Origin of the sequence: Stenotrophomonas sp. AR029, assembly GCF_047520695.2 — a bacterium.
Taxonomy (GTDB): domain Bacteria; phylum Pseudomonadota; class Gammaproteobacteria; order Xanthomonadales; family Xanthomonadaceae; genus Stenotrophomonas; species Stenotrophomonas sepilia.
The window spans coordinates 1-57049 of sequence record NZ_JAXBQQ020000009.1; the positions used below are offsets into that span (position 1 = coordinate 1).

Annotated in this window: 49 protein-coding genes (1 of these 49 cut by a window edge); 34 read left to right on the plus strand and 15 right to left on the minus strand. The window is 67.2% G+C overall.

The window, feature by feature from the left end:
* Window positions 1-247 precede the first annotated feature (247 nt).
* The 17 genes from ACM0PB_RS19260 to cueR all read left to right on the plus strand — a co-directional run bounded on the left by ACM0PB_RS19260 (window position 248) and on the right by cueR (window position 19108).
* Complete coding sequence (locus tag ACM0PB_RS19260) at window positions 248-556, plus strand: YerC/YecD family TrpR-related protein (protein WP_111173367.1); 309 nt, start codon at window positions 248-250, stop codon at window positions 554-556.
* Between the two features lie 34 nt (window positions 557-590).
* A complete protein-coding gene (gene hisG / locus ACM0PB_RS19265) occupies window positions 591-1502 on the plus strand; it encodes an ATP phosphoribosyltransferase (protein WP_065177576.1) in 912 nt (303 codons plus the stop codon).
* The gene (gene hisD / locus ACM0PB_RS19270) at window positions 1499-2794 is read left to right on the plus strand and encodes a histidinol dehydrogenase (protein ID WP_414604550.1); all 1296 of its coding nucleotides are present in this window, start codon (window positions 1499-1501) and stop codon (window positions 2792-2794) included. Before hisG ends, hisD begins: the two co-directional genes overlap by 4 nt.
* A complete protein-coding gene (hisC, locus tag ACM0PB_RS19275; protein ID WP_065184993.1) occupies window positions 2791-3885 on the plus strand; it encodes a histidinol-phosphate transaminase in 1095 nt (364 codons plus the stop codon). The genes hisD and hisC overlap by 4 nt, the downstream gene beginning before the upstream one ends.
* Window positions 3882-4955: a bifunctional histidinol-phosphatase/imidazoleglycerol-phosphate dehydratase HisB gene (gene hisB / locus ACM0PB_RS19280; protein WP_053499882.1), complete on the plus strand. Its 1074-nt coding sequence runs from the start codon at window positions 3882-3884 to the stop codon at window positions 4953-4955. Before hisC ends, hisB begins: the two co-directional genes overlap by 4 nt.
* Window positions 4952-5554, plus strand: a complete 603-nt coding sequence (gene hisH / locus ACM0PB_RS19285) for an imidazole glycerol phosphate synthase subunit HisH (protein WP_065177579.1) — start codon at window positions 4952-4954, stop codon at window positions 5552-5554. Before hisB ends, hisH begins: the two co-directional genes overlap by 4 nt.
* Window positions 5551-6285 (plus strand): 1-(5-phosphoribosyl)-5-[(5-phosphoribosylamino)methylideneamino]imidazole-4-carboxamide isomerase, encoded by a 735-nt coding sequence (gene hisA / locus ACM0PB_RS19290; RefSeq protein ID WP_065177580.1) that lies wholly within the window; start codon window positions 5551-5553, stop codon window positions 6283-6285. The genes hisH and hisA overlap by 4 nt, the downstream gene beginning before the upstream one ends.
* Entirely contained in the window at window positions 6279-7055 is a 777-nt protein-coding gene (gene hisF / locus ACM0PB_RS19295; RefSeq protein WP_065184991.1) for an imidazole glycerol phosphate synthase subunit HisF, read from the plus strand. Before hisA ends, hisF begins: the two co-directional genes overlap by 7 nt.
* A complete protein-coding gene (gene hisIE, locus ACM0PB_RS19300) occupies window positions 7045-7665 on the plus strand; it encodes a bifunctional phosphoribosyl-AMP cyclohydrolase/phosphoribosyl-ATP diphosphatase HisIE (RefSeq protein ID WP_065184989.1) in 621 nt (206 codons plus the stop codon). Before hisF ends, hisIE begins: the two co-directional genes overlap by 11 nt.
* A gap of 139 nt (window positions 7666-7804) precedes the next feature.
* Window positions 7805-9403, plus strand: coding sequence for a calcineurin-like phosphoesterase C-terminal domain-containing protein (locus tag ACM0PB_RS19305; protein WP_414604551.1), 1599 nt, complete (start codon window positions 7805-7807; stop codon window positions 9401-9403).
* A gap of 35 nt (window positions 9404-9438) precedes the next feature.
* Window positions 9439-9723 (plus strand): hypothetical protein, encoded by a 285-nt coding sequence (locus tag ACM0PB_RS19310; protein WP_005409434.1) that lies wholly within the window; start codon window positions 9439-9441, stop codon window positions 9721-9723.
* An 84-nt stretch (window positions 9724-9807) separates the two neighbouring features.
* The gene (locus ACM0PB_RS19315; protein WP_065197007.1) at window positions 9808-10830 is read left to right on the plus strand and encodes a glucokinase; all 1023 of its coding nucleotides are present in this window, start codon (window positions 9808-9810) and stop codon (window positions 10828-10830) included.
* Between the two features lie 51 nt (window positions 10831-10881).
* Window positions 10882-11880, plus strand: coding sequence for a glycosylasparaginase (locus tag ACM0PB_RS19320; protein WP_065177585.1), 999 nt, complete (start codon window positions 10882-10884; stop codon window positions 11878-11880).
* On the plus strand, window positions 11877-12614 hold the full coding sequence (locus ACM0PB_RS19325) for a copper homeostasis protein CutC (protein WP_065184978.1): 738 nt from the start codon (window positions 11877-11879) through the stop codon (window positions 12612-12614). The genes ACM0PB_RS19320 and ACM0PB_RS19325 overlap by 4 nt, the downstream gene beginning before the upstream one ends.
* A gap of 405 nt (window positions 12615-13019) precedes the next feature.
* A complete protein-coding gene (locus ACM0PB_RS19330; RefSeq protein ID WP_329953459.1) occupies window positions 13020-15977 on the plus strand; it encodes a TonB-dependent receptor plug domain-containing protein in 2958 nt (985 codons plus the stop codon).
* Between the two features lie 162 nt (window positions 15978-16139).
* Window positions 16140-18641 carry a heavy metal translocating P-type ATPase gene (locus ACM0PB_RS19335; protein ID WP_065184974.1) on the plus strand — a complete coding sequence of 834 codons (2502 nt, stop codon included), beginning with the start codon at window positions 16140-16142 and terminating at the stop codon, window positions 18639-18641.
* An 11-nt stretch (window positions 18642-18652) separates the two neighbouring features.
* On the plus strand, window positions 18653-19108 hold the full coding sequence (gene cueR, locus ACM0PB_RS19340) for a Cu(I)-responsive transcriptional regulator (RefSeq protein WP_065177589.1): 456 nt from the start codon (window positions 18653-18655) through the stop codon (window positions 19106-19108).
* An 80-nt stretch (window positions 19109-19188) separates the two neighbouring features.
* On the opposite strand, the gene ACM0PB_RS19345 is transcribed toward cueR, so the two are convergent.
* Together ACM0PB_RS19345 and ACM0PB_RS19350 are read right to left on the minus strand one after the other, a co-directional pair.
* On the minus strand, window positions 19189-19383 hold the full coding sequence (locus ACM0PB_RS19345; protein ID WP_065184972.1) for a heavy-metal-associated domain-containing protein: 195 nt from the start codon (window positions 19381-19383) through the stop codon (window positions 19189-19191).
* Window positions 19384-19570: 187 nt separating this feature from the next.
* Entirely contained in the window at window positions 19571-22645 is a 3075-nt protein-coding gene (locus ACM0PB_RS19350; protein ID WP_414604552.1) for a TonB-dependent receptor, read from the minus strand.
* Between the two features lie 1063 nt (window positions 22646-23708).
* Here ACM0PB_RS19350 and ACM0PB_RS19355 point away from each other — a divergent pair.
* The 6 genes from ACM0PB_RS19355 (at window position 23709) to ACM0PB_RS19380 (ending at window position 33674) form a co-directional block, all read left to right on the plus strand.
* The gene (locus tag ACM0PB_RS19355) at window positions 23709-26174 is read left to right on the plus strand and encodes a GH92 family glycosyl hydrolase (protein WP_235649550.1); all 2466 of its coding nucleotides are present in this window, start codon (window positions 23709-23711) and stop codon (window positions 26172-26174) included.
* Window positions 26175-26270: 96 nt separating this feature from the next.
* Complete coding sequence (locus ACM0PB_RS19360; RefSeq protein ID WP_005416345.1) at window positions 26271-27320, plus strand: LacI family DNA-binding transcriptional regulator; 1050 nt, start codon at window positions 26271-26273, stop codon at window positions 27318-27320.
* Window positions 27321-27380: 60 nt separating this feature from the next.
* Window positions 27381-28694: an L-fucose:H+ symporter permease gene (gene fucP, locus ACM0PB_RS19365; RefSeq protein ID WP_005416346.1), complete on the plus strand. Its 1314-nt coding sequence runs from the start codon at window positions 27381-27383 to the stop codon at window positions 28692-28694.
* A gap of 7 nt (window positions 28695-28701) precedes the next feature.
* Complete coding sequence (locus ACM0PB_RS19370; RefSeq protein WP_164093669.1) at window positions 28702-29697, plus strand: carbohydrate kinase family protein; 996 nt, start codon at window positions 28702-28704, stop codon at window positions 29695-29697.
* A complete protein-coding gene (locus tag ACM0PB_RS19375) occupies window positions 29694-30920 on the plus strand; it encodes an AGE family epimerase/isomerase (protein WP_065177594.1) in 1227 nt (408 codons plus the stop codon). Before ACM0PB_RS19370 ends, ACM0PB_RS19375 begins: the two co-directional genes overlap by 4 nt.
* Window positions 30921-31055: 135 nt before the next feature.
* Entirely contained in the window at window positions 31056-33674 is a 2619-nt protein-coding gene (locus ACM0PB_RS19380) for a beta-mannosidase (protein ID WP_329888927.1), read from the plus strand.
* 81 nt (window positions 33675-33755) lie between these two features.
* Here ACM0PB_RS19380 and mtnC read toward each other — a convergent pair whose 3' ends face one another.
* The 5 genes from mtnC to ACM0PB_RS19405 form a co-directional block, all read right to left on the minus strand.
* A complete protein-coding gene (mtnC, locus tag ACM0PB_RS19385; protein WP_134955628.1) occupies window positions 33756-34451 on the minus strand; it encodes an acireductone synthase in 696 nt (231 codons plus the stop codon).
* Between the two features lie 3 nt (window positions 34452-34454).
* Window positions 34455-35012, minus strand: coding sequence for a 1,2-dihydroxy-3-keto-5-methylthiopentene dioxygenase (locus ACM0PB_RS19390; RefSeq protein ID WP_065177596.1), 558 nt, complete (start codon window positions 35010-35012; stop codon window positions 34455-34457).
* A gap of 92 nt (window positions 35013-35104) precedes the next feature.
* Window positions 35105-35746, minus strand: coding sequence for a methylthioribulose 1-phosphate dehydratase (locus ACM0PB_RS19395; protein WP_057497058.1), 642 nt, complete (start codon window positions 35744-35746; stop codon window positions 35105-35107).
* A gap of 553 nt (window positions 35747-36299) precedes the next feature.
* Window positions 36300-37727, minus strand: a complete 1428-nt coding sequence (locus tag ACM0PB_RS19400; RefSeq protein ID WP_005416353.1) for an amino acid permease — start codon at window positions 37725-37727, stop codon at window positions 36300-36302.
* 88 nt (window positions 37728-37815) lie between these two features.
* Complete coding sequence (locus ACM0PB_RS19405; RefSeq protein WP_111200478.1) at window positions 37816-39285, minus strand: amino acid permease; 1470 nt, start codon at window positions 39283-39285, stop codon at window positions 37816-37818.
* A gap of 132 nt (window positions 39286-39417) precedes the next feature.
* On the opposite strand from ACM0PB_RS19405, the gene ACM0PB_RS19410 reads away from it, so the two are divergent.
* Window positions 39418-40032, plus strand: coding sequence for an NUDIX hydrolase (locus tag ACM0PB_RS19410; RefSeq protein ID WP_235649554.1), 615 nt, complete (start codon window positions 39418-39420; stop codon window positions 40030-40032).
* Complete coding sequence (locus ACM0PB_RS19415; protein ID WP_065184959.1) at window positions 40032-40424, plus strand: hypothetical protein; 393 nt, start codon at window positions 40032-40034, stop codon at window positions 40422-40424. The genes ACM0PB_RS19410 and ACM0PB_RS19415 overlap by 1 nt, the downstream gene beginning before the upstream one ends.
* A gap of 125 nt (window positions 40425-40549) precedes the next feature.
* On the opposite strand, the gene serA is transcribed toward ACM0PB_RS19415, so the two are convergent.
* Window positions 40550-41791 carry a phosphoglycerate dehydrogenase gene (gene serA, locus ACM0PB_RS19420; RefSeq protein ID WP_005409458.1) on the minus strand — a complete coding sequence of 414 codons (1242 nt, stop codon included), beginning with the start codon at window positions 41789-41791 and terminating at the stop codon, window positions 40550-40552.
* Between the two features lie 169 nt (window positions 41792-41960).
* Between serA and ACM0PB_RS19425 the strand changes: the two genes are divergently transcribed.
* From ACM0PB_RS19425 to ACM0PB_RS19435, 3 genes are all read left to right on the plus strand, one after another.
* Window positions 41961-43349, plus strand: coding sequence for a D-2-hydroxyglutarate dehydrogenase (locus tag ACM0PB_RS19425; protein WP_065184957.1), 1389 nt, complete (start codon window positions 41961-41963; stop codon window positions 43347-43349).
* A gap of 62 nt (window positions 43350-43411) precedes the next feature.
* Window positions 43412-43711, plus strand: coding sequence for a DUF2388 domain-containing protein (locus ACM0PB_RS19430; RefSeq protein ID WP_005416358.1), 300 nt, complete (start codon window positions 43412-43414; stop codon window positions 43709-43711).
* Window positions 43712-43751: 40 nt separating this feature from the next.
* On the plus strand, window positions 43752-45548 hold the full coding sequence (locus ACM0PB_RS19435) for a DUF7844 domain-containing protein (RefSeq protein ID WP_065184955.1): 1797 nt from the start codon (window positions 43752-43754) through the stop codon (window positions 45546-45548).
* On the opposite strand, the gene ACM0PB_RS19440 is transcribed toward ACM0PB_RS19435, so the two are convergent.
* Both ACM0PB_RS19440 and ACM0PB_RS19445 read right to left on the minus strand, forming a co-directional pair.
* A complete protein-coding gene (locus ACM0PB_RS19440; protein ID WP_065184954.1) occupies window positions 45526-46602 on the minus strand; it encodes an ATP-binding protein in 1077 nt (358 codons plus the stop codon). The two genes, ACM0PB_RS19435 and ACM0PB_RS19440, sit on opposite strands and share 23 nt — an antisense overlap.
* Window positions 46602-47318, minus strand: coding sequence for a response regulator (locus ACM0PB_RS19445; protein WP_005416361.1), 717 nt, complete (start codon window positions 47316-47318; stop codon window positions 46602-46604). Before ACM0PB_RS19445 ends, ACM0PB_RS19440 begins: the two co-directional genes overlap by 1 nt.
* Window positions 47319-47447: 129 nt before the next feature.
* On the opposite strand from ACM0PB_RS19445, the gene ACM0PB_RS19450 reads away from it, so the two are divergent.
* The 4 genes from ACM0PB_RS19450 to ACM0PB_RS19465 all read left to right on the plus strand — a co-directional run bounded on the left by ACM0PB_RS19450 (window position 47448) and on the right by ACM0PB_RS19465 (window position 52931).
* On the plus strand, window positions 47448-48596 hold the full coding sequence (locus ACM0PB_RS19450) for an efflux RND transporter periplasmic adaptor subunit (protein WP_065196766.1): 1149 nt from the start codon (window positions 47448-47450) through the stop codon (window positions 48594-48596).
* A gap of 36 nt (window positions 48597-48632) precedes the next feature.
* Window positions 48633-51782, plus strand: coding sequence for a multidrug efflux RND transporter permease subunit (locus ACM0PB_RS19455; RefSeq protein WP_235649555.1), 3150 nt, complete (start codon window positions 48633-48635; stop codon window positions 51780-51782).
* Window positions 51763-52155, plus strand: coding sequence for a nuclear transport factor 2 family protein (locus tag ACM0PB_RS19460; protein WP_065184948.1), 393 nt, complete (start codon window positions 51763-51765; stop codon window positions 52153-52155). Before ACM0PB_RS19455 ends, ACM0PB_RS19460 begins: the two co-directional genes overlap by 20 nt.
* An 83-nt stretch (window positions 52156-52238) precedes the next feature.
* Window positions 52239-52931 carry a COG3650 family protein gene (locus ACM0PB_RS19465; RefSeq protein ID WP_164230313.1) on the plus strand — a complete coding sequence of 231 codons (693 nt, stop codon included), beginning with the start codon at window positions 52239-52241 and terminating at the stop codon, window positions 52929-52931.
* Window positions 52932-53093: 162 nt separating this feature from the next.
* On the opposite strand, the gene yeiP is transcribed toward ACM0PB_RS19465, so the two are convergent.
* The 5 genes from yeiP to ACM0PB_RS19490 form a co-directional block, all read right to left on the minus strand.
* A complete protein-coding gene (yeiP, locus tag ACM0PB_RS19470; protein WP_005409468.1) occupies window positions 53094-53660 on the minus strand; it encodes an elongation factor P-like protein YeiP in 567 nt (188 codons plus the stop codon).
* A gap of 48 nt (window positions 53661-53708) precedes the next feature.
* Window positions 53709-54479 carry an SDR family oxidoreductase gene (locus tag ACM0PB_RS19475; RefSeq protein WP_065196763.1) on the minus strand — a complete coding sequence of 257 codons (771 nt, stop codon included), beginning with the start codon at window positions 54477-54479 and terminating at the stop codon, window positions 53709-53711.
* Window positions 54480-54579: 100 nt separating this feature from the next.
* Entirely contained in the window at window positions 54580-55476 is an 897-nt protein-coding gene (locus ACM0PB_RS19480) for a hydroxymethylglutaryl-CoA lyase (protein WP_065177609.1), read from the minus strand.
* Window positions 55473-55874, minus strand: coding sequence for a VOC family protein (locus tag ACM0PB_RS19485; protein ID WP_005416368.1), 402 nt, complete (start codon window positions 55872-55874; stop codon window positions 55473-55475). The genes ACM0PB_RS19480 and ACM0PB_RS19485 overlap by 4 nt, the downstream gene beginning before the upstream one ends.
* 2 nt (window positions 55875-55876) lie before the next feature.
* Complete coding sequence (locus tag ACM0PB_RS19490; RefSeq protein WP_005416369.1) at window positions 55877-56665, minus strand: enoyl-CoA hydratase/isomerase family protein; 789 nt, start codon at window positions 56663-56665, stop codon at window positions 55877-55879.
* Between the two features lie 119 nt (window positions 56666-56784).
* On the opposite strand from ACM0PB_RS19490, the gene ACM0PB_RS19495 reads away from it, so the two are divergent.
* Together ACM0PB_RS19495 and feoB are read left to right on the plus strand one after the other, a co-directional pair.
* Window positions 56785-57039, plus strand: coding sequence for a FeoA family protein (locus ACM0PB_RS19495; protein WP_005416370.1), 255 nt, complete (start codon window positions 56785-56787; stop codon window positions 57037-57039).
* A protein-coding gene (gene feoB, locus ACM0PB_RS19500) for a ferrous iron transporter B (RefSeq protein ID WP_164230309.1) crosses the window boundary here: on the plus strand, window positions 57036-57049 show its start. It continues 1852 nt past the right edge of the window; the window shows 14 of its 1866 coding nt (coding positions 1-14); it begins with the start codon at window positions 57036-57038; the stop codon falls past the right edge of the window. Before ACM0PB_RS19495 ends, feoB begins: the two co-directional genes overlap by 4 nt.

A 57049-nucleotide genomic window follows, 5' to 3' on the forward strand; every position in this document is an offset into this window, starting at 1 on the left:
AACCCGTCCATGGGGGCTTGTCCGCGGCATGCATGCCGCGGACAAGCCCCCATGGACGGGTTTACGGCGTCCCATGCCACCGGACCCACCCCGCCAACCCTCAGCCATCCAGCATTTGACGTCGCTTCGGCATCTAGCGGGTGCAGGGCAGCAGCCTTGCCGCCCCCTCAACCCCCGATTTGACGCACTGCGCAAGAATGCGCTAATGTACTAACGCGATATTACATTGATGCATGGAAACGACCCCGTGAAAGCCCGCCCCGAGATTGCCGCCAAAGACCCGAAGGCCGACCTGGAAGCCTTGGCCCTGGCCTTTGCCGCCCTGCGCGAGCCGGAGGAGGTGGAAGCCTTCCTGCGCGACCTGTGCACTCCGGCCGAACTGGAAGCCATGGCCGACCGCTGGAAGGTGGTGCCGTTGCTGCAGCAGGGCGTGCCGTACCGCGAGATCCACGAGCGCACCGGGGTCAGCGTGACCACCACCGGACGGGTGGCGCGCACGCTCGAGCACGGCCATCGAGGCTATGCCGCTGCCATCGACCGCCTTGCTTCGCGCTGATCCGCGCCCCGTTCCGAACTTCGAGACCTCCCCCATGAGTGCAACCCAGGCAGCGCCGGCACGAGACCGGCTGCGTATCGCCATCCAGAAGAGTGGCCGGCTGGCCGAGCCCGCCCGTAACCTGCTCAGCGCCTGTGGCCTGAGCTGGCGCGAAAGCCGCGACAAGCTGTTCTGCTACGGCGAATCGCTGCCGGTGGACCTGCTGCTGGTGCGCGACGACGACATCCCCGGCCTGATCGCCGACGGCGTCTGCGACCTCGGCATCGTCGGCCGCAACGAGCTGGACGAACAGGCCGCGGCACGCCGCCAGGTCGGCCTGCCGGACGCCTATCAGGCGCTGCGCGGGCTGGGCTTCGGCCAGTGCCGGCTGATGCTGGCGGTGCCCGAGGAATGGCAGTGGCAGGGTCCGGCGCAGCTGGCCGGCACCCGCATCGCCACCAGCTACCCGGCCATCCTCACGCAGTGGCTGGCCGAGCAGGGAGTGGACGCACAGGTGGTCGAGCTGTCCGGTTCGGTCGAAATCGCCCCGCGCCTGGGCACCGCCGACCTGATCTGCGATCTGGTGTCCAGCGGCGCCACCCTGCGCGCCAATCAGCTGACCCCGGTGCACAACCTGCTCGACAGCGAGGCGGTGCTGGCCGGTGCAGTACGGGTGCCCGAAGATGCACGTGCATCGCTGCGCGCGATGCTGCTGCGCCGCCTCGATGGCGTGGTGCAGCGCCAGGACCGCAAGCTGCTGATGTTCCGCGCCAGCGAGGATCGCGTCGACGCGCTGGCGCAGTTGCTGGCCGATGCCGAGCCGCTGGTGCGGTTGCCGGCCGATGGCGGTGCGCTGCGCCTGCAGACCATGTGCCCCGGCCCGCTGAGCTGGCAGCGCATGGAAGAACTTGAGCGCGCGGGTGCGCAGGGCCTCATGGTACTGAGCGTGGAGCGGTCGCTGGCATGAACCGTCTGATCTGGTCCCAACTTGATGAGGCCGCGCGCAGCGCGGCATTGACCCGCCCGGTGCAGACCGTGGCGCAGCAGACCCGCGACGCGGTGGCGACGCTGATTGCACAGGTGCGCGCGCAGGGCGACGACGCGCTGCGTGCGATCACCGCACGCTTCGATGGTGTCGAACTGTCGTCCTTTGAAGTGAGCGAAGCCGAGTTCGCGGCGGCCGAAGCCGCTGTCCCCGCCGAACTGCGCCAGGCCATGGTGGACGCCGCCGAGCGCATCGCCCGCTTCCACGCCGCCGGCATGGGCAAGGGATACGCAGTTGAAACCGCGCCAGGCGTGGTCTGCGAACGCATGCTGCGCCCGATCGGGCGGGTGGGCCTGTACGTGCCGGCCGGCAGCGCGCCGCTGCCGTCCACCGCGTTGATGCTGGGCGTTCCGGCGCAGTTGGCCGGTTGCCCGCAGGTGGTGCTGTGCACGCCGCCGCGCGCCGACGGCAGCGCCGATCCGGCAGTGCTGGTAGCCGCGCGCCTGACCGGCGTGCAGCGCGTGTTCAAGTTGGGCGGCGCGCAGGCGATCGCCGCGATGGCCTATGGCACCGCCAGCGTTCTGGCCTGCGACAAGCTGTTCGGGCCCGGCAACAGCTTCGTCACCGAAGCCAAGCAGCAGGTCGCGCAGGATGGCGCCGCCGCCATCGATATGCCGGCCGGTCCCTCCGAAGTGCTGGTGATTGCCGATGCTGGCGCCAATCCGGCGTTCGTCGCCGCCGACCTGCTGTCGCAGGCCGAGCACGGCCCGGATTCACAGGTGCTGCTGTTGACCGACGATGCCGCGATGCTGGCCGCGGTCGAGGTTGAGGTCGAGCGCCAGGTGGCCCTGCTGCCGCGCCAGCAGATTGCGCGGCAGGCGCTGTCAGCGTCGCGCCTGATCCAGGTTGATTCGTTGGACGAGGCCTTCGCGATCAGCAACCGCTATGCGCCCGAACACCTGATCCTGGCGCTGCGTGAACCGCGCGATTGGCTGGACAAGGTGCAGGCGGCCGGCTCGGTGTTCCTGGGTGATTACACCCCCGAAGCACTGGGTGACTACTGCAGCGGCACCAACCACGTGCTGCCCACCGCCGGCGCCGCGCGTGCTTACAGCGGCGTGAGCGTTGCCAGCTTCCAGAACCTGATCAGCGTGCAGAGCGCCAGTGCCGCCGGCCTGGCCGCGATCGGCGGCTGCGCGCGCATCATCGCCAGCGCCGAAGGCCTGGATGCCCACGAGCGTGCGGTGGCATTGCGCATGGAGGTGGCGGCATGAGCGCGGCTGTCGAGGAGGTGCTGGCGCTGGTGCGTCCGGATCTGCAGGCGTTCGCCGGCTACAGCTCGGCACGCAGCGCAGCGGTGCAGGGCGAGGTCTGGTTGAACGCCAACGAGTCCGCCTGGGCCAATACGGCCGACGCGGCTGGCAGCAGCCGGCGCTATCCGGAGCCGCAACCGTTGGCGTTGCGCGAAGGCTTGGCGGCGCTGTACGGCGTGACGCCACAGCAGCTGCTGGTCGGCCGCGGCAGCGACGAGGCCATTGATCTGCTGGTGCGCGCGCTGTGCGTGCCGGGCCGCGACGGCGTGGTGGTCACGCCGCCGGTGTTCGGCATGTACGCCGTCTGCGCACGCCTGCAGGGCGCCGCATTGATTGAAGTGCCGCTGGTGGACAGCGAAGATGGCCTGCGTGCCGATCTGGATGCGGTGGTCGACGCGGCCAAGGCGCAAGGTGCCAAGCTGGTGTTCCTGTGCGCCCCGTCGAACCCGGCCGGCAGTGACATCGCCCTGGACGAAGTCGAGCGGGTGGTGGTTGCGCTGCGCGGGCAAGCACTGGTGGTGGTGGACGAGGCCTATGTCGAGTACGCGCAGCGTCCGTCGGCGACCACGCTGCTGGCCGCGAACCCGAATCTGGCGGTGCTGCGCACGCTGTCGAAGGCGCACGCTCTTGCCGCCGCCCGCGTTGGCACCCTGATCGCCGCCCCGGAGCTGATTGCCGTGCTGCGCCGCTGCCAGGCGCCGTACCCGGTGCCGACGCCATGCACGGAACTGGCGGTGCAGGCGCTGCAACCCGCCGCGCTGACCATCACCGCCGAGCGCGTAGCCACGGTGATTGCCGAGCGCGAACGCCTGCGCGAGGCGCTGCCGGGCCTGCCCGGCGTGCGTCGCGTCTACCGCTCATCCGGCAACTACCTGCTGGTTCGCTTCGCCGATGCCCAGGCCGCGTTCGATACGCTGCTGGCTGTGGGCGTGGTGGTGCGCGACCAGCGCGCCGCGCCGCAGTTGGGTGATGCACTGCGCATCAGTATCGGCAGTCCCGAAGAGAACGACCGCGTGCTTGCGGCCCTGTCGGCGCGGAGGGCCGCAGCATGACCCCGATCCTGTTCATCGACCGCGACGGTACCCTCATCGAGGAGCCGTCCGACTTCCAGATCGACGCCTACGAGAAGCTGCGCTTCGTGCCGCAGGTGATCCCGGCGCTGCTGAAGCTGCGTGATGCCGGCTACCAGTTCGTGATCGTCACCAACCAGGATGGCCTGGGCAGCGACAGCTACCCACGCGCCAGCTTCGATGGCCCCAACGACCTGATGCTGCAGATCTTCGAGAGCCAGGGCATCACCTTCCGTGACGTGCTGATCGACTGCAGTTGGCCGCAGGACAACGCGCCCACGCGCAAGCCGGGCATCGGCCTGATGACCGCCTACCTGCAGGACCGCAGCATCGACTGGGCGCGTTCGGGCATGGTGGGGGACCGTATCACCGACCTGCAGTTCGCCGACAACCTCAACATCCGTGGCTTCCAGCTGCGCACCGAACAGTTCGGTGGCGAGTGGAACTGGCCGGGCATCGCCCATGCGCTGGCCGACGCGCCGCGTACTGCCGTGGTCCAGCGCAACACCAAGGAGACGAAGATCCGCGTTGAACTCGATCTGGACCGTGCCGGTGATGCGCGCATCGCCACCGGACTGCCCTTCTTCGACCACATGCTGGAACAGATCGGCAAGCACGGCGGGTTCGCGCTGGACATCCAGGCCGAGGGCGACCTGCACATCGACGAGCACCACACCATCGAGGACACCGGGCTGGCGCTGGGTCAGGCCCTGCGCGAGGCGCTGGGCGACAAGCGCGGCATCGGCCGCTACGGCTTCACCCTGCCGATGGACGAGACCCTGGCCAGCGCTGCGCTGGACTTCAGCGGCCGCCCGTACTTCGTGTTCGAGGGCGAATTCAAGCGCGAGCGGGTGGGCGACATGCCGACCGAGCTGGTGCCGCACTTCTTTCGTTCGCTGTGCGATGCCAGTGGCCTGAACCTCAACCTGCAGGTACGCGGCGACAACGATCACCACAAGGTGGAGGCCTGCTTCAAGGCGCTGGCGCGCGCACTGCGCCCGGCGCTGGCCCGGCAGGGCACGGCACTGCCGAGCACCAAGGGGGCATTGTGAGCGACGTCGCGCTGATCGATGCCGGTGGTGCCAACCTGGGCTCGGTGCGCTACGCACTGGAGCGCCTGGGCGCGACGGTGCGGCTGGTGCGCGATGCGGACGAACTGGTGGGTGCGCAGCGGGTGATCCTGCCCGGTGTCGGCGCCGCCGGTCCCGGCATGCAGCGCCTGCACGCGCAGGGCCTGGTGGAACCGCTGCAGCGATTGCAGGTGCCGCTGATGGGCATCTGCCTTGGCATGCAGTTGCTGTTCGAACGTTCCGAGGAAGCGGGCGTAGAAACACTGGGACTGATTCCGGGCGTGGTGCGCAAGCTGGTGCCGGCCTGTGGCATCCGGGTGCCGCACATGGGTTGGAACCGGCTGCTGCCGCTGCGGGAGTCGTTGCTGTTGCAGGGTGTCCCGGAGCGGGCCAGCGCCTACTTCGTGCACAGCTACGCGGCGCCGCTGAATGCCCACACCGTCGCGGCGTGCGACCACGGTGGGCTGTTCACTGCCGTGGTGGAGCAGGGGCGTTACTACGGCGCACAGTTCCACCCCGAGCGCTCCGGCGAGACCGGCTCGCTGATGCTGCGCAATTTCCTCGAGGGCACCGCTGCATGAGTTTCATCGTCTACCCCGCGCTGGATATCCGCGATGACCGCGTGGTGCGGCTGCGCCAGGGCGACTACGCGCAGGAAACCTCCTACGGCGACGATCCGCTGCCGCGCGCGCAGGCCTTCGCCGCCCAGGGCGCGCAGTGGATGCATCTGGTCGACCTGGATGCTGCACGCGCCGGTGGCTATACGCTGGCACCGCTGCTGGCGGCGATCCGCGCGCAGACGCCGCTGCAGGTGCAGACCGGTGGTGGCGTGCGTGGCCGCGACGATGTGGCGCGCATGCTTGATGCTGGCGCCGGCCGCGTGGTGGTCGGCTCGCTGGCGGTGCGCCGCCCCGATGAAGTGGTCGGCTGGCTGGAGGAATTTGGCGCCGAGCGCATCACGATTGCGCTGGACGCGCGCCAGGACGCACAGGGGCAGTGGCAGCTGCCGGTGCACGGCTGGACCGAGAACGCCGGGGTGACCCTGGATGACCTGGCCCAGCGCTACGCGCGCGCCGGCATGCGCCACCTCTTGTGCACCGACATCGCCCGCGACGGCATGCTGGCCGGGCCCAATATCGGCCTCTACCAGCACCTGTCGGCATTGCTGCCGGGGGTGGCGGTGCAGGCGTCCGGCGGCATCCGTGACGTGGCCGATGTGGCCGAGGCGCGTGCCGCTGGCTGCGGTGGTGCGATTCTCGGCAAGGCACTGCTGGAGCAGCGCATGGACCTGGCGGAGGCGCTGGCATGTTGAGCCGCCGCATCATTCCCTGCCTTGACGTGCGCGATGGCCGCGTGGTGAAGGGCGTGCGCTTCCGCGACCACGTCGACATGGGCGACATCGCCGAGCTGGCGCAGCGCTACCGCGACCAGGGTGCCGACGAGCTGGTGTTCTATGACATCGGCGCCAGCCCCGAGGCGCGTTCGGTGGACGTGGCGTGGATCGAGCGCATCGCGCGCCTGATCGACATTCCGTTCTGCGTGGCCGGTGGCATCGACAGCGTGGAAGCCGCGCGTCGCGTGTTGTTCGCCGGTGCCGACAAGGTGTCGATCAACTCCCCCGCGCTGGGCCGCCCGGAACTGATCACTGAACTGGCCGACGAGTTCGGCGTGCAGTGCGTGGTGGTGGGTGTCGACTCGGTACGTGAAGCGGACGGCCAGTGGCGGGTGCGCCGTTTCAGTGGCGACCCGGACAAGACCCAGGCGGTACCGCTGCGTACCCTGGACTGGATCGTCGAAGCTCAACGGCGTGGCGCTGGCGAGATCGTGCTGAACTGCATGGACAGCGACGGTGTGCGCCGTGGCTACGATGTCGTGCAGCTGCAGCAGGCGCGGGCACTGTGCCAGGTGCCACTGATCGCCTCCGGTGGCGCCGGTGCGATGGAGCACTTCGCCGAAGCCTTTGATCAGGCCGACGTCGATGGTGCGCTGGCGGCGAGCGTGTTCCACAGCGGCGCCATCGCCATTCCAGAATTGAAGCGCTACCTGCGCGGACAGCAGATCGAGGTGCGGGATGTCTATTGAAGTCAGGCCTTCGTTGGACGCATTGCAGGCACTGGACTGGGGCAAGGGTGACGGCTTGCTGCCGGCCGTGGTGCAGGATGCCGATACGCTGCAGGTGCTGATGCTGGGCTATGTCAGCGCCGAATCGCTGGCGGCCACGCTGGCCATCGGCCACATGACCTTCTTCAGCCGCAGCAAGCAGCGGTTGTGGACCAAGGGCGAGCAGTCCGGCAACGTCCTGGCGGTGCAATCGATCAGTGTCGACTGCGATGCCGACACGCTGCTGGTGACGGCACGCCCGGCGGGGCCAACCTGCCACACGGGTGCGGAGAGCTGTTTCGACCAGGCGCCGAAGGACTTCCTGGGCGGGCTGGACCAGTTGGTCGCGATGCGTGAGGCGCAGCGCCCGCCGGGCAGCTATACGACCAGCCTGTTCGAGGGCGGCATCCGCCGCATCGCACAGAAGGTGGGTGAGGAGGGGGTGGAGACCGCTCTGGCTGCGGTTGCGCAGGATGACGAGGCGCTGCTCGGTGAGGCTTCGGACCTGCTGTACCACCTGCTGGTACTGCTGCGCGCGCGCGGTCTGTCGCTGGACGATGCGCGGGCGGTGCTGGAAAAACGCCATCGTTGAAGCGTGGTAGTGCCGGCCGCTGGCCGGCAACCTCCTGATCGTCGGACATCCAAGGGTTGCCGGCCAGCGGCCGGCACTACCCGCCGGCAATGCAGCCGAGCGTGGCTCGGCTCTACAATACCGCGTCTCTTTCTGCCGGATGCCTCCCGTGAAACTGCCTGCTGCCTGGCTGTGCTGCCTGTTGCTGACCTCGCCGGCCTGGGCTGCGGACACCGTGGTCACCGGCAAGGTCTATCTGGAGCGTGAAGGCAAGCCGGGCCGCGGTGCGACCGATCCGGGCCTGGCCGGGGTGCAGGTCTCCAACGGCGAGACGATCGTCAAGACCGCCGCCGATGGCAGCTACAGCCTTCCGGTGCGTGACGGCCAGACCGTGTTCGTGATCAAGCCCGATGCGTATTCGTTCCCGAAGGCGACAGACGGCCTGCCTTCGTTCTGGCGCCACTTCCGCCCGAACGGCTCGCCGGCGCTGAAGTACGGCGGCATCGCCGCCACCAGCGATGTCACCCGCAACTGGGATTTCGCGCTGCAGTCGGATCGCCATGACAGCCGTCGCGGCTTCCAGATGCTGGTCTTCACCGACTCCCAGACCGCCAGCCTGAAGGACATCGGCTACTACCAGCAGTCGATCGTGTCGCCGCTGGTCGGCCAGACCAAGGCGCGCATGGGCACCACCCTGGGTGACATCGTCAACGACGATCTGACCCTGTATCCGGCAATCAACAAGGTCACCACGTCGCTGGGCGTGCCGTGGTTCCATGTGCCGGGCAATCACGACCTCGATTTCGATGCAGCCAGCGACGAGCATTCGCTGGACAGCTGGCGCAACATCTACGGCCCGGACACCTACGCGGTGGAAGAGGGCGGTGCCAGTTTCGTGTTCCTCGACGACGTGGTGTATGACCCCAACGCAAGGCCGAAGTATGTCGGTGGCCTGCGCGAAGACCAGTTCGCTTTCCTTGCCAGCTACCTGAAAGGCCTGCACAAGGACCGCCTGCTGGTGCTGGGCATGCACATCCCGCTGTTCGACGCCGCGCCGGGGCGCGAGACCTTCCGTCATGCTGACCGCCAGCGCCTGTTCGACCTGCTGAAGGACTTCCGCAACGTGCTGGTGCTCAGCGGGCACAGCCACACCCAGCAGCACGTCTACCACGGCAAGGCCGACGGCTGGAACGGTGACAAGCCGCTGCACGAATACAACGTCGGTGCCAACTGCGGCGCATTCTGGTCCGGGGTGAAGGATGCCGCCGGCGTGCCGGACAGCGCCATGAGTGATGGCACGCCAAAGGGCTACGCGTTGCTGGACGTCGCCGGCAATGGCAGCTACAAACTGCAGTACCGCGTGGCCGGCAAGCCGGCCAGCGAGCAGATCGGCCTGCATGCGCCGAAGGTGCTGCGCCAGGGGGCCTATCCGGCGTGGGGTGTCTACGCCAACGTCTACATGGGCGAGGACGCCAGCGTGGTCGAGTACCGCGTCGATGGCGGTGCCTGGCAGCCGATGAAGCAGGTCAGTCAGCCCGATCCGCGCCTGATGGTGGAGAACGTGGCTGACGATCTGGCTGACAGCCTGCGCGGCTACGACCGTTCGCCGGAGGCCACCGCGTCGCCGCACCTGTGGCGTGGCGCGCTGCCGACCGACCTGGCAGTGGGCAGTCACAAGGTCGAAGTACGCTCTACCCAGCCTGATGGTGCAGTATTCACCGCCACCACCCGCTACAGCCTGCAGACGGCACAGCCCTGATCCCCCGCATCTCCGCTCCAGCGAAAGGACCCCGCATGGATATCCGCTTCATGGCCGGCACCACGCCAGTCACCCTCAGCCGCCACTGGTTCACCGGCGCGATGCTGCTGCAGAGCGCCACCGAGAAGGTCTGGGTGCAGCATCCGCTGCATCCGGGCACCCACTTCTCGTTCTCGCTGGTACAGTCGTGGCTGCGCCACATCGCCGGCCATGAGGTGCTGGTCGAGCGCACCCGGCCGCTGTTGTTCGCCGGCTTCCGCCCGCAGCGCCTGCGCGTGCTGGTGGATGGTGTGCAGGTGGCCGAACAGGAAGGCATGTAGTCCAACCTGAACCGCCGGCGCGCTAGGCAAAGCCGCCCCGATGCCTGAGAATCGGGGCGATTCAATCGATCCAAGCAGGCCAGCGTGACCATCGCAGCAGCGTCTCCGGTTTCCACCGACTCCGCCCGCGGCGGTCTTCCGCGCAGTCTCGTTGTCGCCGATGTCGGCGGCACCTTCGCCCGTTTGGCGCTGGCTGAAACGCAAGCCGGCCAGGCACCACTGCTGGGCAGCCATCGCACCTACGCCTGCGCCGAGCACCCCAGCCTGGCCGCGATCCTGGCCGATTTCACCGCTGGCCTCGGCCAGCCGGTACAGGCCGCGGTGGTCGCCATCGCCGGCCTGCTCGATGGCGATGTGTTGATCAATTCCAACCTGCCGTGGACGGTCTCGCTGTCGGCCACGCGGGTGCAGTCCGGGCTGTATGAGCTGCAGCTGATCAATGATTTTGAAGCGGTGGCGTTGGCCATTCCCTACCTGCAGCCTGACACCCTGGTGCCGCTCAATGGCGATGCTGACCCGGCGCAGGCGTTCCCGGCGCTGGTGCTGGGCGCCGGAACCGGCCTGGGTGCAGCATTGCGCTTTGCCGACGGCGAGCGTCCGGTGCTGGCCAGCGAGATCGGCCATGCCGCGCTCGGCGCCGGCAACGCGCTGGAACTGCAGGTGCTGGACAAGCTGCTGCAGCGCTGGCCGCACGTGGACAACGAGCGCGTGCTGTCCGGCAGTGGCCTGATGAACCTGTATCCGTGCCTGTGCGAACTGCGTGGCGTCACTCCGGTGTGGAGCAGTACCGAGGCACTGATCGGTGCCGCGCGCAGCGGTGAGGATGCGCTGGCGGTGGAAACGCTGCAGGTGTTCTGTGCCTGGCTGGGCAGCCTGGCCGGCGACGCAGCGATCGCGGTGGGTGCGCGTTCGGTGTACCTGGCCGGGGGTATTTCCGCGCATGTGCAGGATTTCCTGGCCGATGGTCGCTTCCGTGAGCGCTTCCTCAACAAGGGCGTGCTGACCGAGGTGCTGCGCCAGGTGCCGGTATGGCGCGTGGAGCATGGCCAGCTGGGCGTTCTCGGCGCAGCGGTCTGGTACGCCGCACGGCAGCCCACGCACGACTGATCGGCGTGGCCGGCATCGGGCCGGCCGTGCATTGCAGACTGGGAGGGGAAGATGGTGGATCGCAGGCAGTTCCTGCAGGCCGGCGCACTGGCCGCAGGCATGGTGGCCTTGCCGGGCGTGCAGGCGCGCACGCAGGGTGGGGCCAGGGTGGTTTCGACCTGGGACTTCGGCGTGCCGGCCAACCAGGCCGCGTGGAAGGTGCTGGCGCAGGGTGGCAGCGCACTGGATGCAGTTGAAGCCGGTGCACGCTGGGCCGAGAGCGAGCTGTGCAACCCCACCGTCGGCCATTGCGGTAACCCGGATCGCGACGGGGTGCTGAGCCTGGATGCGAGCATCATGGATGGTGATGGCCGTTGTGGCGCAGTGGCCGCGCTGGTGGACATCCTGCATCCGGTGTCGGTGGCCCGCAAAGTGATGGAAAACAGCCCGCACGTGCTGCTGGTGGGCGAGGGCGCGCAGCAGTTCGCGGTGCAGCAGGGTTTTGAACGCAGGCACCTGCTGACGCCGCAGGCCGAAGCGGCCTGGCGCGAGTGGCTGAAGACCGAGAAGTACCAGCCGCAGATCAATGCCGAGCGTCGTAGTATTCCTGGCAACAGCGACAACCACGACACCATCGGCATGCTGGCGCTGGATGCCCGCGGTAAGCTGGCCGGCGCCTGCACCACCAGCGGCATGGCCTGGAAGCTGCACGGCCGGGTCGGCGACAGCCCGATCATCGGTGCCGGCCTGTATGTCGACAACGAAGTGGGCGCGGCCACTGCTTCGGGCGTGGGTGAGGAGATGATCCGCAACGCCGCCTCGTTCCTGGTGGTTGAGCTGATGCGCCAAGGGCGCTCGCCCGCGCAGGCCTGCCGCGAAGCCATCGACCGCGTGGTGCGCAAGCGCCCCGAAGCGAGCAGAACATTGCAGGTGTGCTTCCTGGCCATGAACAAGCAGGGCGAGGTGGGTGCCTACGCGTTGCACCGCGGCTTCGTCTACGCCGTGTGCGATGGACAGCGCCAGGACGACCTGCGCGACTCGCCGTCGATCTACACGAGCACTCAGGCGTGAGCACGCGGCTGACCCTGGAGATCGCCAGCAACTCGCTGGCCTCGGCGCTGGCCGCGCAGGCCGGCGGTGCCGACCGCATCGAACTGTTCGAGAACCTGGCCGAGGGTGGCACCACGCCGTCGTTTGCCACCATCGCGATTGCCCGGGAACGCCTGTCGATTCCGCTGTTCGTGCTGGTGCGCCCGCGCCCGGGTGATTTCCACTACGACGCATTGGAAACCGAACTGATGCTGCGTGACATCGCGCAGTGCCGCGCGCTCGGCTGCGATGGCGTGGTGATCGGTGCGCTGGATGTGCAGGGCGGGATCGATCTGGCGCTGTGCCGTGAACTGGTGCAGGCCGCCGGGCCGCTGCAGGTGACCTTCCATCGCGCCTTCGATGCTGCCCGCGATCTGCCTGCGGCACTTGAGCAGGTGGTTGAGCTGGGTTGCCAGCGCGTGCTGACCTCGGGCGGCCAGGTCAGCGCCGAGGCCGGCGCGGATGTGCTGGCGGGTCTGGTCACCCAGGCAGCGGGACGTATCACGGTGATGGCCGGCGCCGGGCTGGGCCCGGCCAACATCGCCGCCGTTGCGCGACGGACCGGCTGCACCGAACTGCACGCCTCGGCCAAGGGCCTGCGCCGCTCGGCCATGCAGTTCCAGAACCCGGCTTTGCGCGGCCTGGACCCGGACTGGAGCCAGACCGCCACCGCGACCGTGGCCGCGCTGCGGCAGGCGCTGGACGGCGCAAGGTAGCCCGCTTCTGCTGTAGAGCCGAGCCAACGCTCGGCTGCGCTTTGCGGCAAACGACATCAGCCGAGCACGGGCTCGGCTCTACAACGCCCCGCTGCCGCCGCACGCGACAACGCGGACAAAACCGTTCCGCGCGCGATTGTCGCGTTCGTGTCATTGTCGTGTGCGCCGTTCTCTCAGCGATGTTGCGCAACCCTTTGATTGTTCTGGATACCGGCAGCCGATAGCGGCATTCCGCCAGCGGTTGCTGCATCGCCGCATGCCCGGCGCTGTTCAGCTGTGCTTTAGTTTGGATCGATCCACAGGGGAGGGGCTGGGACGGTCGTGAACCGATCCCGGTACCCGGATCAGCCGTCGTGCTACGCCACCACCCGTCCGTGCGTCCACCCTTTCCAAGAGCAATCACCCATGGCTCAGTCCGTTCGCAAGCGTCGTCACCTGCTGTCCCAGGCACTGGTCCTGGTCCTGTTTCCCCTGGCCGCTGGTGCACAGGAAGCGGCCAGTTCGTCCACCAAGGACTTGGACGCGGTCACCGTTACCGGTTCGCGCATCAAGCGCGCCGCGGTCGAAGGTCCGGCCCCGGTCAACGTGATCACCGCGCAGCAGATCCAGAAAGAGGGCTTCGTCAGCGTGTACGACGCGCTGAAGACGCTCACCGAAGCGACCGGTACCGTCGAAGCCGCCTCGCAGTGGGGTTCGCACACGCCAAATGCCAGCGGGCTGAACCTGCGCGGGATGGGCCCGAATCGCTCGCTGCTGTTGGTCAACGGCCGTCGCGTGGCCGATTACCCGCTGCCGTATGGCGGTGAAACCAATTTCTCCAACTACGGCAACATTCCGGCCGCAGCGGTGGAACGCATCGAAGTACTGACCGGCGGCGCCTCGGCCATCTATGGTTCGGACGCGATCGCCGGCGTGGTCAACGTCATCCTCAAAACCAACTACGACGGCGACGAAGTGCGCGTGCGCGGCGGCACCTCCACCGAAGGCGGGCGCGACACCTGGGACCTGTCATGGGCCGGCGGCAAAACGGGTGACAACTGGAGCGTGACCTATGCGTTGCAGTACACCAAGCGCGATCCGTTGTTCGGCCGCGACCGCCCGCAGATGGACGATGCCGATGATGCGCCGTATGCGTCCTGGAACATGGAGCAGCGCAAGGTCGGCTTCCGTCCCACGGCCGGGCTGGCGCTGATCGATCCGACGACGGGCCAGCGCCTGGCGCCGCCCACCGGTACCTGCGAGAAGTTCGACGGTGAGTACTACACGGCCGATCGACTGGTCTACAACTACGCCGCCAACCGCATCACCAACACCGGCCGCCTGTGCGGCATGAGCGCCGACTACGCCAACTGGCTGCTGACCGGTGGTGCCGAGAACGTGTCCGGCAACCTGTATGCCACCTTCGATTTCAGCAGCGACCTGCAGGCCTGGACCAACCTGGCGGCGTACCGCTCCGAAGCGATCTGGGGCACCAATCCACCCAGCGTCTCGCTGATCGACGATGACAACGGCTACTACTGGGATGCCAACCGCAACCGCCCGATCCTGGGCGTGCGCCAGTTCACCCCGAACGAAGTCGGCGGCTTGGACACCCTGCGCAACACCAACCGCGAGCTGTCATGGGACTGGAGCGCGGGCCTGCGTGGACGCCTTGCCGACCGCTTCGACTGGAGCGCCACGGTGGGCCGTTCCTACTATCGCGTGGAAGAACGGCAGAACGTGGTCGACAAGCAGAAGTCGTACGACTACTTCCTCGGCCCGCGCCTGGGCACCACCGCCAACGGCGAGGCGATCTACGCGCTGAACGAATCGCGCTGGTGGAATCCGCTCACGCCGGACCAGTACTGGCAGATGGGTGCGGTGGCCAGGAACCGCGCGTCATCGTGGGTCAACCAGGCCTCGGCGGATATCACCGGCGAACTGTTCCAGGGCTGGGCCGGCCCGATCTCGTTCGCCGCCGTGGCCGAAGTCGCGCAGCAGGGCTATCACCTCAGCCCGGACCCGCGCGCCGGCATCGACTTCGATCTGCAGAACGTCGATCGCGGTGGCGGCGAGCGCACCCGTTACTCGGCCGGCGTCGAGTTCAAGATCCCGCTGCTGGAGAGCGTGACGGCCACCGCGGCCGCCCGCTACGACCGCTATGGCAACTACAAGGCCGATGACAGCAGTGAAACGCTGGATATCGGCAGCCAGAAGGAGACCACCTGGAACGTCGGCCTGGAATGGCGCCCGGTCGAATCGCTGCTGGTGCGTGGCTCGTACGCCACCAGTTTCCACGCGCCGGACATGCACTATCTGCTGGGCCAGCCGAGCAGTTCCGAAGTGCAGACCTATGACCGCCTGCGCTGCATCCAGAGCGGTGCCTACCTGGTCAACAACTGTGGCGTGGGCAACACCGATGTCTGGTACACCTTCGACGTGAACCGGCGTGGCACGCCGCTGCTGCGTTCGGAAACCGGCGATTCGTGGACGGTCGGCTTCGTCTGGGACGTGATGCCGAACCTGTCGGTCAGCGCCGACTACTGGGCGATCAAGCTGGAAGACATGATCGTCGATGTCGGCGCTGACGAGGTGCTGGCCAGCGAGGCCGGCTGCCTGACCGGCAAGAACATCGATGGCACGCCGTGGGCCAATCCGGCCGGTGGCGATTATTGCGCCGGCATCCTTGCCCGCGTGAACCGTGACAGCAGCGGCCGGCTGGTGTCGATCGAGCGCGGCCCGTTCAACCTGGCCAGCCGGGAAGTGCGCGGTATCGACCTGACTGCACGCTATCGCCTGGAAACCGCGCAGTGGGGCAGCTTCCAGCTGGGCCTGAACTACACCAACCAGATCTCGACCAAGGAACAGCGCTACGCCAACGACCCGAACCCGGAACGGCGCGACCGGGACCTGCGCAGCAAGCTGCGCGCGAGCCTGGCCTGGCAGCGCGGCAACTGGAACGCCAACGTCTATGCCGACCGCGTGGGTTCGGTGCCGGGCGTGCGCTATCACTGGGGCACCGATCGCCTGGACAATCCCGGCGGTTGCCTGCCGTTCGCCGACGGCTACGTGCCCAGTGACAGTCCGTCGCTGAACTGCCTGGAACCGGCACAGCTGCCGGATGGCTCGGTGAACCCTAACCCCAACGCGGGCCAGCAGACCTCGCGCTACTTCGGCCGGGTCGGGCCGTTCATCACCTGGAACGTCAACGTGGGTTACCAGGTGACCGAGCACGCCAAGGTCAATGTCTACGTCAACAACGTGTTCAATTCGGCCAGCTGGAACCACAAGGACCCGTACAAGCTGGACTATGACTTCGCCCCGACCCGGTTGCTGAGCGCGGTCGGCCGCGAGTTCGCATTGGAGTATGTGTTCACCTTCTGAGGAGACCGGCCTCCGCCGGTAGATCCACGCCATGCGTGGATGCGGAAACGGAACACCGGGGGCGGCGCCCCCCTTCAGGCATGCGGACAGGCTGGATTTGACCTTCCCACGATGGCAAGGTTTAGCCTGTCCGCATCCAGAAGGAAACCCGGGAATCCGATCATGAGCACGCCGCGCGCCGCTGCCGCCCCCGCCAGCCCCTCCACCATCAGCCTGCCCATCGAGGGCATGACCTGCGCCAGCTGCGTAGGCCGGGTCGAGGCAGCACTGTCCAAGGTCGAGGGCGTGGGCAGTGTCTCGGTGAACCTGGCCACCGAGCGGGCGGATATTCGTCCGTCGGGCCCGGTGGATCGCGCGGCGCTTGTCCAGGCAGTGGAGCGGGTGGGCTATGACGTGCCCGCAGCGACCACCGAACTGGCGGTCGAAGGCATGACCTGCGCTTCCTGCGTGGGCCGTGTCGAACGCGCGCTGTTGGCCGTGCCCGGCGTCAGCCAGGCCAGCGTCAACCTGGCCACCGAGCGCGCCACGGTGCGTGGCATGGCGGACGTGGCTGCGCTGGTCGCCGCGATCGACAAGGCCGGCTATGACGCACGTGTGATCGAGGCGGGTGTGCAGTCCGATGACCAGGCTGCGGAAAAGAAGGATGCCGAGCGCGCCGAACTGAAGCGCGACCTGATCGTGGCGGCCGCGCTGGCACTGCCGGTGTTCGTACTGGAAATGGGCTCGCACCTGATTCCCGGCATGCACGCATGGGTGATGTCCACCCTCGGCATGCAGGCCAGCTGGTACCTGCAGTTCGTGCTGACCGCGCTGGTGCTGGCCATTCCGGGCCGCCGTTTCTACCAGAAGGGGTTCCCGGCGCTGCTGCGGTTGGCGCCGGACATGAATTCGCTGGTGGCGGTGGGCACCGCCGCGGCGTTCGGCTATTCGGTGGTAGCGACCTTTGCACCGCGGCTGCTGCCGCCGGGCACGGTGAACGTCTACTACGAAGCGGCGGCGGTGATCGTCGCGCTGATCCTGCTCGGCCGCTTCCTGGAGGCCCGGGCCAAGGGCCGCACCTCTGAAGCGATCAAGCGCCTGGTCAACCTGCAGGCCAAGGTGGCCCATGTGATCCGCGACGGCCGCGCGGTCGACATCCCGATCAATGAAGTGCAGAGCGGCGACCTGGTGGAAGTGCGCCCGGGCGAGCGCGTGCCGGTGGATGGCGAGGTGGTTGAAGGCCGCAGCTACATCGATGAATCGATGATCAGCGGCGAGCCGATTCCGGTCGAGAAGCTGCCGGGCAGCAGCGTGGTGGGTGGCACGGTCAACCAGAAGGGCGCACTGACGGTGCGGGCGACGGCCGTGGGCGCGCAGACCCTGCTGGCGCAGATCATCCGCATGGTCGAACAGGCGCAGGGCTCGAAGCTGCCGATCCAGGCGGTGGTCGACAAGGTCACGTTGTGGTTTGTGCCGGCGGTGATGCTGGCCGCGCTGGCGACCTTCGCGGTCTGGTTGATCTTCGGTCCATCGCCGGCACTGAGCTTTGCACTGGTCAATGCGGTGGCGGTGCTGATCATTGCCTGCCCGTGCGCGATGGGCCTGGCCACGCCGACCTCGATCATGGTCGGAACCGGTCGTGGCGCCGAAATGGGCGTGCTGTTCCGCAAGGGCGAAGCACTGCAGCTGCTGAAGGACGCGCAGGTGGTGGCGGTGGACAAGACCGGCACGCTGACCGAAGGCCGCCCGCGCCTGACCGACCTGGAGATTGCTGCCGGCTTCGATCGCAACAGGGTTCTGGCGGCAGTGGCCGCGGTGGAGTCGCGCTCGGAGCATCCCATCGCCCGCGCGATTGTTGATGCCGCGACCGGGCAGGGCATCACGTTGCCGGGCATGGTCGACTTCGAATCGGTCACCGGCATGGGCGTGCGGGCCAGTGTCGAGGGTGCACGCGTGGAGGTCGGTGCCGATCGCTTCATGCGCGACCTGGGCGTGGACATCACTGCATTCGCAGCATTGGCGGCGGAACTCGGCACGCAGGGCAAGTCGCCGCTGTATGCCGCCATCGACGGTCGCCTGGCCGCGATCATCGCGGTATCCGATCCGATCAAGCCGAGCACCCCGGCAGCGATCGCGGCACTGCATCGGTTGGGCCTGAAGGTGGCGATGATCACCGGCGACAACGCCGGGACCGCGCAGGCGATCGCGCGCCAGCTCGGCATCGATGAAGTGGTGGCCGAGGTGCTGCCGGAAGGCAAGGTCGAGGCAGTGCGCCGGCTGAAGGCCACGCACGGCCACGTCGCCTTCGTTGGTGACGGCATCAACGATGCCCCTGCGTTGGCTGAAGCCGATGTCGGCCTTGCCATTGGTACCGGCACCGATATCGCGGTGGAGTCGGCCGACGTGGTGCTGATGTCGGGCAACCTGCAGGGCGTACCGAACGCCATTGCGCTATCGAAGGCGACGTTGGGCAACATCCGGCAGAACCTGTTCTGGGCCTTCGCCTACAACACCGCGTTGATTCCGGTGGCCGCCGGCGTGCTGTACCCGGTCTGGGGCGTGCTGCTGTCGCCGGTGTTCGCGGCCGGTGCGATGGCACTGTCCAGTGTGTTCGTGCTGGGCAACGCACTGCGCCTGCGCCGCTTCCAGCCGCCGATGGCGGATGCCGCCGTTGCGACCCACTGAAGGAGAATCGCATGAATATCGGTGACGCCGCCAAGGCCTCCAGCGTGTCGGCGAAAATGATCCGCTACTACGAACAGATCGGCCTGATTCCTGCGGCGGATAGAACGGAGTCGGGCTATCGGGCGTATTCGCAGGCCGACATCCATCGCCTGCGCTTCATCCGCCGCGCGCGCGATCTCGGCTTCCAGGTGGCCGAAATCGGCGACCTGCTGGGCCTGTGGAACGACACGTCGCGCCACAGTGCCGACGTCAAGCAGCTGGCCGAGCAGCACATCGCCGACCTGGAACAGCGCATCGAGCACATGCGGCAGATGGCCGACACGCTGAAATCGCTGATCCGCTGCTGTGCCGGCGATGAGCGCCCGGAATGCCCGATCCTGCAGCGGCTGGGTGAAGACGATGAGGCTCCGCTGCCGGTGGAAGCGGCCAAGACCGGCGCGGTGCGCCGCCGCGCACGCAAGCACTGAGTTTTCATGTTCGCATGCACTGAAAAGCCCGCCCAGTGACAGTGCAGGGGGCGGGCTCCGCTGTGGCAGAAAGCAGGGGATCAGGCAGTGCGCGGCGGGAACCCCGCATCCTTCAGCGCGGCGAACACCTGCTCCTGTGATGCAGTGGTCTGCACCTTGACCAGGCCGGTCGGCGGATCGGCCACCACACTGGCGCTCGGATCGATCTGCTGGATCGCGCGGGTCACGCTGCGCGCGCAGCCGCCGCAGGTCATGCCGTCAACATGGAATTCCATCTGTAGCTCCTTCGGTGCTCGTGAGGTGAAACCAGTGTGCACCTTCCAACGATGGCAGGGTCAAGCAGGTGGCTGAACGGCGGTGCAGGCAAATGAAAACGGCAGCCGCCTGTACCAGCGCGGCTGCCGTGGAGGACCATTCCCGTCGGGGCGGGCAAGACTGCGCCGGGCCAGGCCCGGCGCTGCCTCAGAACTTCCAGTTCACGCCGAAATACAGCTGGCGCCCGGCGTACAGATTGGACAGCAGGCGGGCCTGGCTGTCGTTGCCGATGTAGCTGCGCAGCTCGGACTTGGTGGCGTTCAGTACGGCCGCGGTCACCGTCCAGTCCGGGGTGAGGTTGTAGGCCACGTTCAGGTCAAGCTGGCTGTAAGGCTTGGTGTAGGTGGTCATGCCATTGTTCAGGCCGCCGACCACTTCACCTCGACGGTTGTACGAGGCGCGCGCCAGGAACTTTTCGTTCTCGTAGAACACCGTAACGTTGGCCTGGTTCTTGGCACTGCCGACCAGCGGCGAGGAGCCGATTTCCTCGCCATCCAGCACGATCGAGGCCAGGTTGGTGTCGTTGTAGGTGTAGTTGGCCTGCACGCCCAGCCCGAAGTCGAACGTGTACTGGCCATACAGTTCCACGCCCTGCGACACGCCATCGCGGCCATTGGCCTGGGTCTCGTACTTCTGCACGGTGACCGACTGCCCGCCGACGTTCATCTGCTGGTCGCGCACCACCGGCACGGTGAAGTTGTCCACGTTCTTGCGGAACAGCGAAACACCTGCGACCGCGCCCGGCTTGAAGTACCACTCCAGGCCCAGGTCGAACTGGACCGCCTTGAACGGTTCCAGCGCCTTGTTGCTGCCCGAGCCGTACCAGCCGGGCGTGTCGGTGCCGCCGGTGACGCGGCGGTCGTTGGCGTACTCTTCGCTGATGTAGCGCAGGCCACCGGGATAGGCGATGCTGGTGTAGCTCGGGCGCGCGACCACCTTCGACGCCGCGCCACGCAGCACCAGGTTGTCGGTGATGTCCCAGGCAATGTTGAAGCTGGGCAGCACGTCGGTATAGGTCTTTTCCAGCGACGACAGGGCATACACCTTGTCGCGCACCTGCGGGTCGGGCAGGCGGACGAAGCCACCCTGGCAGCGCAGGTTCGGGTCGGCGGCCGGATCATCGCAGCTCATCGGCGCGCCGCTGGCGTTGTCGACGAAATAGTCGTTGAAGCGCTCGACCGAATCGCTGGACTGGGCGAACTGCTTGGTCCGCACCACGCGCACGCCGATGTTGCCGCGTACCCGCTCAGTGCGGAAGTTGGCCTGGAAGTAGCCGGAATAAATCTTCTCGTTGACGTCGTAGACGAAGTCTTCTTCGGTGCGGTTGTGCGAGCCACCGTAGGTCTTGTTCAGGTAGTCGATGTAGGCCGGGTAGTTGATGCCCGGGAACACGTTGGCGTTGAACGCGCCGGTGATGTTGCTGATCGGGTTGGACAGGAAGAAGCCCGGCTGCGCATCGCCTGCGGTCGGATCGCAACCGGCCTGGTAGCGGTTGTTGTCATAGTCGGACGGATCCAGGCCCGGGCACACCCAATAGGTGTTGCCGGTGTTGCGGTGGACCTTGCCATCGCGGTACTTGGCGCCGAACTGGATCGAATCCAGCCAGCCGGCCTCGAACAGCTTGGTGACGTCGGCCTGGAAGTAGTTCTGCTTGACCTCGGTCTGCATCCACGACGAATCGGTCGAGCCGGTATCGACTTCGGCCACGCCCGCCATCAACTGCTGCTGCAGGTCCGGCGAGAACTGCACCGACGGCGTGCCGGTCAGGTCCCAGGCGGTGTACTGGTTGCCGGACTGCCACTGGTTGCCAACCTTGCGGCGCGGCTTGGCCGACATGCGGAAATTCATCGACGGACCACCTTCGGACCAGGTGCGGCCGCCGGTGAACGAGGCCTTCCACAGCGGGCTGATATCCCAGTCGATGGTCAGGTCGGCGGTCTGCGACAGTGCCTTTTCCTTGCTGTATCCACCGGTGAGCTGCGGAGTGGGGATGGTGCAGTCGTCCGGGCCCCAGCCACCGGGTTCCAGGCCGGCTGCCGCTGCTTCTTCCTCACTGCAGTAATAGGTCTTTCCGGCCAGCTTCTGGTACTGCGCACCCGTGACGATGCTGCCACTCGGGTCGAAATCCAGGCCGTTGAGCAGGCGGCCGCCGGCCCAGTTGCCGTCCTGGTTGTAGCGGGCCAGGTTCCACTCCGGCACCTTCAGCATGTTCTGGGTGTAGTCACCCTGCAGCTCGAAGCGGAAGTAGTTCGCGGTCATCGTGACGTTGTCGACCGGCTTGAACTGGAAGGTCAGCTGGCCGCCCTTGCGCTCGCGCTTTTCTTCCTTCACCGCGAAGTTCACCGAGGTCGGCATGAAGAATTCGCTGTAGTTCTTGCCAGCCTGGTTGTTGAAGCCGGACTGGCCCCACCAGTAGTGGATGCCATCCTGCTCCAGCAGGTTGCCGTTGGCATCGCGGGCCGTGGTGCCATTGCCGTACCACTGGTAGTCCTCGGTGCTGGCTTCCATGGTGCGGGTGGTGCGCTTCTGCTGGGTCACGCCGACGAGGACGCCGAAGCGCTCATCCTTGCTGTGCCACGAGTACAGCGCGGACGCCTGCGGATCGACATCGTGGCTGGTATCGGAGGTGGTGCCCTCCAGGTTCACGTAGCCGGAGTTGGATTCCATGTCCAGCGGGCGGCGGGTATGCAGGATGACCGTGCCGCCGATGCCGCCTTCGTCGATGTGTGCTTCCGGCGACTTGAACAGCTCCGCGCTGGACAACATGTTCGATGGCAGCAGGGTGTAGTTGAAGGAGCGCGTCGCTTCGTTGTTGGTCTCCGACGAGGCGACGAAGTTGCCGTTCAACTGGGTCAGGGTCAGGTCCGGCGCGAGGCCGCGCACGCTGACACTCTTGCCTTCGCCACCGCTGCGGGTGATGACCACGCCGGGCACGCGCTGCAGTGCGTCGGCCACGTTCTTGTCGGGGAACTTGCCGACGTCCTCGGCGGTGATCACCTCGACCACCGCGTTGGCGTCGCGCTTCTGCTCGAGGCTCTTTTCAGTGGCGTAGCGGTAGCCGGTGACCTGGACGCTGTCCAGGGTGGTGGCGTCCTGCGAGCCGGTGGAAGCGGCCTGTTGCGCGGCGGCGCCACCCGGAATGACGGCGGCGGCCAAGGCCAGCGCGATGGCCAACGACAATGCGTCCTGACCATGCGTACGTGTTGAATGCTTCATTCCCATCTCTCCCTCTCTCATGGATTGATCCGGTGACGTGGCACGGACAACTTGAATCGATCTAATTTGAAGTGACTTTGTCGCTGTCGCCAAGCAACTGCCAGTGGCGCCGCGCGCGTGGCCTGGTACGTCCTGTTGCTGCTCCCCCAACTCCCGGCCATCGCAGCGTCGTCTTGGATCGATCTAAGCGATGGGCGGGCGTTTTTTAGCACGGGTCGCCCGCAGGCGCATGCTGCTGCGCAATATGGTACTGGCGTGGCGAAGGGATGACGGTTTGCTGAAATCAGTGAAATCGTTTTCGTGCGCAGGGGAGGGGGAGTTGGCAGGGCTGCGCCCTGCACCTGCGGTAGTGCCGGCCGCTGGCCGGCAACAGCCAAAGCCAAAGCCAAAGCGGCTCTGGGTTGTCTGTGGCTTGGCGGGGCGGTGTCGGATTGCGGGGACGCCGTAAACCCGTCCATGGGGGCTTGGCCGCGGCATCCATGCCGCGGACACCCCGCAATCCGACACCGCCCCACCTTCGACAGTTTCCCGGTGACGGTTGGATTGTCCTGGCGACGGAATGTGGAACGGCATGGGGTCAGATCCGTTTTCCGTTGGAAAACGGATCTGACCCCGATTGATTTCGTTATCCGACAGAGATTCATCCACGCATGGCGTGGATCCACAGATCGCGGAAATCTGTCGAAGGCGGGGTGGGTCCGGTTGCGGGGGTGTCCGCGGCATGGATGCCGCGGCCAAGCCCCCAGGGATGGGTTTACGGCGTCCCCCGCAACCGGACCCGTCCCGCCATCCCTCAGGAAACCAGCTTTTGCTTCGGCCTTTGCTTCGGCTTCGGCTGTTGCTTCGGCAGGTGCAGGGCGCAGCCCTGCCGAACACCCCATCTCATGCTGCGCCGCAGAATGCATTCGGCTGAACCTGCATGCTCTACTTGAATCGATCTAAATTCACGGTCTGCTGGGTCGGGCGTCATTCCAGGGGGAGCTCTCTGCAGGTCAGGGCAGGGCTCAGCGGAACGGTGCCGGACGGCCCCGGCCGTCTGCCTCCGCGTCATCGACTACAGGAACCCGACATGCGTCCAGTGCCGTCCGCTCCCGCCGTCCCATTGTCCTCGCGCCCGCTGGTGCGCCTGGCCTGCCTGCTCGCGCTGTCGTCAGTGCCGGTGCTGCTGCAGGCCGCACCGGCCGCGCTGGAACGCGAGGTCAATACCTTCATCGGCAGCAAGGACGACGGCAACACGTTCCCGGGTGCGTCGGCACCGTTCGGCCTGATCCAGGTCAGTCCGATCGGCAGCCACTACTCGGGCTGGCGCTATGACGACGAGAAGATCCGCGGGTTCGGCCACTCCTTCCTGTCCGGCGCGGGTTGCTGGGAACAGGGCGGGCAGGTGTCGGTGCTGCCGGTGACCGGTTCGATCGGTCCGGGCGGCGATTTCGATACCGGCAATGCCAAGCAGTTCGACCACAAGGCCTACGCATCGACCTACACCCACGATGGCGAGGTCGGCCAGGCCGGCTACTACAAGGTGCGCCTGACCAGCTACGGCGGCATCGATGCGGAAGCCACCGCGCGCACCCGTGCCGCCGCCGAGCGCTACACCTTCAGCCAGCGCAGCGGCGATGGCCACGTGCTCGTCAATGTCGGCCAGGCCAACGAGCGCCATTCGGTGATCGGCAGCGTGGTCGATGTGGTCGGCGATCGTGTGGTGGAAGGCAAACTGGTCACCAAGAGCTTCTGTGGCGGCCACCAGTACACCACCTGGTTCCGCATCGAGTTTGACCGTCCGTTCAAGGCGCATGGCACCTGGGGTGAGGGCGGTGGCCTGCCGGGCGCGCGCCACAGCATGGAAGGCGAGCAGAAGCCGAACGGCGCCTGGCTCAGCTTCGACCTGGCCAAGGGCCAGTCGGTGACGGCGGTCAGCGCGATCTCGCACGTGGATGCCGAAGGCGCGCGCACCAACCTGCGCGCAGAAGGCATGCAGAATGGGGTGCTGCTCGGCTTCGACCGCATGCGTGCGCTGTCCCAGCAGTCCTGGCGCGAGCAGCTGGGCCGGGTGCGTGTTCAGGGCGGCACTGCCGACGACCGCGCGGTGTTCTACAGCGCGGTCTATCACGCACTGCTGCAGCCGATGACCGGCAACGACGCCGACGGCCGCTACCGCGGTTATGACGACGGTATCCACCGCGCCGATGGCTGGACCTATTACGAGTACTTCTCGCTGTGGGATACCTACCGCGCGCAGAACCAGTGGCTGGCGCTGACCCGCCCGGACGTGGCGCGCGACATCGGCCGTACCCTGCTGGCGATCGACGAACAGGTCGGTTGGCTGCCGCGCTGGGGTTATGCCAACTTCGAGACCAACATCATGACCGGCGATCCGGTCACGCCGTTCATGGTCGACCTGTGGCGCTTCGGCGCGCTCAAGGGCCGTGAATCACAGGCCTGGGATGCACTGCGCCGCAATGCCTTCGGCACGCCGCCACTGAACTCGCGCATGGCCGGACGCTCCGGCAACCCGACCTACCTGGACAAGGGCTATGTGGCCTACGACCGCGCGTTCCCGTCCAAGGGCATGGATGTCGATCCACACCATGGTGGTTCGGCCACGCTGGAGTATGCGTTGGCCGACTGCGCGCTCTCGCAGATGGCCGATGGCCTGGGCCATGCGCAGGATGCGGCGACGCTGCGTGAGCGTGGCCGCAACTGGCGCAAGGTGTGGGACCCGCAGGTGCGGGATGCCGAGACGGGTTTCACCGGCTTCCCGCGCCCGCGCACCGAGGATGGCCAGTGGTACACGCCGGCCGATGGCCACTACAGCCCGCGTTCGCACCACGGTTTCCATGAGGGCACGGCGTGGCAGTACCAGTGGCTGGCGCAGCAGGACGTGCCCGGCCTGGTCGAAGCGATGGACGGCCGCGAACAGGCCGGTCGCCGCCTGGATGCGTTCTTCGCGATGGACGCGCTGCAGGCCGATCCGCTCAATGCCGCCCGCAAGGCGTGGGTGGTGGGGCCGTACAGCTACTACAACCAGTTCCGCTACAACCCGAACAACGAGCCGGACCTGCACTCGCCGTGGCTGTACACGCTGATCGGCCAGCCGTGGAAGACCGCCGCCGTGGTGCGTGCCGCGCAGCAGTTGTTCACCAATGCCCCTAATGGCGTGACCGGCAACGATGACCTCGGCACGATGTCGGCCTGGTACCTGTTCAGCGCCATCGGCGTGTACCCGGCGGTGCCGGGCAGCGGCCAGTTCCTGCTGCACGCGCCGCGCTTCAGCAAGGTCGAAGTGGATATGGGCAATGGCCGAACCCTGCGCATCGACGCGCAGGGAGCCGATGGCCGCCGCCTGCAATACGTGCAGGGTGTGCGGGTCGACGGCCAGGCGCATGCACCGGTGTGGTTGGACTGGGACCGCCTGCAGCAGGGCCCGCGCCTGCAGTTCGCGCTCGACGCGAAGGCGCCGGAGCAGGGCTGGGGCACCGCGGTGAAGGACCTGCCGGTGTCCTGGTGCGCGGCACCGGGCAGCCAGCTGCGCTGAGCCGGACTGTGCCGTTCGCGCTGACCCAGCGAACGGCACGGCACGACACGGCCCTGATCCATTAGGCTTGAGCCTCCAGCGGAGTCCGGGAAGACGATGAACGACAACGGCAACAGTCCCAGCAAGCGCGCCGGCAAGGCGGTGACGGTGACCGACATCGCGCGCGCGATCGGCGTGTCACGGGCAACCGTGTCGCTGGTGCTGCGTGGCAGCCCGCTGGTCAACGTCGATACCCGCGCCAAGGTCGAGGCCGAACTGCGCCGCCAGCGTTACGTCTACAACCGCGCGGCGGCCAACCTGCGCCGTCGTACCTCGTCGAGCATCGCGCTGGTGATCAACGATCTCTCCAACCCGTTCTTCGCCGAGTTCGCATCGGGTGTGGACGAGGCGTTGGGCGGGCGTGGCTACGTGACCCTGCTCGGCAGCACGGGTGAATCGCCGGAGCGGCAGCAGGCGGTGCTGTCCACGCTGATGGAGCACACCCCGGCCGGCCTGATCCTGTCGCCGGCCGAGGGCAGCGATACCGCACAGCTGCGGCAGGCACTGGGTGCCAATGCCAACGTGCTGCTGTTCAACCGCGAACTGGCCGGGGCCGACTGGGACTTCCTGACCCTGGACAACCAGCACGGCGCCTATCTGGCCACGCGCCACCTGATTGAGCGCGGCCACCGCCAGATCGCGTTCTTCGGGGGCCACGCCGCATCCAGTTCCTGCCACCAGCGCCGCGCGGGTTTCCAGCAGGCGCTGGCCGAGGCCGGTCTTTCGCTGCCGCCGGGCTGGATGATCGAGTCGGCCCCGAACCGCCTGGAAGCGGCAGCGCGCACCGATGAACTCTTCGCCGACGGTCATCGGCCGAGTGCGGCGGTCTGCTACAACGACACCGTCGCGCTGGGCCTGATGCTGGGCTTGAACTCGCGCGGCATCCGTCCGGGCGGCGATTTCGCCGTCACCGGCTTCGATGATATTTCCGAGGCGGCGGTGGCCGTACCGCCGTTGACCACGCTCACCGCCGACCCGCGCGAGCGTGGCCGCCAGGCTGCGGCGCTGCTGCTGCAGCGGCTGGACGAACCCGACGCGCCGCCTCGGCGCACGGTCGCGCCGGTGCAGTTGCGCATCCGCGAAAGCAGTGCCGCACGACCGAACTGATTCCTTCCGCATACCCCTTCCACGCAACAACGACCTTCCGCGCATCGAGGCGCGTACCGCATGCCGATCTCCGCAACGCCCCGTCCATCGGGTTCTTCGGGCAACGCACCCGCCGTCACCAACGGCAAGGCGTTGGCTGTCGTGACCACGATCTTCTTCATGTGGGGCTTCCTGACCTGCCTCAATGACATCCTGATCCCGCACCTGAAGGCGGTGTTCGAACTGAACTACGCCAAGGCGATGCTGGTGCAGTTCACCTTCTTCGGTACTTACTTCCTGATGTCGCTGCCGGCGGGCCGCCTGGTGGCGGCGCTGGGCTACAAGAAGGGCATCGTGGCTGGACTGGTGATCGCCGGCATTGGCGCGCTGGGCTTCTGGCCGGCGGCCGAACTGCGCGTGTACGGCGCCTTCCTCGGTGCGTTGTTCGTACTGGCCACGGGCATTACCGTGCTGCAGGTCGCCGCCAACCCGTACGTCGCGCTGCTGGGCCCGGAACAGACCAGTTCCAGCCGCCTGACCCTGGCGCAGGCGCTGAACTCGCTGGGCACGGCCATCGCGCCGATCTTCGGCGGCATGCTGATCCTGTCCAACACTGTCAAGAGCGCTGACGACATCGCGGCGCTGCCGGCGGCCGAGCAGCTGGCCTACCGTGCCGCCGAGGCGCAGGCCGTGCAGGGACCGTACGTGGGCCTGGCCGTGGCGCTGGTGCTGCTGGCGCTGTTCGTGTTCCTGTTCCGCCTGCCGGCGCTGAGCGACGCCACCGAGCAGGCCGACCAGGGCCACCACCACAGCTACCTGGATGCGCTGCGCAAGCGCCACCTGCTGCTGGGCGTGCTGGGCATCTTCTTCTACGTCGGCGCTGAGGTGTCGATCGGCAGCTTCCTGGTCAACTACCTGTCGATGCCCAACATCGGTGGCTTCAGCGAACAGGAAGCCACGCACTACGTGTCGGCCTACTGGACGATGGCGATGATCGGCCGCTTCGCGGGTTCAGCGCTGCTGGCGCGCTTCTCGCCCAGCCGCCTGCTGGCGATCTTCGCGCTGGTCAACGTGGCGCTGCTGGTCACGACCATGCTGAGCTCCGGCAACATCGCGCTGTACTCGGTGGTGGCGATCGGCCTGTTCAACTCGATCATGTTCCCGACCATCTTCGCGCTGAGCATCGAGCGCCTGGGGCCACTGACCAACAAGGGCTCCAGCCTGCTGATCATGGCCATCGTCGGCGGTGCCGTGGTGCCGTACCTGCAGGGCGTCCTGGCCGACCACATCGGTGTGCAGGCCAGCTTCATCCTGCCGCTGCTGTGCTACGGCTACATCATTTTCTACGGACTGGTCGGCGCGCGTACGCCGGCCTCCGCAACGCAGGGAGGCTGAGTCCGGAATGGGTGGCATCGTTTGCTTCGGCGAAATTTTGATCGATCTACTAGCGCAGCCGCCGGCCTCGGCCGACACGCCGCGCGCCTTCCTGCAGTACGCCGGTGGTGCACCGGCCAACGTTGCCGTTGCGGCCGCACGGTTGGGTGCGAAGACGCAGTTCGTCGGCACGCTGGGCCGCGACATGTTCGGCGACTTCCTGGCCGACAGCCTGGTCGAGCACGGCGTGGGCACGGATTACATCGTGCGTACCGATGCGGCCAAGACCGCACTGGCCTTCGTCGCACTGGATGCCAGCGGCGAGCGCAGCTTCAGCTTCTATCGCCCGCCGGCAGCCGACCTGCTGTTCCGTGACAGCGACTTCCAGGCGGCGTGCTTCGACAGCGCACAGTGCTTCCATGTCTGTTCCAACAGCCTGACCGAAGCGGCCATCGCCGAGGCGACCTTCGCCGGCATGGATCGCGCGCGTGCGGCTGGCGCGGTGGTCAGCCTCGACCTCAATCTGCGTCCGGCGCTGTGGCCGGCGAACGAGGACCCGACACCGCGCCTGTGGCAGGCGCTGGAACGCGCCGACCTGGTCAAGCTGTCGCGCGAGGAGCTGGACTACCTGGCCGCGCCGCTGGGTGCCGATGGCGAGGCAGCGGTACTGCGGCGCCTGCTCGCTGCGCGCGCGCGCTGGGTGATCGTCACCGACGGTGCGGCCACGCTGCACTGGTACACGCGCGACAACCACGGCACGATCACAAGCTTCCGCGTGGCTACCGTCGACACCACGGCGGCTGGCGATGCTTTCGTCGGTGGCGTGCTGGTTGGGCTGCTGGAGCGCGGCGGCGCCGGTGCCGGTTTTGCCGCCTTCTGCAAGGACCCGGAGGCGATCACCGCCACGCTGCGCTTCGGTGCTGCGGTCGGTGCGCTGGCTGTTACCCGCAAGGGCGCGTTCGCCGCGATGCCCTCGCTCGATGAAGTGCAGCAGCTGCTGCAGGCCCAGGACATTACCGCATGAGCACCTCCCCCGACTTCCGTTCGCCCGCGTTCCTGCGCGCGCATATCGCCGACACGATGGCGTTCTACCACCCGCGCTGCATCGACCCGAACGGTGGCTTCTTCCACTACTTCCGTGACGACGGCAGCATCTACGACGCCAACCATCGCCATCTGGTGAGCAGCACGCGTTTCGTCTTCAACTATGCGATGGCCTACCGCGAATTCGGCAACGCCGAATACCGTGAGGCAGTCGAGCACGGCGTGCGCTACCTGCGCGAGGTGCACCGCAACCCGGCCACCGGCGGTTACGCCTGGACCCTGCGCGATGGCAAGGTCGAGGATGACATGAACCACTGCTACGGCGTGGCGTTCGTGCTGCTGGCCTACAGCTGCGCACTGAAGGCCGGTCTCGAACAGGCCCGCGCATGGATGGACGAGACCTGGCAGCTGCTGGAAGCGCGCTTCTGGGAGCCGCAGCACGGCCTCTACAAGGACGAAGCCGATGGGCAGTGGAATTTCACCGGCTACCGTGGCCAGAACGCCAACATGCACATGTGCGAGGCGATGCTGGCCGCCTTCGAGGCCAGCGGCGAACAGCGCTATGTGGAGCGCGCGCTGCAGCTGGCCGACAACATGACCCGCCGCCAGGCCGCCAAGGCCGGTGGCCTGGTGTGGGAGCACTACGATTCCAACTGGGAGATCGACTGGGACTACAACCTGGACGACCCCAAGCACCTGTTCCGCCCGTGGGGCTTCCAGCCGGGCCACCAGACCGAATGGGCCAAGCTGTTGTTGATCCTGGACCGCCATGTGCAAGTCGACTGGCTGGTGCCGACCGCGCAGCACCTGTTCGACGTGGCCGTGGCGCGCAGCTGGGACGAGGCGCGGGGTGGCCTGTACTACGGTTTCGCGCCGGAGTCGCGCCGGCAGCCGGGCATGGATGGCGCCCCGATCGGTGGCGACAGTTTCGTCTGCGACGACGACAAGTATTTCTGGGTGCAGGCGGAGACGCTTGCGACCGCCGCACTGATGGCCAAGCGTACCGGCGATGACCGCTATTGGCAGTGGTACGAGCGTATCTGGGCGTATTCGTGGGAACACTTCGTCGATCACCGGTACGGCGCCTGGTTCCGCATCCTCGATGCCGACAATCGCAAGTACAGCGACGAGAAGAGCCCGGCCGGCAAGGTGGATTACCACACCATGGGTGCGTGCTACGAAGTGTTGAACGTGGTGCGTTGAGGTTGGCGCGCCGGGCATGGTCCGGCGCTACCTGCAAGTCCAGTTCACGGCAGCGCCGGGCATGGCCCGGCGCTGCCGTGAACTGGACTTGCAGGTAGCGCCGGACCATGCCCGGCGGAAAGACAGGAGCATCCCGTGCATCGCCTTCCCCTCGTTGTCCGCCTGCTCCTGCTGCTGATCGCGGCGTCCGCCTTCCCGGTCGCTGCCACGCCGCTGCAGGCACAGTGGGAGTTCCGTATGCTGCCCGGCGACGCGCAGGGCGCCGCTCATCCAGGTCTGCAGCAATGGCGGGCGGCGACGGTGCCGGGCAGCGTGCACACCGACCTGCTGGCTCACGAACTGATCCGTGATCCGTATGTCGGCGCACCAGAGGCCGAACTGCAATGGATCGGCCTGGCCGCCTGGGAGTACCGCGCCCGCTTCGACGTGGATGCGGCGACGCTGGCCAAGCCCAATGCCGAGCTGCGCTTCGACGGTCTGGATACCTACGCCGACGTCAGCCTCAACGGCAAGCCGCTGTTGCGCGCGGACAACGCGCACCGGACCTGGCGCGCGCGCGTGAATGGGCGCCTGCGGGCCAGGGACAATGAACTGCAGATCGTGTTCCGTTCGCCTATCCGCACCCTGCTGCCGGGCGTGCAGGCAATGCCGCACAAAATCGCTGGCAACTACCCGTCGCCGTATGGCGATGAGCCGAAGGAGGCGATGGTCGGCAACTTCGCGCGGAAGCCGGCCTACCACTTTGGCTGGGACTGGGGGCCTCGCTATGTCACCGCCGGCGTCTGGCGCGGGGTTGACCTGCAGGCCTGGGAGGCTCACCGCCTGACCGATCTTGCGGTGCGTACAGATGCATTGAGCGCGGAGCAGGCGAAGCTGGCCGTGCTGCTGCAAGTGGAGCAGGGCGCGGCGGCGGGCTCGGCCGTGGTGAATGTGGATGTGCGCGATCCGCAGGGCCGCAACGTGGCCCAGGTGCAGCGCACGGTGCTGCTGAAGCCCGGCCAGAACAGCATCGAGGTTCCGGTTGAACTGGCCGATCCGCGGCGCTGGTGGCCAGTCGGCCACGGTGCGCAGGACCGCTACATGGTGCAGGCCCGCCTGGACCAAGGTGGCACGCCGGAGCTGGCGCGCGAACAGCGCATCGGCCTGCGCACGGTCGAACTGCGCCGCGAGGAAGACCGCAAGGGCGGGCAGGGCTTTGCCTTCGTCATCAACGGCGTGAAGATCTTCGCCAAGGGCGCTAACGTCATTCCGTTCGATGCCTTCCCCGCGCGCGTCGATGCCGCACGCCTGCGCCAGGTGCTGACGGCCGCGCGCGACGCAAACATGAACATGCTGCGCAACTGGGGCGGCGGCTACTACGAGGACGACGCGTTCTTCGACATCGCCGACGAACTGGGCCTGCTGGTGTGGCAGGACTTCATGTTCGGCGGCGGCATGCAGCCGGGCTACGATCCGGCGTTTCGTGCCAACGTGGTGGCCGAAGCACGCGACAACGTACGTCGTCTGCGCCATCACCCCAGCATCGTGCTGTGGTGTGGCAACAACGAGGAAGAAACCGCCTGGAAGGACTGGGGCCACGGCCGCGACCTGAAGGCGGCCGACCCGGCATTTGCGGCGAAGGTCTGGCAGGGCTACGTCGACCTGTTCGGCAACGACCTGCGCCAGGTTGTGGGCGAGGAGGGGCTGGGCGTGCCGTACTGGTCCAGCTCACCGAGCAACGACCTTGACGAGAAGGCCAACGATTCAACGCGTGGCGACAAGCACTACTGGCAGGTCTGGGGCAATCCGGCGTTGCCGGTGCAGGCCTACCTGCGCGAGACGCCGCGCTTCATGTCCGAGTACGGGCTGCAGGCGTGGCCGTCGGTGGCGACAGTGGACCAGATCGCCACCCGCGCCGAACAGCGCATCGACAGCCCGGTGATCCGCGCGCACCAGAAATTCATGGCCGGCGAGGGCAACAGCCGCCTGCTGCACTACATCGAACTGGGTTACGGCACGCCGAAGGACTTCGAGGACTTCGTCTATCTCAGCCAAGTGATGCAGGCCGATGGCATCGCACTGGCGGCGCTGCATCATCGCGCCTCGCGGCCATACACGATGGGTTCGCTGTACTGGCAGCTCAACGATGTCTGGCCCGGCGCCTCGTGGTCCAGCGTGGACTATTTCGGCCGCTGGAAGGCGCTGCACTTCGCCGCGCGGCGTTTCTTCGCGCCAGTGACGGTGGCAGCGCTGCGCGACGAGGGCAGCACGCGGGTGCGCCTGATCAATGATGGCGCCTCACTGGAAGCGCGCTGGCGTCTGCGGGTGATGGACGTGGAGGGGAAGGTGCTGCGTCGTCGCGAGGAAACGGTGACGTTGGTGGCGGCGGGTGTCACCTCGATGGGCGATTTCAGCGATGCAGAGCTGCTGGCCGGTGCCGACCCGACGCGTACGGTGGCGGTGTTCGAGTTGCTGCAGCACGGCGACGTGAGCGCGCGGCAGGTGGTCGGTTTCGTTGAGGCCAAGGACCAGCTGTTGCCGCGGCAGAAACTCAAGGCCACGTTGTCCATCGAAGGGGACCACTATCGTCTGCGGCTGGAAAGCGCGGCGTACGTGCGCGCGGCGTGGATCGACTTCGGCGCGCTGGATGTGCAGGTCGAAGACAACCTGCTGGACCTGCTGCCGGGCGAAACACGTGATATCGCGGTGCGCGGCCCGGTGGATCTGGTTACCCTGCGCGAAGCGCTGAAGGTGAAGACCCTCAACGACCGTTGAGGGGTTTCCCGCTTTGGTAGGTGCCAACCTTGGTTGGCACACCAGCAGCATGCCAACCAAGGTTGGCACCTACCATTTTGCTTACAGCTGGATCTGCTGGAAATTCTCGACCCGTTCGTGGCCGTTGGCGGCCTGGCCGGTACGCGGCATCGGGTAATCATCCAGGCGATCGATCAGGCGGGTCTGCAACCCGGCTTCGCGGGCGGCATCCAGTTCTTCCACCACATCGGACAGGAACAGGATCTCGCCGGCCGGTACGCCGATGGCCTGCACGATGCGGCGGTAGCTGTCGGCCTCGCGCTTGCCGCCGACTTCGGTATCGAACCAGCCCGACACCAGCGGGCTGAGGTCGCCGGCGTCGCTGAACCCGAAGAACAGCTTCTGCGCCGGCACCGAACCGGAGGAGTACACGTACAGCGGCAGGCCGGAAGCGTGCCAGCCCTTCAGCACCGGCGCCACTTCCGGGTAGAAGTGCGCGGTGTAGTCGCCACGGCGGTATCCTTCGTCCCAGATCAGCCCCTGCAGCGCCTTCAGGGCGGTGTGCTTGCGGTCCTGGTCGATCCAGCCCTGCAGCGTCTCGGCTACCAGATTGTCCTTGCAGGCACCGCCGATCTCGGTAGCCACCGCGTCCAGCCAGCGGCGGACTTCAGGCTGCTGGCCATGCTCGGCGACAAACGCGGGCAACGCCTTGCGCGCATAGGGGAACAGCACGTTCTTGACGAACGAGATGCTGCTGGTGGTGCCTTCGATGTCGGTCAGGATGACGCGGGCTTGCATGGATCAGGACGCCTGGGTGGGTACGTAACGAGGGAACTTCTGCGCGATGTCGGTGCCGGTGAAATGGCCGACCCAGCCGTCCGGCTCGGTGAAGAAGCGGATCGCCACGAAGCTGGGTTCCTCGCCCATGTCGAACCAGTGGGTGGTGCCATCGGGCACGGCGATCAGGTCGTCCTTCACGCATTCGATCTCATAGACCTTGTCACCCACGTGCAGGGTGAACAGGCCCGAGCCAGCAACGAAGAAGCGCACTTCGTCTTCCTTGTGGAAGTGCTCGTCGAGGAACTTCTTGCGCAGCTCGGCGCGATTCGGGTTGTCCGGGGCGATCGAGGCTACGTCCACGCTCTTGAAGCCGCGCTCGGCGACCAGGCGGTCGATGTCAGCGCGGTAGGCGGCGAATACTTCCTCCTGGCTGGCGCCCGGTGCGACGGGCGCGGTGGCCTGCCAGCGCTCGAAGGTGACGCCGATCTTCTGCAGCTCGGCAGTGATGACCGCGCCGTCCTGGGTGTCCAGCAGCGGCGAATCGGGGCGGGTGTCGTCGTAGATGCGCAGTCGGCTCATGGCGGCAGCTTGAACGTCTCGGGGGGAAGACAGGGTAGCAGGGTGGGTGTAGGGCGCAGATTCCGGATCGGCATCTGCACCTGCGCGCCGGTTCAGCCGCGCAGCCTGCGCAGCTCCAGTTCGCAGTGGAACAGGAACTCGAACGCTTCCAGGTGGCGGCGTGCCTCGGCCATGTCGCGGCCCCAGGCGTACAGGCCGTGGCCATCGATCAGATAGCCCCACAGGTTCTGCCGGTCGAGCAGGTCATCGACCTGCTTCGACAGCACGTTCATGTCCTGGGTGTTGGCGAACACCGGCACATCGATGGCCATTTCGTGGGTACTGTTGCCGGCGAAGGCCTTCAACAGCTCGTAGCCTTCCAGGCGGATATGACCCTGCGGCGCGTACAGGCGCGAGGCGATGGTCTGCACCGGAGAGTGCGTATGCAGCACGCAGCCGACCTCCGGGAAGCGGCGGTACAACTGGGTGTGCAGCAGGGTCTCGGCGGACGGGCGCAGCGGACGGCCGACGGCCTGGCCGTCGAAGTCCACCACCATGATGTCGTCCTCGATCAGGCGGCCCTTGTCCTTGCCGGACACCGTGATCGCCGCGTGGCGATCGTCCAGGCGGTGGGAGAAGTTGCTGCTGGTGGCCGGGGTCCAGCCGGCATGGGCCAGTTCGCGGACGTTGTCGATCAGCAGCTGGGCCAGTTCGCTCAGGCGCGCGGTGTCGTAGGGGAAGGTGGGGGCGTTCATGCCGACGATTTTACTGGATTCGGCCAACGGCTGAGCCCCTCGTGGCGGGTCGTATAGAGCGGTTCATGGGCGGGGCGGGGCAGGTGGGCCGTGCAGGGGACGCTGCAAGTACGTCCCTGTAAGCTCGATGGCGCCATCCATGGCGCCAGCGCCCCTACACGGCCCACCCGCCCCGCCTCTGACAGGTTCCGGTGTACGGCCGGCCACGGAGTGAAGAAGGAAAAGCGAAAAGCGGGTCGCGGCGCTGCGCTTGCTCGGAGCCGAGCATGGCTCGGCTCTACAGGGAATTCATCGACCGGAGAGAATTCATCTCTCAGACGCAATTCATCCACGCATGGCGTGGATCTACCGGACGTGCCAGGAGACTGTCGGAGGCGGGGAGGGGGGAGGTTGCGGGGGCGTGAGCCGCATGGATGCGGCGACCGAGCTTACAGGGATGTACTTGCAGCGTCCCCCGCAATCTCCCCCCTCCTCGCCAAACCCTCAGTCCAGCTGTTGCTGTTGACGTTGCTCCAGCGGGTGCAGGGCCGCAGGCCCTGCAATGCAAAAAACCCTACTTCACACGCAGCCGGCTGTGCCTGAAGCCGTAGCAGAAATAGATCACGAAACCGACGAAGGTCCAGACGCCCATCAGCATCCAGTTGTGCATCGTCATCGCCGACAGCAGGGCAACGCAACTCAGCACGCCCAGGCTGCAGATCAGCCAGGCCATCGGCATGCGGAACGGGCGCGGCAGGTCCGGCTGGGTGCGGCGCAGGATCAGCACGCCGGCACACACCGCCGCGAACGCGATCAGCGTGCCCATCGAGGTCAGCTCGCCAAGGATGTCCAGTGGGAACAGCGCCGCCAGCAGCGCGATGCCGATGCCGGTGATCACCGTGTTGATGTGCGGGGTGCGGTACTTCGGGTGGATCCTGGTGAACACCGGCGGCAGCAGGCCGTCGCGCCCCATGATCATGAAGATGCGCGGCTGGCCGATGATCATCACCAGTACCACCGAGGACAGGCCGACCAGCGCGCCGACCTCGACCACCCAGCGCAGCCAACCCAGCTGCGGATGCGCGGCCACCGCGGTCACCACCGGTTCGTCGGTGCCCAGCAGCTGGAACGGCACCAGGCCGGTCATCACCGCCGCCATCGCGATGTAGAGCACGGTGCAGACCACCAGCGACAGCATCATGCCGATCGGCATGTCGCGCTGCGGATTCTTCGATTCCTGCGCCGCCACCGACACCGCCTCGAAGCCGATGTAGGCGAAGAACACCATCGCCGCGCCACGCAGCACGCCTTCCATGCCGTACTTGCCGGGGCCTTCATTGGCTGGGATGAACGGCGTCCAGTTGCTGGTGTCCACGTACTTCCAGCCGACCACGATGACCAGCAGGATCAGGCCGGTCTTGAGCACGACCATCGCCATGTTCATTGCCGATGACTTGCTGATGCCGACGTAGCACAGCCAGGTCAGCAGCAGTACCAGCGCAGCGGCCGGCAGGTTGGCGATCGCGCCGGTGGGGCGCAGCTGTGCATCGAGTGGCGCACTGACCAGCGCCGCCGGTAGATGGATGTCGAACTGGCTGAGCAGGCTGAGGAAATAGCCGGTCCAGCTGACCGCCACCGCCGACGCAGAGACGCCGTACTCAAGCACCAGCATCCAGCCGATGAACCAGGCCGACAGTTCGCCGAAGGTGGCGTAGGTATAGGTATAGGCGCTGCCGGAGACCGGCACCATCGAGGCGAACTCGGCGTAGGCCAGCGCGCAGAAGGCGCAGCAGATGGCGGCCAGCACGAACGACAGCATGATCGCGGGGCCGGCGTGGTTGGCGGCGGCCTGGCCGGTGATGACGAAGATGCCGCCGCCGATCACGGCACCGATGCCGAGGGCGGTCAGGCCCCAGGGGCCGAGGTGGCGGCGCAGGCTCAGGCCGTTGGCGTCTTCATGGGCGGCATGCGGGTGCTTGGTGGCCCACAGTTGCTTGAACATGTGTGGTGGTCTTGTCGAAGCGCGCGGTGTCTGGCGCGCGGGGAAAACGGACGGGCCGGCACAGGGCCGGCCCGTAGGCGGATCAGGGTTACTGGGCCAGCTTGCTGTTGCGCATGCCATAGCCGAGATAGATCAGCATGCCCAGCACGGTCCAGCCGACGAACAGGTGCCAGTGCACCACGAACGCCTGCCAGAACAGGAACAGGCAGGCCGCAGCGCCAAGCGGGCAGATGATCCACACCGCCGGCACGCGGAACGGGCGATGGATCTCCGGCTTGGTATAGCGCAGCACCAGCACGCCGATGCAGACCGTGGCGAAAGCCAGCAGGGTACCCATCGACACCAGTTCGCCCAGCACGTTCAGCGGCACCAGGCCGGCCAGTGCGGCGGCGATCACGCCGACCACGATCGTGGCCCAATAGGGTGTGCGGAAACGAGCGTGGACCTTGCCGAAGAACTTCGGCAGCAGGCCGTCGCGGGAAATGGTGTAGGCGATGCGGGTCTGGCCCATCATCATCACCAGTACCACCGAGGACAGGCCGGCGATGGCGCCGATCTCGACCAGGGTCTTCAGCCAGGACAGGGTCGGGTAGGGCTCCAGCGCGGTCGCCACCGGCTTGTCGGTGCCCAGCAGGTGGTACGGCATCATGCCGGTCAGCACCGCGCAGACGATGATATAGACGATCGTGCACACGGCCAGCGAGCCGAGCAGGCCGATCGGCATGTTGCGCTGCGGGTCCTTGGTTTCGCCGGCGGCGGTGGAGACCGCATCGAAACCAATGTAGGCGAAGAACACGATGGTGGCCGCGCGGAAGATGCCGCTCCAGCCGAACTCACCCGGCACGCCGGTGTTTTCCGGAATGAAGGGCTGCCAGTTGGCCGGATCGATGTGGGCCGCGCCGATGCCGATGAACAGGCAGATGACGGTGACCTTGATCGCCACGATGATGGCGTTGACGAACGCCGACTGGGTCACGCCCACGTACAGCAGGCCGGACACCGCCGCCACGATCAGCACCGCCGGCAGGTTGAACAGTTTGCCGGAAGATACGAACTCGCTGCCGGTCCAGGCGATGGGTGCGGCGCTGAGCAGGTCCGGGAAGGGCATGTGCAGCGTGGTGGTGATGAAGCTGATCAGGTAGGCCGACCAGCCCACCGCGACCGACGCCGAGGCGAACAGGTACTCCAGCACCAGGCACCAGCCGATGAACCAGGCCATGCCTTCGCCGAGGGTGGCATAGGAGTAGGAGTAGGCACTGCCGGAGACCGGCATCATCGCCGCGAACTCGGCGTAGCACAGGCCCGCCAGGGCGCAGGCGAAGCCGGCCAGCACGAACGACAGCATCACCGCCGGGCCGGCGTGGTTGGCTGCGGCCTGGCCGGTCAGCACGAAGATACCAGCGCCGATCACCGCACCCACGCCAAGCAGGATGAGGTGTTTAGCCGTGAGGGTCCGTTTCAACGTGGCTTCGCCGTCCAGGCTGCCTTCGATGGGTTCGCCGGCATCGACGTGCCCGGCCGGCTGGACCGGCTTGACCCTCAACAGAGCTTTCAGCATGCAGTACTTCCTAATGATCGGATGGGGTGGGCCGCCGATACGTTGCCGGCAACCTTGAATGGTGAAGGCCGTGCGAACGGCCCGCTGTACCTTAGCCAAAGCTGAAGCCAACGCACAAGCGCAATCGCAACAATGAACGGCGATAATGAGCAGTATTTTTCCGAACCGCCCCCATTCATGCGCCAGACCGCCGAAACCCTTGCCGTGCTTGACGATCGCCTGCGCGGCCTGTTGCGGGACTATGCCCGCCGCGAGCCCGCCTACGACGCACTGGCTGCCGAATTCGGCACATTGCTGGACGATCCAGAAGATCCGTTCCGTCGCGAACGGCTGGCCGGGCATTTCACCGCCAGCTGCTGGCTGGTCAGTGCCGACGGCCAGCGCCTGCTGCTCACCCATCACCGAAAGCTGCAGCGCTGGCTGCAGCTGGGCGGTCACGCCGACGGCGACCGTGATCTGGCGCAGGTGGCGCTGAAGGAAGCCGAGGAGGAGTCCGGGCTGAGCGGCCTGGTACTGGAAGACCCGGCCATCTTCGATCTGGACAAGCATTGGATTCCGGAGCGCAAGGACGTGCCGGGGCACTGGCACTACGACGTGCGTTTCGTGATCCGGGCGCTGGGTGGCGAGGCCTTCGTGCTCAGCGAGGAATCGCTGGACCTGGCCTGGCGGCCGGTAACCGAGGTCGCGGCCGACCCCGAATCGGATGAATCCATGCAGCGCATGGCGCGCCGCTGGCTGGCACGTTGATGCTCTCGGACGGCTGTGCCGCGTTTGTTGCGGCTCATGCGTGTGGCGAGGCGAAGCAGGATGCTGCCCTTGCGATGATCAAGGCTGCATTGCCAGTCATCACATCCATCGACTGGGAGCGCGTGCCATCACGCCTGGAGGTCCCCGGGGTGGGGCGGGAGCGGCTGGCGCAGGAGTTGAGCGACATTGCAGATGCTGTTGGCTTGCCAAGCGAGGCTGCGTTGACGGTTGTCCAGGTGGATGGGGCGGTACCTTCGCTGGGCAGCCGCCTGCAGGACTGGCTGGTTCATGCCGAGGAGCTGGATTTCGTCGATACGCTGTTCCTGTCGATGGAAGACAGGGTTCTGATCCATTGGGACTTTTACAAGAACCTCCACGCCGTAAGGTTCTGAGGTGTTCCATCCACGCATGGCGTGGATCTACTGCGGGATCGCGCGAAACGCCAGTAGATCCACGCCATGCGTGGATGGCGCGATGCCGGAAGCACTCCGCCGGGGTATGCCCGGCGACGCCTTGCTCAATACAGAATGCGCGTCCGCAGCGTGCCCGGAATCGCGGCCAGCTCGTCGCGCACGGCGGCGGCCTGTGCCTCGCTGGCGGTGATGTCGATCACCACGTAGCCCACCTTCGGGTCGGTACGCAGGAACTGGCCGTCGATGTTGACGTTGTGGCGCGAGAAGATCTCGTTGACCTTGGACAGTACGCCCGGCACGTTCTGGTGGATGTGCAGCAGGCGCAGGCTGTCTTCGTGTTCGGGCAGGGTCACTTCCGGGAAGTTGACCGCCGACAGGGTGCTGCCGTTGTCGCTGTAGCGCACCAGCTTGGCTGCCACTTCCACGCCGATGTTGTCCTGCGCTTCCAGCGTGCTGCCGCCCACGTGCGGGGTCAGGATCACGTTGTCGTGGCGGGTCAGCGGCGACTCGAAGATATCGCCGTTGCCCTTCGGTTCGACCGGGAACACGTCCAGCGCGGCACCGCCGACGTGGCCGCTGGCCAGCGCAGCATCCAGCGCATCGATGTCGACCACGGTGCCGCGCGCGGCGTTGATCAGGTGCGCACCCTTGCGCATCTTCGCCAGCTCGGTGCTGCCGATCATCCACTGCGTGGCCGGCGTCTCCGGCACGTGCAGGGTGACGATGTCGGCGCGCGCCAGCAGGTCGTCCAGGCTGGCCGCGGCACGCGCATTGCCCAGCGCCAGCTTGGTTTCCACGTCGTGGAAGATCACCTGCATGCCCAGCGATTCGGCCAGCACGCCGACCTGGGTGCCGATGTGGCCATAACCGATGATGCCCAGCGTCTTGCCACGCACTTCATGGCTGCCGCTGGCCGACTTCGACCAGCCGCCGCGATGGCATTCGGCGTTCTTCTGCGGGATGCCGCGGGTCAGCATGATCGCCTCGGCGATCACCAGCTCGGCCACGCTGCGGGTATTGGAATAGGGCGCATTGAACACCGGGATGCCGGCCAGTTCGGCCGCATCCAGGTCGACCTGGTTGGTGCCGATGCAGAAGCAGCCCACTGCGATCAGGCGCTTCGCCTCGGCCAGCACCTCGGCGCTGAGCTGGGTGCGCGAACGGATGCCGACAATATGTGCCTCGGCGATGCGCGCCTTCAATTCGTCCTCGGGCAGCGCCTTGGTGTGTGCCTCGATCTGGCTGTAGCCGGCGGCGCTGAACACCTCCACGGCGGTCTGGCTGACCCCCTCCAGCAACAGCACGCGGATATCCTGCTTCGGGAACGAGGTCTTCTTCGGCGACATGGGGCAACACGGCCAGTGGGACAGGGGCCAACCACTATGCCAGATCACGGCGCTCATGGTGCAGTGCGCAATTGGTTGCATCCGTAGCTATCTGCCTGTCTGCAGGGCTGGACGCTGGCGCGTGCCGCTGGCACGCTTGCCCGTTCTTCACGCCCCGCGCTGGACCGTCATGACCGATTCCCGCATTGCCTCGCTGCAGCAGGCCTGTCCCGGCCTGAAGCTGAAGACCGACCCGGCCGACCTGGAGCATTACGGGCGCGACTGGACCCGGCGCTGGACGCCGGCGCCGCTGGCGATCGCACTGCCGGCCACGGTCGAGGAGGTACAGGCGGTGATGCGCTGGAGTGCCGCCGAGGGCGTGGCGGTGGTGCCGTCGGGCGGCCGCACCGGCCTCTCGGGCGGCGCGGTGGCGGCCAACGGCGAGCTCGTGCTCAGCCTGGAGAGGATGAACAGGGCGCTGGACTACGACGCGGTCGATCGCACCCTGGTGGTGCAGGCCGGCATGCCGCTGGAGGCCGTGCACAACGCCGCGCTGGACCACGGCCTGATCTACCCGGTGGATTTCGCCGCGCGCGGCTCGTGCACGATCGGCGGCAACGTTGCCACCAATGCCGGCGGCATCCGAGTGATCCGCTACGGCAACACCCGCGAGTGGATCGCCGGGCTGAAGGTGGTCACCGCCAGTGGCGAACTGCTCGAGCTCAACAAGGGCCTGATCAAGAACTCCAGCGGCTATGACTTCCGCCAGCTGTTGATCGGTTCGGAGGGCACGCTGGGCGTGATCGTCGAAGCCACCGTGAAGCTGACCGACCCGCCGCCGGCCAGCAACGTGATGCTGCTGGCCGTACCCAGCTTCGAAGTGCTGATGCAGGTGTTCGCCGCGTTCCGCGCGCGCCTGCAGCTGCAGGCCTTCGAGTTCTTCACCGACCGCGCGCTGGAGCATGTGCTGGCGCACGGTGCGCAGGCGCCGTTCGACGAGGTGCACCCGTACTACGTGGTCACCGAGTTCGCCGCCAACGACGAAGCGCAGGAAGCGGCGGCGATGGCGGCCTTCGAGGACTGCATGGGCAACGGCTGGGTCAGCGACGGGGTGATCAGTGCCAGCGACGCCCAGGCCGCCCAGCTGTGGCGCCTGCGCGAAGGCATCACCGAATCGCTGGCGCGCTACAAACCCTACAAGAACGACGTCTCGGTACGGATCTCGGCGATGCCGGCGTTCCTGGCAGAGACCCAGGCACTGATCGGGCAAGCCTACCCGCACTTCGACGTGGTCTGGTTCGGCCACATCGGCGACGGCAACCTGCACATCAACGTGCTCAAGCCCGACGACACCAGTGACGCCGATTTCGTGGCGCAGTGCGAGCACGTCACCAAGCTGCTGGCGCAGGTGCTGGCGCGTTTCGATGGCAGCATCTCGGCCGAGCATGGTATCGGCCTGGTCAAGAAGGGCTACCTGGACAGCACCCGCGGCCCGGCCGAAATCGCGCTGATGAAGGCGGTCAAACGCGCGTTCGATCCCCAAGCGCGGCTGAATCCCGGCAAGCTGTTCGACGCCTGAGCCGGGCAAATCCTTCACGCACCCGTTACGCTCCACGCATCCTCACAACCGGCTTCGAACCGATGACCCGTAAGCTTCTGCTGCTCGCCCTGCTGTCCCTGCCGCTGGCCGGCTTCGCTTCCAGCTTCGCCGGCACCTCGGCCGGTTCGGCCACCGGCGCTTCCTCCGGCTCCTCGGGCAGCAGCTCGGGTGATGACAAGGTGGTGCTGGCCGCGCGCGACGATGCCGCTGCGTTCGTTGCCAGCGACGGCCAGATCCGTGGCGCCCGCCTGCAGGCCGCGCTGGTCCACCTGCGTGAGCAGAGCGCCACCGCACAGCTGCAGAGCGACCTGGAACTGGCCCGCGCGCTGCTGGCCCGTTGATCCGGCCTTCGGGTAGTGCCGGCCGCTGGCCGGCAACTGCATGACATCTGCACGGAACGCCGCCACGCTTGGCGTGGCTCTACTGCTGACCGCCCACGTCGCGCCTGCAGCTGATCGCCTGCAGCTTGATCCGTCCGGTCTCGATCCGGCACAGCAGCGGCTCGCCAGCCAGACCCTGGCCGACGTGCAGTCACTATTGCCGGACGGCCTGCTGGCTGCGTTGCCGGCGCAGGTGCGGGTGCGCTGGACGGATGACCTGCCGGCCGATGTGCATGGCCGCACCTTCGCTGGCCGTATCGTGCTGCGCCGGAGTCTGCTGGGCGACAGTGCGCCGGGCGCCCGGCGCGCACGCCGCAGCGCGCTGGTACACGAACTAACGCACGTCGCCGACCGTGGCGGTGCGAACTGGTCGCAGAGCATGCGATGGCGTGACCTCGCGGGTTGGCAGCGCAAGCCCTGGCATCTCGGCCGTGGCGACAACGACTTCCGTGACCGCAGCCCCGATGCGTATGAACTGAAGGACCCGGCCGAGTACCTGGCAGTGAACGCCGAGCATTTCGTGCTCGACAGCGAGTTCGCCTGCCGGCGCCCGGCACTGGCGCGGTGGTACCAGGCCCATTTCGGAACCCCGCCATCGCTGCCGCAGTCGCACTGCGCGACCGCGTTGCCATTGCTGCAGGCCGAATCGGAAGAGGGGGCGGCATCGCTGCTGCAGCTCGACCCCGCGCGTGTCTACGCCGTGGATTACCTGTTCGCCGAAGGCAGCGCGCAGCCGATGAGCCGCTGGGGCCACAGCATGCTGCGATTGGTGATCTGCAGGCCCGGGCGCGCACCGGGGCCGGACTGCAGGCTGGATCTCGAACACCACCGCGTGCTGTCCTTCCGCGCGTTCGTGGGCGACGTGCAGATATCCAACTGGCGCGGCTTGACCGGCGGCTACCCGTCGCGGCTGTTCGTGCTGCCGCTGCAGCAGGTGGTGGACGAGTACACCAAGGTCGAACTGCGCGGCCTGCAGTCGCTGCCATTGCGGCTGCAGCGCGATGAGATCGCCAGCCTGCTCGAGCGCACCGCCCAGGTGCACTGGAGCTATGACGGGCGCTATTACTTCGTCAGCAACAACTGTGCGGTGGAGACCGCCAAGCTGCTGCAGGCCGGAGTGCCGCGGCTGGGCGAGGCCGGGCTGGCCCAGCTGAGTCCGCGCGGTCTCAAGCGCCGGCTGGCGCGGCTGGGCATGCTCGACGAGCGGGTACTCACGGACCGCAACGCTGCGCAGGCACAGGGCTATTACTTCGCTTCCGCGCGCGACCACTACCAGCAGTTGTTCACAGTGGCGGCGACCCAGCTGAGCCTGCCCGCCCGCGATGTGCGCGGCTGGTTGAAGCTGCCGGCGGAACAACGGGCACCGTGGCTGCTGAAGGGCGACCTGCGCGCCAGTGCCGGCCTGCTGTTGCTGGAACAGGCCGCACAGCGGCGTGCCGAGCTGCGGGCACGCGATGTGCTCAAGCGGCAGCTGCTGGCTGCTGCGGACAGCGCGGAAACCCGCAGCCTGCGCGGCCTGCTGGCGCAGAGTGGGCAGTGGTTGCGCCCAGGGACGCTGCTGCAGGACGGCGGCTATGGGTTGCCTCTGGGCGACGAGCAGGTACTGCTGTCTGCGGCCGTGACCACTGCCAGTGCGCAGGCGGTACCGGCATGGCAGGCATTGCGTGTGCAGCTTCGCCAGCAGTTGCCGGCGCGGCAGCGTGAGGAAATGGATGCGATCGACGCCAATCTGGCCGCGCTGGGGGCACACCTGCGCACGCAGGCCGCTGGACCGGCTACTGGCGCGGCAGTTCGATGACGAAACGGCTGCCGCCGCAGCTGCCGGGCGTGCAGTAGGCATGGCCGCCATGTGCATCGGCGATGGCCTTGACCACCGCCAGGCCGAGCCCGCTGCCACCGCCCTGGCGCGAACGTGAGCCGTCGGCGCGCATGAACGGAGTGAAGATGTCGGCATGCAGTCCCGGATCAATGCCCGGGCCTTCATCCTCGATGGCCACCTGCACATGGCCCGGCGTGTCATGCACGGCGATGCGCACCTTGCCTGGGCTGGCATAGCGACGCGCGTTCTCCAGCAGCGCCAGCAGCGCCTGGCGCAGGCGCGTGGGATCACAGTGCGCGTTGTGTTCCTCGCGGCTGGTTTCCAGTTCCAGCACGAAGCCCGCAGCGCGGAACTGCGGGTCGACCAGCGTCATCACCGAATGCACCTCGGCCACCACGTCGGTGCGTGCGCGACGCACGTCCAGCCGCGCATTGTCGGACAGGCTCAGCACGCGCAGATCTTCAATCAGTCGCGACAGCCCTTCGACCTGGGCGAGCAGGCTGCGGAACTGCGACTCGTCCGGCTGGAACACGCCCTCGGCCAGTCCCTGCAGGCGGCCGCGCAGGATCGTCACCGGAGTACGCAGCTCATGTGCGATGGCCGCATGCCACATCGCGCGCTCGCTCTCCATGTGCTGCAGGCGGCGCGCCATCGCATTGAAGTCCTCAACCAGGGTTGCCACTTCGCCCGGCGAATTCTCCTCGACGTTGGCGCGCGCCCCAAGGTCACCGCTGGCGAGCGCACGCACGCTGTCCACCAGCGAATTCAACGGCGACAGGATGCGGTGGGCGAGGCGGAACGAGGCGGCGATGGCCAGCGCCAGGCCGGTCAGGATCACGCCCACCATCCATGCAAGCTCCGGCCCGGTCGGCAGCCAGCTTTCCGGCTCTTCGGTACTTCCGGGGAAGAACTCGACCAGCACCGCGTACAGCAGCCACGACGACAGGATCATCATCACGATGACGCCGATCACCATCAGCGACATCGAGACGATGATGTGGCGGCTGAGCCCGGAACGGCGCAGTCGGGCCATCAGCGGTCAGCCATCAACCGGTAGCCGACGCCGCGCACACTGGCCGGAACATTGACCATGCCCACTTCGTCCAGCTTGCGGCGCAGCTTGCTGACATGGCTGTCGACAGTGCGCTCCAGCGCTTCGCTTTCCGGCAGGCATTCGTGCATCAGCTCGCTGCGGCTGAAGATGCGGGTCGGTGCCAGCGCCATGCAGTGCAGCAGCTTGAACTCGGTGAGCGTGAGCAGCACTTCGTGACTATAGCCTTCGCCCTCCACGTGCACGGCGTGGGTGGCCGAGTCGATCAGCAGCGGGCCGACGCGCAGCGCAGTGGGCGCGTCCACGCGCGAGGCGCGCAGCGTACGCCGCAGCACCGCGCGCACGCGCGCCGCCACCTCGGCCGGGTTGAACGGCTTGACCACGTAGTCGTCGGCACCCATGCGCAGCGCGGTCAGCTTGTCCAGGTCCTGGTCCAGCGCGGTCAGCATGATCACCGGCGTCTCACCACGCTGGCGCAGCTGGGTCAGCACGCTCCAGCCATCCAGGCGTGGCAGCTGTACATCGAGCAGGACCAGGTCGGGGCGGGCGCTGCGATGCAGGTCCAGTGCGCTATGGCCATCGGCCGCGCGCAGCGTGCGCAGTCCTTCGCGTTCCAGGTAGGCGCTGAGAATATCGGCGATCTCGGCCTCATCCTCGACGATCAGGACCAGGGCGGCGAGGGCGGGGGAGGCATGCATGCAGGGGCGGGGCCGTAAGGTGCTTGCCTCCATCGTATCTCCACAGTTCCTCCATCGAAACCCCATCATTGCCACGCACACTGCGCGCTTCAGAACCTATCCGCCGCCTGCGCGGCATTGTGCACAGCAATGAGAACCTTCAGGACTCCGGTCGCGTTGATCGCGGCCCTCGCCCTGGCCATGACGGCCTGCTCAACCCCCGAAGCCACTCCCGAAGCCGCACCGCGTGTCAGCGTGGTCACCGTCGGCCCGCAGGTGGTACAGCGCGATGACGAACTGCCCGGCCGCGTGGCTGCCGTGCGCACCGCACAGATCCGTGCCCAGGTGGGCGGCATCGTGCAGCGCCGCCTGTTCGACCAAGGCGCAGAAGTGAGCGCCGGCCAGGCCCTGTTCCAGATCGATCCGGCGGCGTTCCGTGCAGATGTTGATTCGGCACTGGCAGCCCTTCAGCGCAGCGAAGCGGCGCTGGGCCGCAGCCGCGTGCAGTCGCAGCGCCTGCATGCGCTGGCCGCCGCACAGGCGGTCAGCCAACAGCATCGCGACGATGCCAGTGCCGAGTACGAACAGGCCCGTGCCGCGGTGAACGAAGCGCGCGCGATCCTGGCCCGTCGCCAGCTTGACCTGCGCTATGCCACGGTCAGCGCGCCGATTGCCGGCCGCATCGACCAGGCGCTGGTGACCGAAGGCGCACTGGTGGGCGTGGCCGATGCCGAGCCGATGGCAGTGGTGCAGCAGATCGACCAGGTCTATGTCGATGTGCGCCAACCGGCGGCGCAGCTGGAGTCTCTGCAGCGCAGTGCCGCCGGTGGCGGCGAGCTGCCGGTGACGATCATCGGTGCCAGCGGCAAGCCACTGCCCGAACGCGGCCAACTGCTGTTCTCCGGCATCAATGTCGATGCGCGAACCGGTGATGTCATCCTGCGCATCCTGGTCGACAACCCGCAGCGACAGCTGCTGCCCGGCATGTACGTGCGCGCGAGGGTGCCACGTGGCGCGCCGGCCAGTGCATTGACCGTGCCACAGCAGGCGGTGCTGCGCAGCGCCGGTGGCCAGGCCTATGCCTGGGTGATCGGCGCCGACGGCAAGGCGGTGATCCGCACGCTGGAAGTGGACGGCAGTGTCGATCGCCAGTGGCTGGTGCGCACGGGCCTGAAGGCCGGCGAGAAGGTGGTGGTCGAGGGCCAGGAGCGCCTGCAGGAAGGCGTGGTGGTCGATGCGCGCGACTGGCAGATGCCGGTCGCCAGCGCCGGTGCAGTGCAGGCCGGCAGCAAGGGCTGAGCCTTTCCGGGGCCGGTCCCTCCAGGGAAATCCAACATGGCACGTTTCTTCATCGATCGCCCGGTGTTCGCCTGGGTGCTGGCGATCTTCATCATCCTGGCCGGCGTGCTGGCGATCCCGCGGCTGGCGGTGGAGCGCTATCCAGCAGTCGCCCCGCCCAGCGTCAGCATCTATGCCAGCTACCCGGGTGCCAGCCCGCAGACGCTGAATGATGCCGTGGTTGGCCTGATCGAGCGCGAGCTGTCCAGCGTCAAGCACCTGCTGTACTTCGAGTCGTCGGTGGACGCGTCCGGCGAAGCGTCGATCACTGCCACCTTCAAGCCCGGCACCAATCCGGAGCTGGCGCAGGTGGACGTGCAGAACCGCATCAAGGCGATCGAACCGCGGCTGCCGCGCAGCGTGCGCCAGAACGGGCTGTTCGTGGAGGCCGCTGATTCCGGCTTCCTGATGCTGGTCGGCCTGCGTTCGCCCGATGCCAGCGTCAGCGAGGCGGCGCTGGGCGATTTCATGGCGCGCAACATCATCGAAGAGCTGCGCCGTATCGATGGCGTCGGCCGCGTGCAGTTGTTCGGTGCCGAGCAGGCGATGCGCGTGTGGCTGGACCCGACCCGGTTGACCGGCTACGGCCTGACCATGGGCGATGTGGCAACCGCGATCGAGCAGCAGAACCTGGAGATTTCGCCAGGACGCATTGGTGATTCGCCGGGTGTTCCAGGCCAGCGCATCACCGTGCCGCTCAGTGCCGACGGCCAGTTGTCCACGCCGGAACAGTTCGCGGCGATCGTACTGCGTGCCGGCGCCGACGGTTCACGGGTGGTGCTGGGTGATGTCGCCCGCGTCGAGCTGGGCGCGCAGAGCTATGCCTGGGGCACCCGCGAGGACGGCCATCCAGCCACCGCCGCCGGCGTGCAGCTGCGCCCGGGCGCGAACGCGGTGCGTACCGCTGCGGCGGTGCGTGAGCGCATGGCTGAGCTGGCGCCGCTGCTGCCGCGCGGGGTGGAAGCGAGCATCCCGTTCGACACCGCGCCGTTCGTGGAGATATCGATCCAGAAGGTGGTGCAGACCCTGCTGGAGGCGATGCTGCTGGTGTTCGCGGTGATGTACCTGTTCCTGCAGAACTGGCGTTACACGCTGATCCCGGCGCTGGTCGCACCGATCGCGCTGCTGGGTACGTTCGCGGTGATGCTGGCGCTGGGCTTCTCGATCAACGTGCTGACCATGTTCGGCATGGTGCTGGCCATCGGCATCATCGTCGACGACGCGATCGTGGTGGTCGAGGGCGTGGAGCGGATCATGGCCGAGGAGGGCCTGCCGCCGCGCGAGGCCACCATCAAGGCGATGCGTGAACTGACCGGCGCAGTGATCGGCATTACCCTGGTGCTGACCGCGGTGTTCATCCCGATGGCGTTCGCCAGCGGTTCGGTGGGCGCGATCTACCGTCAGTTCACCGTGGCGATGGCGGTGTCGATCCTGTTCTCGGCGCTGCTGGCCCTGAGCCTGACGCCGGCGCTGTGCGCGACCCTGCTGCGCCAGGCCAACCACGGCCATCACGGTCGCGGCGGGCTGTTCGGCGCCTTCAACCAAGGCTTCGAGCGGATGACCGGGCGTTACCAGCGTGGTGTGGCGACGGTGCTGCAGCGGAGCGGGCGGGTGATGGGCGTGTTCGCCGCACTGGTGGCGGCGTTGCTGCTGGGCCTGCACTGGCTGCCGGGCGCATTCCTGCCGGAAGAAGACCAGGGCTATTTCATGACCTCGATCCAGCTGCCGGCCGAGGCGACGGCCGAGCGTACGCTGGCCGTGGTCGAAGCCTACGAACGGCACGTGGCCTCGCGTCCGGGCATCGGCTCCAACCAGTCGATCCTCGGCTACAGCTTTTCCGGTTCCGGCCCGAGTGCGGCGCTGACCTACACCATGCTGAAGGACTGGGGTGAGCGCGCAGGCGCAACCGCGGCCGGTGAGGTGGAGGCCGCGCAGCAGGCGATGGCCACGATTGCCGAGGGCGAGGTGATGAGCGTGATGCCGCCGGCCATCGACAGCCTGGGACGTTCGTCCGGCTTCTCGCTGGCGCTGCAGGCGCGCACCGGGCAGGGCCAGGCCGAACTGCGCGCGGCCCTGCAGCAGCTGCTGAAGCTGGCCGAAACCAGCCCGCTGCTGTCGGAGGTGCATGCCGATGGCCTGCCGGCCGGCACCAGCGTGCGGCTGGACATCGACCGGGCCAAGGCCGAGGCAATGGGCGTGGGCTTCGAGCAGATCAGCAGCACGCTGTCGGCAGCCATGGGCTCGCAGTACGTCAACGACTTCCCCAACAAGGGACGGCTGCAGCAGGTGATCCTGCAGGCCGATGCGCCGCACCGGATGGAGCTGGAAGACGTGCTGAAGCTGTACGTGCGCAACAGCGAGGGCGGCATGGTGGCGTTGTCCGAGCTGGTCACCCCGCACTGGACCGAAGCGCCGTTGCAGCTGCAACGCTATCTTGGTTTCCCCGCGCTGAACCTGTCCGGCGCCCCGGCCTCTGGCGTGTCCACCGGCCAAGCCATGGCGGAGATGGAGCGGTTGGCCGCAAAACTGCCGTCCGGCTTCGCCCTGCAGTGGACCAGCCAGTCGCTGCAGGAGCGTGAGTCGGGGGCGCAGGCGCCGTGGCTGCTGTTGTTGTCGATGCTGGTGGTGTTCCTGGTGCTTGCCGCGCTGTACGAGAGCTGGTCGATTCCGTTGGCGGTGCTGCTGGTGGTGCCACTGGGCCTGCTTGGCGCGGTCGCCGCGGTGCTGTTGCGCGGCATGCCCAACGACGTGTTCTTCAAGGTCGGCATGATCACCGTGATCGGGCTGTCGGCGAAGAACGCGATCCTCATCGTCGAATTCGCGCGCCAGCTGCAGCAGCAGGGGCGCGGTCTGGTTGAAGCAGCGCTGGAGGCGGCGCGGCTGCGCCTGCGCCCGATCGTGATGACCTCGCTGGCGTTCGCGCTGGGCGTTGTGCCGCTGATGCTGGCGCAGGGCGCGTCGAAGGAAACCCAGCAGGCGATTGGAACCGGTGTGTTCGGCGGCATGGTCAGTGCGACCGTGCTGGCGGTGTTCTTCGTGCCGGTCTTCTATGTAGTGGTGCAGGGCGCGCGGCAGTGGATCGCGCAGCGCCTGCGCAGGCGCCGGCCGATGCCGGGAGGAACCGTGGATGGAACGGAACATCGTTGAAGATCTGCATGAGCAGCAGTTGCTGGCGCTGGAACAGCGCCTGTGCGCAGCGCTGCTGGAGAACAATCACGATGCGTTGAACGCGCTGGTATCGCCGGCCCTGTTCCTGATGGACGGCCACGGTGGCCGCATGCTCGATCTGCCGTGGCTGGGTGATTGGTTGGCCGGAGACCTGCAGGTACGAAGCCTGCAGCTGCACGCGGTGGAAACGCTGCTGTGTGGCCGTCTGGCGTTGCTGTCCAGCGACGTGCGGATGTCGGTGTGGCGGCAGGGCTTGGAGCGCGAACTGAAGCTGCGCCTGTTGCGGGTCTGGACCTGCAGTTCCGGCGGCAGTGGCGCGCAGCTGCTGTCGATGGCGGTGCTGGCCGCATGAGTGCGGTCAGGCCGTTTTCAGGCCCCGCTCACCCCGAGGTGGTAGGGTCGAGCATTCCTGTAGTGTCGACAAGGAGTCGAGCCATGCGTGTAGTACCCAGTCTGTTGGCAGCCTCCCTGGGGTTGGTCCTGGCCGCGTGCCAGCCGGCCCAGGCACCCGCGGCGGGCAGCAATGACGCCCCGCCTGCCACGCCGCAGCCGAGCGCCAACACGGAAGGTGGCAGCGAGACCGCCTACCAGTGTGGTGATCTGAGTGTGGTCGCGACCTTCAATGGCGAGGATGCTGCCACGCTGGTGATCGGCGAGCGTGGCTTCGCCATGACCTCCGAGCGCGCGGCATCGGGCGCCAAATACAACGATGGCCTTGGCAACAGCTTCTGGACCAAGGGCAGCGATGATGGCCTGCTGAGCCTGAAGGGCGAGCCGGATCGCGAGTGCCATGCGGTGGAAGCCACCGAAGGCGATGGCAGCGCCGGCAATGCCGCGTTCCGTGCCACCGGCAATGAACCTGGATGGCTAGCAGTCGTCGATGGCGATATGCCGGGCCTGCAGGTGGAAGTTGACTACGGCGAGCGCCGCTTTGACGTGGCCAGGCCCACCCAGGGCGCTGATGGATGGAGCGGCAAGGCGTCCGACGGCACCGACGTCAAGCTCAGCTTCCAGCGCACCACCTGCCAGGATGACATGAGCGGCGAGGCATTCGAGGCCAAGGCGATGCTGACTGTCGGTACCCGCCAGTACCATGGCTGCGGCAACTTCGGTGCGAAACAGCCGTAAGTTTCCTGTAGAGCCGAGCCCACGCTCGGCTGCAGCACCTGTTCAACCCACCGCAGCCGAGCGCGGGCTCGGCTCTACACAACTGCTGTCAGCGATGCGCCGCTTGCTGCCTGCGGCGAACTTGCCGCAGGCAGCGATCGGCAGACGATCGGCGCAGGGTGCTTAGTCGGCACGGCCGGCGAATTCGCCGGTGGCGGTGTTCACCAGCACGCGCTCGCCGTTGACGATGTACTCCGGCACCATGATCTCGATGCCGGTGTTGAGCTTGGCCGGCTTCGGGCGCTTGGTGGCGGTGCCACCCTTCAGTTCCGGCGGCGTCTCGATCACTTCCAGCACCACGGAGGCCGGCAGCTGGATCGCCACCGGCTGCTCGTCGATCACCTGCACGTAGATGCCGGTCAGGCCGTCGGTGATGTAACCGGCGTCATCGCCGATCACGTCCGCATCCAGGGTGTACGGGGTGTAGTCCTCGTCATCCAGGAACACGAAGGCATCGCCGTCCTTGTACGAATAGGTGGACTGGCGGCGCAGCAGTTCGACCTCGACCAGGTTGTCGTCGGCATCGAAGCTGGCGTCGAGCTTGTTGCCGCCCGGCACGCTGTACATGATGAAGCGGAAGCGGACGTTGCCGCCGCGACCCTGCGGCGAGCTGCGCTCGATGTCGCGGATCTGGTACACGCCGTTGTTGTACTCGACGACGTTGCCCTTCTTGATGTCGTTGGCTTTCATGGTGATCTAGGTCGTTGGGGGAGGGCGCCGTCCCGGCGCCCGGGGGAATCACTTCGGAGCGAGGCGGGTAGCGCCGTCCAGGCGGATGGTCTCGCCGTTGAGGTAGGTGTTGCCAAGGATGAAGCCGACCAGGCTGGCGAAGTCTTCCGGCTTGCCCAGCCGCGACGGGAACGGGATCGAGGCGGCCAGCGACTGCTGCACGGCTTCGGGCATGCCGTCCACCATCGGCGTCCAGAACACGCCGGGAGCAATCGTATTGACGCGGATCCCGAAGCGCGACAGTTCGCGCGCCATCGGCAGCGTCATCGAGACCACGCCGCCCTTGCTGGCGGCATAGGCGGCCTGGCCGATCTGGCCTTCATAGGCGGCGATGCTGGCCGTGTTGATGATCACCCCGCGCTCGCCATCGATGCCGGCCTCGTTGTGCTGCATGCGGTTGGCCGCGGCCTTGGCGACATTGAAGCTGCCGACCAGATTGACCATCACCGTGCCTTGGAAGCCGGCCAGCGGCATCGGGCCGTCCTTGCCCAGCACGCGGCCGGCGCCGAGGATGCCGGCGCAGTTCATTGCCACGTTCAGGCCGCCGAGGAAATCGTGGGCCTGGTCGATGGCCGCAGCCACGGCGGCCTCATCGCTGACGTTGACGTTGAAATAGCGGGCGTTGTCGGCACCCAGCCCGGCAACGGCGGTCGCACCCTTGTCGTCGTTGAGATCGAACAGGGCCACCTTGCCGCCCTGGGCGACGAGGTGCTGGGCCACGGCCAGGCCGAGGCCGGAGACGCCGCCAGTGATCACGGCACGTACGGAAGACAGCTGCATTGAACGGTCCTGCAGGTTCGAGAACCGCCGATTCTAACGGAAGCTGCGACCGTCGCTGTTGTGCACTGCGCCGCCGCAGCAGTGCGGCGCAGTGCGGCGGTCAACCTGCGGCGGCCAGCGCCTGCCCGGTGCGGCTGGCGGTAGCGCGACCGAGCAGGCCGGCCAGCCAGCGGCCGGTCTCGGCCAGTGCCGGCAGGTCCACGCCGCTGTCCAGGCCCAGGCCCTGCAGCAGGTAGACCACGTCCTCGCTGGCGACGTTGCCGCTGGCGCCCTTGGCATACGGGCAGCCACCGGCGCCGGAGACGGCACTGTCGACCACGCGCACGCCTTCTTCCAGGCAGGTGGCGATGTTGGCGATGGCCTGGCCGTAGGTGTCGTGGAAGTGCACGGCCAGTGCCGTCATCGGAATCTCGGCCGCCACTGCCTGCAGCATCGCCCGTGCCTTGCGCGGGGTGCCGACGCCGATGGTGTCGCCCAGCGAGATTTCGTAACAGCCCATCTGGTGCAGCGCGCGCGCCACGCGCACCACGTCGGCCAGCGGCACCTCGCCCTGGTAGGGGCAGCCGAGCACGGTGGAGACGTAGCCGCGCACGCGCACGCCATCGGCGGCGGCGCGGCGCAGGATGGGCTCGAACCGGGCGAGCGACTCGTCAATGCCGGCATTGGTATTGGTGCGGTTGAAGGCCTCGGACGCGGCAGTGAACACCGCCACTTCCTCCACGCCCACCGCGCGGGCGCGGTCGTAGCCCTGTTCGTTCGGCACCAGCACCGGGTAGTGCACGCCCGGCCTGCGCTGGATGCCGGCATAGACCTCGGCGGCGTCGGCCAGTTGCGGGATCCACTTCGGGCTGACGAAGCTGGTCGCCTCGATGCTGCGCAGGCCGGTGGCCGACAGGCGGTTGATCAGTTCGATCTTGTCGGCGGTGGACACCGACTGCTTTTCGTTCTGCAGCCCATCACGCGGGCCGACCTCGACGATGCGGACGTAATCGCTCATGCGGCTGCCCCATCGGACGGACGGTGGCAGACCGCTTCGATGTTGTTGCCGTCCGGGTCGAGCACGAAGGCGGCGTAGTAATCCGGGTGGTACCACGGGCGCAGGCCCGGGGCGCCGTTGTCGCGGCCGCCGGCGGCGAGCGCGGCGGCATGGAAGGCATCCACCTGCGCACGGCTGGCGCAGGCGAAGGCCACGTGCACGCCGTGACTGGTGGTGCCGCCATTGCCGAGCCAGAAGAACGGCTTGCCGTCGCTGCCGAAGCCGATGTGGTCGTGGTCACCGGTTTCTTCGGCGCTCACTTCCATCACGACGCCGATCTGCAGCGGCGCCAGTGCCTGCAGGAAGAAGGTCCTGCTGCGCGCCAGGTCGGCGCTGGTCAAACCAAGATGATCGAGCATGTTCAGGCTTCCGTGACCCAGTGGGGGGCGCGCTTGTCGAGGAAGGCGCCCAGGCCCTCCTGGCCCTCGGCGGACACCCGCAGGCGCGCGATCAGGGCGGCATTATCCCGATCCAGCGCGTCGCGGTCATGGCTGTCGCGGACCTGCCGCACCAGCTGCTTGGCGGTGGACGAGGCGATCGGGCCGGCCTTGTCGAGCAGGGCCAGCTGGCGTTCCAGGGCTTCGTCCAGGCGTTCGGGCTCGACCAGCTGGTGGACCAGGCCGATGCGCAGCGCGGTGTCGGCATCGAAGTGCTCGCCGGTGGCGAACCAGCGCCGCGCCTGGCGCGGGCCGATGGCCTCGATCACGTAGGGCGAGATCACCGCCGGCAGCAGGCCGAGGCGGCTTTCGGTCAGGCCGAAGCGGGCCGAGGTGCTGGCGATGGCGATGTCGCAGCAGGCGACCAGGCCGACGCCGCCCCCGAAGGCGGCGCCATGGACCCGGGCCAGGGTCGGCTTGGGCAGCTCGTCCAGGGTGCGCATCAGCCGCGCCAGGGCCAGCGAGTCCTCGCGGTTGTCGGCCTCGCTGGCGGCGGCCATGCCGCGCATCCACTGCATGTCGGCACCGGCCGAGAAGGAAGCGCCGTGACCGGCGACCACCACGGCCCGGACCGAATCATCGCCGCCGGCGGCTTCCAGTGCGGCAGTCAGCCGGGCGATCAGGCTGGCGTCAAAGGCGTTGTGCAGCTCCGGCCGGTTCAGCCAGAGGGTGAGGACAGCGCCACGGCGCTCGATCTGCAAAGCATCGTTCATGGGATTCCAGGGTCACTCCATACCTGTATGGATCATAGCGGGCCATTGGTCATGGGCCATGACGCGACGCGGGAATGTTAGAATCGAGAACCATTTACATCCAGCAGAGAACACGCTAGATGACGCTGTCCGAACTGCCGCTGCACACCTCGGCCGTGGTCGAGTCCGTGCAGGACCTGCATGCCAACGATGCCATTGCCCGTCGCCTGCGCGAGCTGGGTTTCGTGAATGGCGAGGAAGTACGCTTGGTGGCCAAGGGCCCGGTGGGGGGCGAGCCGCTGCTGGTGCAGGTCGGGTTCACCCGGTTCGCGCTGCGGATCAGTGAAGCCAAGCGCGTCGTGGTCGACGCTGCCAGCCAGGAACGACGTGCATGACCGCCACTGT

What these genes read in the sequence shown, in the direction of transcription:
- hisG (WP_065177576.1), top strand. Translation starts at nt 591, where the DNA reads ATGAGTGCAACCCAGGCAGCGCCGGCACGAGACCGGCTGCGTATCGCC.
- hisD (WP_414604550.1), top strand. Translation starts at nt 1,499, where the DNA reads ATGAACCGTCTGATCTGGTCCCAACTTGATGAGGCCGCGCGCAGCGCG.
- hisC (WP_065184993.1), top strand. Translation starts at nt 2,791, where the DNA reads ATGAGCGCGGCTGTCGAGGAGGTGCTGGCGCTGGTGCGTCCGGATCTG.
- hisB (WP_053499882.1), top strand. Translation starts at nt 3,882, where the DNA reads ATGACCCCGATCCTGTTCATCGACCGCGACGGTACCCTCATCGAGGAG.
- hisA (WP_065177580.1), top strand. Translation starts at nt 5,551, where the DNA reads ATGAGTTTCATCGTCTACCCCGCGCTGGATATCCGCGATGACCGCGTG.
- hisF (WP_065184991.1), top strand. Translation starts at nt 6,279, where the DNA reads ATGTTGAGCCGCCGCATCATTCCCTGCCTTGACGTGCGCGATGGCCGC.
- hisIE (WP_065184989.1), top strand. Translation starts at nt 7,045, where the DNA reads ATGTCTATTGAAGTCAGGCCTTCGTTGGACGCATTGCAGGCACTGGAC.
- ACM0PB_RS19305 (WP_414604551.1), top strand. Translation starts at nt 7,805, where the DNA reads ATGCCTCCCGTGAAACTGCCTGCTGCCTGGCTGTGCTGCCTGTTGCTG.
- ACM0PB_RS19310 (WP_005409434.1), top strand. Translation starts at nt 9,439, where the DNA reads ATGGATATCCGCTTCATGGCCGGCACCACGCCAGTCACCCTCAGCCGC.
- ACM0PB_RS19320 (WP_065177585.1), top strand. Translation starts at nt 10,882, where the DNA reads ATGGTGGATCGCAGGCAGTTCCTGCAGGCCGGCGCACTGGCCGCAGGC.
- ACM0PB_RS19330 (WP_329953459.1), top strand. Translation starts at nt 13,020, where the DNA reads ATGGCTCAGTCCGTTCGCAAGCGTCGTCACCTGCTGTCCCAGGCACTG.
- ACM0PB_RS19335 (WP_065184974.1), top strand. Translation starts at nt 16,140, where the DNA reads ATGAGCACGCCGCGCGCCGCTGCCGCCCCCGCCAGCCCCTCCACCATC.
- cueR (WP_065177589.1), top strand. Translation starts at nt 18,653, where the DNA reads ATGAATATCGGTGACGCCGCCAAGGCCTCCAGCGTGTCGGCGAAAATG.
- ACM0PB_RS19345 (WP_065184972.1), bottom strand. Translation starts at nt 19,383, where the DNA reads ATGGAATTCCATGTTGACGGCATGACCTGCGGCGGCTGCGCGCGCAGC.
- ACM0PB_RS19350 (WP_414604552.1), bottom strand. Translation starts at nt 22,645, where the DNA reads ATGGGAATGAAGCATTCAACACGTACGCATGGTCAGGACGCATTGTCG.
- ACM0PB_RS19355 (WP_235649550.1), top strand. Translation starts at nt 23,709, where the DNA reads ATGCGTCCAGTGCCGTCCGCTCCCGCCGTCCCATTGTCCTCGCGCCCG.
- ACM0PB_RS19360 (WP_005416345.1), top strand. Translation starts at nt 26,271, where the DNA reads ATGAACGACAACGGCAACAGTCCCAGCAAGCGCGCCGGCAAGGCGGTG.
- fucP (WP_005416346.1), top strand. Translation starts at nt 27,381, where the DNA reads ATGCCGATCTCCGCAACGCCCCGTCCATCGGGTTCTTCGGGCAACGCA.
- ACM0PB_RS19370 (WP_164093669.1), top strand. Translation starts at nt 28,702, where the DNA reads ATGGGTGGCATCGTTTGCTTCGGCGAAATTTTGATCGATCTACTAGCG.
- ACM0PB_RS19375 (WP_065177594.1), top strand. Translation starts at nt 29,694, where the DNA reads ATGAGCACCTCCCCCGACTTCCGTTCGCCCGCGTTCCTGCGCGCGCAT.
- mtnC (WP_134955628.1), bottom strand. Translation starts at nt 34,451, where the DNA reads ATGCAAGCCCGCGTCATCCTGACCGACATCGAAGGCACCACCAGCAGC.
- ACM0PB_RS19390 (WP_065177596.1), bottom strand. Translation starts at nt 35,012, where the DNA reads ATGAGCCGACTGCGCATCTACGACGACACCCGCCCCGATTCGCCGCTG.
- ACM0PB_RS19395 (WP_057497058.1), bottom strand. Translation starts at nt 35,746, where the DNA reads ATGAACGCCCCCACCTTCCCCTACGACACCGCGCGCCTGAGCGAACTG.
- ACM0PB_RS19400 (WP_005416353.1), bottom strand. Translation starts at nt 37,727, where the DNA reads ATGTTCAAGCAACTGTGGGCCACCAAGCACCCGCATGCCGCCCATGAA.
- ACM0PB_RS19405 (WP_111200478.1), bottom strand. Translation starts at nt 39,285, where the DNA reads ATGCTGAAAGCTCTGTTGAGGGTCAAGCCGGTCCAGCCGGCCGGGCAC.
- ACM0PB_RS19410 (WP_235649554.1), top strand. Translation starts at nt 39,418, where the DNA reads ATGAACGGCGATAATGAGCAGTATTTTTCCGAACCGCCCCCATTCATG.
- ACM0PB_RS19415 (WP_065184959.1), top strand. Translation starts at nt 40,032, where the DNA reads ATGCTCTCGGACGGCTGTGCCGCGTTTGTTGCGGCTCATGCGTGTGGC.
- serA (WP_005409458.1), bottom strand. Translation starts at nt 41,791, where the DNA reads ATGTCGCCGAAGAAGACCTCGTTCCCGAAGCAGGATATCCGCGTGCTG.
- ACM0PB_RS19425 (WP_065184957.1), top strand. Translation starts at nt 41,961, where the DNA reads ATGACCGATTCCCGCATTGCCTCGCTGCAGCAGGCCTGTCCCGGCCTG.
- ACM0PB_RS19430 (WP_005416358.1), top strand. Translation starts at nt 43,412, where the DNA reads ATGACCCGTAAGCTTCTGCTGCTCGCCCTGCTGTCCCTGCCGCTGGCC.
- ACM0PB_RS19435 (WP_065184955.1), top strand. Translation starts at nt 43,752, where the DNA reads ATGACATCTGCACGGAACGCCGCCACGCTTGGCGTGGCTCTACTGCTG.
- ACM0PB_RS19440 (WP_065184954.1), bottom strand. Translation starts at nt 46,602, where the DNA reads ATGGCCCGACTGCGCCGTTCCGGGCTCAGCCGCCACATCATCGTCTCG.
- ACM0PB_RS19445 (WP_005416361.1), bottom strand. Translation starts at nt 47,318, where the DNA reads ATGCATGCCTCCCCCGCCCTCGCCGCCCTGGTCCTGATCGTCGAGGAT.
- ACM0PB_RS19450 (WP_065196766.1), top strand. Translation starts at nt 47,448, where the DNA reads ATGAGAACCTTCAGGACTCCGGTCGCGTTGATCGCGGCCCTCGCCCTG.
- ACM0PB_RS19455 (WP_235649555.1), top strand. Translation starts at nt 48,633, where the DNA reads ATGGCACGTTTCTTCATCGATCGCCCGGTGTTCGCCTGGGTGCTGGCG.
- ACM0PB_RS19460 (WP_065184948.1), top strand. Translation starts at nt 51,763, where the DNA reads ATGGAACGGAACATCGTTGAAGATCTGCATGAGCAGCAGTTGCTGGCG.
- ACM0PB_RS19465 (WP_164230313.1), top strand. Translation starts at nt 52,239, where the DNA reads ATGCGTGTAGTACCCAGTCTGTTGGCAGCCTCCCTGGGGTTGGTCCTG.
- yeiP (WP_005409468.1), bottom strand. Translation starts at nt 53,660, where the DNA reads ATGAAAGCCAACGACATCAAGAAGGGCAACGTCGTCGAGTACAACAAC.
- ACM0PB_RS19475 (WP_065196763.1), bottom strand. Translation starts at nt 54,479, where the DNA reads ATGCAGCTGTCTTCCGTACGTGCCGTGATCACTGGCGGCGTCTCCGGC.
- ACM0PB_RS19480 (WP_065177609.1), bottom strand. Translation starts at nt 55,476, where the DNA reads ATGAGCGATTACGTCCGCATCGTCGAGGTCGGCCCGCGTGATGGGCTG.
- ACM0PB_RS19485 (WP_005416368.1), bottom strand. Translation starts at nt 55,874, where the DNA reads ATGCTCGATCATCTTGGTTTGACCAGCGCCGACCTGGCGCGCAGCAGG.
- ACM0PB_RS19490 (WP_005416369.1), bottom strand. Translation starts at nt 56,665, where the DNA reads ATGAACGATGCTTTGCAGATCGAGCGCCGTGGCGCTGTCCTCACCCTC.
- ACM0PB_RS19495 (WP_005416370.1), top strand. Translation starts at nt 56,785, where the DNA reads ATGACGCTGTCCGAACTGCCGCTGCACACCTCGGCCGTGGTCGAGTCC.